This window comes from Rugamonas rubra, from assembly GCF_900114705.1.
GTDB classification, from domain to species: domain Bacteria; phylum Pseudomonadota; class Gammaproteobacteria; order Burkholderiales; family Burkholderiaceae_D; genus Rugamonas; species Rugamonas rubra.
Map to the genome: position 1 here is coordinate 1 of NZ_FOTW01000030.1, position 55877 is coordinate 55877.

Sequence of the window (55877 nt, forward strand, 5' to 3'; positions counted from 1 at the left end):
TCTTGTCCGACGGGCTGCTGGGTTTCGAAGTGCTCGAAAAGCTGGGCTATACGCATAAGGTGGTGCTGGCGCCGCGCGGTAAGGCGGGCACGGAGATCGAGCCGTTCAAATGGCTCAACGTCTTGTTGGGGAACCTGAAAACGGCCCTGTCCGGGACGCACCACGCGTTTAAATTCCCGAAGTATGCCAGGCGATACCTCGCCGAGGTCCAGTATCGCTTCAACCGCCGCGCCGACATGGCCGCCATGGTGCCGCGACTGGCGGTCGCGCTGGCGCAGACGAGGCCGTGCCCGAAATGGATGGTGCTGGGAAAGGCTGACGTAAGAACATAATCAGGCATCCCCAAGTGGCGCCCTGCAATCCGCAAGTTCGCCTTTACTCCCGGACCTCAATTCAGCAAGGGCGCCGCCATTCGTTCAGAGTGCATCTAAATCAGTCTGCTTCTACCACGCCCTCGCCTTTCATCAAGGTGGCTGCGAGATCAACCGCATTGCGTTCCGCAGCACCGAATCTATCCTCCGGTGCATGCCGCTCTTCGTGTTCAGTGCTCATGTGCTCAATGACATTCAATATCAACACTAGGTGCAGAGCAAAGGCGCGGCGCGCCAGATTCTTGTCGAATGCCGGAAAGTAGCGCGCACCAGCCGTAAATTCCGGCAAATCCAAACCGCTGACATCCAGTCTGGTCACACTTCGCACGACATCGTGCTTCGAGACATGGGCAGCAGCAGACAGATCGCCGTGAATTCTTCTCAACGACGCTTCCAAAACCTTAACGTTCGCGGCTTCGCCGTCCTTGCGTTTGCCTTGCGAAATTAGCGTTAGTTGTGCCACGGTCTCCGATTCCTGCCGAAGGAGTGTCAAGGCCTGCAAATACCGCCCGTCCGCGATGGCGTCCTCACAAAGACCCATGCCGATCACGAACGACGCGAAGAGCGCAGTACGTTCCTCCCCCACTTGCGACGCTTCCACCATCTTTCCATCCACCCGCAAAATTGCATCAGCTAGTACACCCGTCAGCAGCATATGAGCTTCCGTAAGACGCCCGTAGGCCTGCATAGACTGCTCCCGCACGCGCGCTCCGTAAACTTGCTGCACCGCACGGATGGTAGCGAAGGGTTCAAGCAGCTGCTGTGCGCATGCCGCCAGTCGTTGCTCAAAGTCAGACTGCGCATCAATTGGGTCTGCGGCTCCCTTTGGTTCCGGCATGGTCTCTCCGATTAGATTAGGGGTAGAACACTCGACAATCAACATACGAAATGGGTTGCTTCAGCGCTGCGCACTCCGGTCATCTCCATAGCGACGGCATAGTTGACGGCATACCACCGTAACACAACCTACCCGGCCGGCAGCCGCACCTTGCCCCGCCATCTAGGGCAGCTCGACCACCTCGGCGTAGTCGGGCACGTGGCAGTCCCAGTGCAGCTGTTCCTCGATGCGGTGGCGCAAGGCGTCGGCCGCCGCCGGCTCGCCGTGGGTGATGAAGACGCGCTTGGGCGCCAGGCCGGCGCCGCCCAGCCATTCGAGCATCTCGTCGGCGTCGGCATGGGCCGACAGGTTGTCGATCTGGCGCACCTCGGCGCGCACCTGCACGTACTCGCCGTGGATCTTGATCTCGCCGGCGCCGCCTATCATCGCCGCGCCGCGCGTGCCGCCGGCCTGGAAGCCGGCGAACAGGATGGTGTTGCGGTGGTCGCCGGCGAAGGCCTTCAGGTGGTGCAGCACGCGCCCGCCGGTGGCCATGCCGCTGGCGGCGATGATCACCATCGGCATCTGGCGCCGGTTCAGCGCGATCGACTCCTCGACGCTGTTGACGATCTTGGCGGCGTGGCACATCGCCTCGCACCCGGCGCGCGACAGGCGGTGGTCGGCGCGGTGCTTCTGGTACAGCGCGGTGGCGTCGACCGCCATCGGGCTGTTCAGGTAGACCGGCAGCAGGCCGGGGATCTCGCCGCGCCGCTTCAACTGGTCGATCAGGTACAGCAGGGTCTGGGCGCGGCCGACGGCGAACGAGGGGATCACCGTCACGCCGCCGCGCGCCGCCGTGTCGCGCACCACCTGGCCGAGCAGCACAAGCGGGTCGGCCGGGTCGTGGCGGCGGTCGCCGTAGGTCGATTCGAGCACCAGGTAGTCGCTCGGCCGCAGCGGGGTCGGCGCCACCATGATCGGATCGCGCAGCCGGCCGACGTCGCCGGAGAAGCTGATGCTGCTGGTCGGCCCCTGCACGCGCAGCGAGGCGGCGCCGAGGATGTGGCCGGCCAGCGCCAGCTCGCAGCGCAGCTCGCCGATCTCGAACGGCGCGCCGAAGGGCTGCGGCGCGAAGAAGTCGAGGGCGCGCTCGGCGTCGCGCTCGCCGTACAGCGGCAGCGCCGGCTTGTGCTTCGAGTAGTTGTGGCGGTTGGCGTACTCGGCCTCCTCCTCGAGCAGGCGGCCGCTGTCGGGCAGCAGGATCTTGCACAGGTCGAAGGTCGCCTCGCTGCAGTAGATCTTGCCACGGAAGCCGTCGCGCACCAGCAGCGGCAGGTAGCCGCTGTGGTCGAGGTGGGCGTGGGTCAGCACCACGGCGTCGATCTCGGCCGGCGCCACCGGCAGCTCGGCCCAGTTGCGCAGGCGCAGCTGCTTGTAGCCCTGGAACAGGCCGCAGTCGACCAGGATCTTCACCGCGCCCGAGCGCAGCAGGTATTTGGAGCCGGTCACCGTGCCGGTGGCGCCGAGGAAGGTCAGGTTCATGGCGGAGTCTTTCGATGCACAGGCGGCCGCGACCCTGCCGGAACGGCGGCGCGCGCCAGCCTGTCCTAGGCAATATGCGTGTTTTGCCTAATGAAAACTTTGCGCTAGATCAAATTCGCCGCGCGGCGCGGCCCGGGCCGGCTGCCCGGCGCGGCCGGGCCGGCTCAGCCGTCGGCGCGCATGCGCGCGCTGACGTCCATGCCGATGCCGCGATAGCCGACGAAGCGGCTGCTGGCGTCGAACATCGGCTCGCCGCTGACCTGCAGATGGCGCACGCGGCCGTCGGCGCCGGTGCGGCGGTAGACGAAGTCGAGGAAGGGCCGCCGCTCGGCCAGGTTGGCGGCCAGTTGGGCGCGCTCGGCCGGGTCCCAGCCGGCCTCGGCCAGCGCGGCGGCGCCGGCGCCGTCGTCCGGGCCGGCCAGGCCGAGCATCTCGGCGGCCGGGCCGGAGCAGCGCGTCAGGCGGCCCTCGGCGTCCTGCTCCCAGTACCAGTCGGAGGACAGCTCGGTGAAGCGCTGGAAGCGCGCCTCGCTCTCGCGCAGCTCGGCGGTGCGCTCCAGCACCGTGGCCTCCAACTGCTGGTTGTAGCGCTCCAGCTTCTGGTACAGCAGGCGCACCTCGAGCAGGTTGCGGATGCGCGTCTCGACCTCGACCAGCTCGAAGGGCTTGCCGACGAAGTCCTTGGCGCCGGCCTGCAGCGCGCGCAGCTTGTGGCCCGGCTGGGCGGTGATCACCAGCACCGGCACGTAGCCGTCCGGCTCGATGTCCTTCAAGGCGGCCAGCACCTCGAAGCCGTCCATGCCCGGCATTTGCAGGTCGAGCAGGATCAGGTCGTAGTGCTGCTCGCGGTGCAGCCCGGCGACGCTGAACGGGTCCATCGTCGTGGTGACGCGGCGGTAGCCGCCGTTGCGCAGCATCTGCTCGAGCAGCATGACGTTGGCCTCCTGGTCGTCGACCACCAGGATGTTGGCGTTGAGTAGTTCGCTTGCGTTGATCATGGCCGTGCTTCCTAAATTACGTGTGCCGCCGGCGTCGCCGCCGCCGGGTTGGCGCTGTGCGCGCCGTTCAATGCTCTTCCTCGAGCATGCCGTTGGCGGCGGCGTGGTGCAGCGCCAGGTCGAGCGCGTCCATGAACTCCTGCACCTTGATCGGCTTGGTCAGGTAGCGGAAGAAGCCGGCCTCGATGCCCTTCTCGATGTCGCGCGGCACCGCGTTGGCCGACAGCGCCAGCACCGGGATGTGCTTGGTGTTCGGGTCGTCCTGCAGGATCTTCAGGCAGCCGTAGCCGCTGATGCCGGGCAGGTTGATGTCCATCAGGATCACGTCCGGGTGGTAGGTGCGCGCCAGCTGGATGCCCAGGTGGCCGTCGATGGCGGTGAGCAGGCGCAGGTCGGCGCGGCGGGCGATCAGCTGCTCGACCAGGCTCAGGTTGGCCGGGTTGTCCTCCACGTACAGCAGGGTGCGCGGCGCCGTCTCGGCCTGCGCCAGGGCCGCCTCGGCGGCGTGGCCGTGGCCGCCGATCAGCGCCGGCGCCTCGGTCGCCTCCAGCTCGATCCAGAAGGTGGTGCCGACGCCGATCGCGCTGTCGACGCCGATCGCGCCGCCCATCAGCTCGACGAGCTGCTTGGTCACCACCAGGCCGATGCCGGTGCCCTCCTCGGCGCTGTCCTCCTGGCCCAGGCGGTTGAAGGGCTGGAACAGCTGGCCCAGTTGCTCGGCGCTGAGGCCGGCGCCGGTGTCGCGCACGCTGACGCGCAGCCGACCGTTGGCGGCGGCGGCGCAGTCCACCGTCACGGTGCCGCCGCTGCGGTTGTACTTGATGGCGTTCGACAGCAGGTTGATCATCACCTGCTTGACCCGGGTGCGGTCGGCGTGCACGTGCATCGCCCGGGCGAAATGCGGGAACACCATCTGGATGCCGCGCTTGTGCGCCTGCGGCTCGATCATCGCCTTGCAGTCGGCCATCACCTCGCTGAGCGACATCGACTCCTGCGACATGGTGATCTTGCCCGACTCGATCATCGCCAGGTCGAGGATCTCGTTGATCAGGCGCAGCAGATACCAGCCGCCCTTGAGGATCTGGTCGAGCGAGCGCTGTTGCGGCAGGCTGGGCGCCGGCTTCTCCGAGGCCATCAGCTGGGCGAAACCGAGCACCGCGTTGAGCGGCGTGCGCAGCTCGTGGCTCATGCTCGAGAGGAACTCGGACTTGGCCAGGTTGGCCTTCTCGGCGGCGGCGCGGGCGCCCTCGAGCTCGACGTTGGTCTCCTGCAGCGCGTGCTCGAACTGCTTGCGCTCGGTGACGTCGCGCGCGGCGGCGAACACGCCCTGCAGGTTGCGGTTGCGGTCGTGGAAGGTGGTGGCGTTGTACGACACCACGGTCTGCTTGCCGTCGCGCGCCTGCGCGGTCAGCTCGTAGTTGGTCACCTTGCCCTCGCGCAGCACGCGGGTGATCGCCGCCTCGGCCCGTTGCGGCTCGGTGAAGTAGTCCTTGAACGGGGCGCCGATCAACTCGTCGCGGCTGCAGCCGGTCAGCGCCTCCATCTGCTGGTTGACGTCGCTGATGATGCCGCGCGGGTCGGTCGTCATCAAGGCGTCGATGTTCGACTCGATCAGCGAGCGGGTGTAGAACTGCTGGTCGCGCAGGCGCTGGTCGAGCAGGGCCTGCTCGGCCTCGACCTGCTTGCGCGCCGTGTTGTCGGTGCCGATCAGCAGGTAGCCGATGACCTTGTCGTCGGCGTCGCGCAGCGCGCTGACCGAGACGATGGCCGGGAAGCGGGTGCCGTCCTTGCGGATGTAGGTCAGCTCGTAGATGTCCTCGATGCCGCGCGAGGCCTTGAACACCAGCGCCTCGAAGCCGGGCGTGATCGGCGTGTTGAACTCGGCGCTGAGCGCGGCGGCGCGGGCGATCAGCTCCTCCGAGTCGGAGATGCCGGCCGGCGTCACCAGGTTGAGCACCTCGGCCGCCAGGTAGCCCAGCATGCGCTCGGCGCCGACGTTGAAGATCTGGATCACGCCCTGGGCGTCGGTGGCGATGCTGGAGAAGTTGGCGCTGTTGAAGATGGCGCGCTGCAGCGCGTCGGCCTTGAGCAGCGGCTGCTGGCCGAACAGCACCGCGCCGCGGCGGCGTATCATCCAGCGCACCCGGGCGTACAGGGCGAGCAGGCCGAGCACCAGCACCAGCGCCGTGCCGGCCGCCACGCGCAACGCCGTCTCCGGCGCCAGCGCGCCGCCCACGCCCATCGCGCCGACCAGCAGGGCCACCAGCACCAGCGTCGCCAGGGTGGCGCCGAAACCGGTCAGCAGCAACCGTTCGGCCGGGGTTTTCTGTTCCACATACATAGATTCTTACCTTGCGCAATCGTACTCAGAGCGTCAACCTCGGCCCAGACAAGGTGCGGCAGCGCCGCCGTACAAAAATCCGCCGTTACAAGGGGCTGCCGGCGCCCAGCGCCGCCGGCCCGCCGCGCTGGCGCACGTCCGACAGCAGGCGGGCGAACTCCTTGCGCACCACCTGGTAGCATTCGCACACGTCGGCCTCGAGGCCGGCGCGGTCGATCACGCTGATGTGGCCGCGCCGGTAGCTGATGTAGCCGTAGCCCTGCAGCCGGCCGGCCGCCTCGGTGACGCCCTCGCGGCGCACGCCGAGCATGCTGGCGATCAGTTCCTGGGTCATGGTCAGCTCGCCGGCCGGCAGCCGGTCCAGCGTCAACAGCAGCCAACGGCACAGCTGCTGCTCGACGCTGTGGTGGCGGTTGCACACGGCGGTCTGCGCCGTCTGCGTCAACAGCGCCTGGGTGTAGCGCAGCAGCAGGCGCATCACCGGGCCGGCGCGGTTGAACTCCTCGACCAGGATATGCGCCTTCATGCGGTAGCCGTGGCCGCCGGTCTGCACCACGGCGCGGCTCGGCGTGCTCTCGCCGCCCATGAACAGCGACACGCCCAGCACGCCCTCGTTGCCGACGCCGGCGATCTCCGACGAGCTGCCGTTCTCCAGCACATAGTGCAGCGAGACGATGGCGGTGGTGGGGAAGTAGACATGGCTGAGCTTGCCGCCGGACTCGTACAGCACGTCGCCCAGGCGCATCGCCACCGGCTCCAGATGGGGCGCCAGACGGTCGAAGTCGGCGTCGAGCAGGGCCGAGAGCAGGTGGTTTTGGTTGGGGTCGCTGGGACTGGCCATGGCGGAGCTTCCTGGTTCCAGTCGTCAGCTAGGCGGGTGTCGGGGATGGCCGAACGATGGCCACCCGTACAGGGTAACACAGGCCCACGGCGCACGCCGCACGCCAGGATGACGCCGCCTGCGCCGCCCTCGCCGCCTCAGCCGGCGCCCGGCGGCGGCCCGGGCGGCGGCGGCCGCTGCCGGTGGTGCTTGCCCGGCCCCACCCGCTGGGCGTGGTAGATGCCGCTATGGCCGGAAAACAGGTAGGCCACCACGCAGGCCAGCGCCGCGAACGGCCCGATCTGCGGCCCGAACAGCTCGATGGCCATGATGGTCGAGGCCAGCGGCGTGTTGGCGGCGCCGGCGAACACGGCGACAAAGCCCAGCCCGGCCAGCAGCGCGAACGGCAGGTGCAGCAGCGGCGCCAGCGCGTTGCCCAGGGTGGCGCCGAGGTAGAACAGCGGCGTCACCTCGCCGCCCTTGAAGCCGCTGCCCAGCGAGGCGACGGTGAAGACGAACTTGCCGGCCCAGTCCCACGGCGCCAGCGGCCGGGCGAAGGCCTCGACGATCACCGGAATGCCCAGGCCGATGTAGCGCGTGCCGAGCAGCCAGACCGCCAGCGCGATCACACAACCGCCCAGCAGCGGGCGCAGCGGCGCGTAGGCGATGCGCCGCTTCATGAAGGCCGAGGCGGCGTGGGTGCTCCGGGCGAAGGCCATGCCGGCCAGGCCGAACAGCGCGCCGGCCGCCAGCACCGCCGCCACGTTGAGCAGCGTCAGCGGCGGCGCCGCCTGCAGCGCGTAATGGGTGTGGCGCACGCCCCAGGCCATGCCGACCTGGTCGGCGGCGATGGCCGCCACCATGCAAGGAAAGATGGCGTCGTAGCGCAGCCGGCCGATGGCCAGCACCTCCAGGCCGAAGATGGCGCCGGCCAGCGGCGTGCCGAACACCGAGGCGAAGCCGGCGCTGATGCCGGCCATCAGCAGAATGCGGCGGTCCTCGTGGCGAAGGCCGAACACGTGGGTCAGCTGGTCGGCCAGCGCGCCACCCATCTGCACGGCGGTGCCCTCGCGGCCCACCGAGGCGCCGAACAGGTGCGACACCACGGTGCCGGCCAGGACCAGCGGCGCCAGGCGCAGCGGCACCACGCGCTTCGGGTCGTGGATCTCGTCGATCAGCAGGTTGTTGCCGGCCTCGACCGAGCGGCCCAGCTTCAAATACACCCAGCCGACGGCGAAACCGGCCAGCGGCAGCAGCCAGATCAGCCAGGCGTGCGCCTCGCGGTAGCGCGTCGCCTGGTCGAGGGCGAACAGGAAGAAGGCCGAGGCGCTGCCGCTGAGCGCGGCGACCAGGCCGGCGATGAGGCACCACTTGCCCACATAGGGCAGCAGGGCGAGCGGTTCGGGCAGTCGGGGAAGGTTCATGGCGCCGGTGGTGAGCGGGGGTGAGCGTGAAGAGGCCTGCACAACGGGCGATGCGCGCGGACGGACAGTGGCTGCCATGCTAGCAAAAAAGTGCACCGGCGGCAATTGAGCGGGCGCCGTGGCGCTGTTCAGCGCCGCCGCCGTCCGCTATGCTACGCTGTGGCCAGCGCCCGCCTCCACATCACCACGAGAACCAGCACACATGCAATTCGACGACCTGCACGACGACCCCGAAGACAGCCTGCACAGCGCCGAGGAACGCGCCAGCGCGGCCAACCGCAGCACCTGGGTCAGCGTCGCCGTCAACCTGGTGCTGAGCACCATCCAGATCGCCGTCGGCGTGTTCGCCCGCTCGCAGGGTTTGATCGCCGACGGCATCCACTCTCTGTCCGACCTGGTGGCCGACTTCGTCGTGCTGTTCGCCGGCCACCACGCCCGCAAGGACGCCGACCAGAACCACCCCTACGGCCACCAGCGCTTCGAGACCGCCGCCTCGCTGGCGCTCGGCCTGCTGCTGCTGGCCGTCGGCGTCGGCATGCTGTGGTCGGCCGTGCTCAAGCTGCAACACCCGGCCAGCGTGCCCGAGGTGCACGCCGTCGCCCTGTGGGTGGCCGGCGCCGCCCTGCTGGCCAAGGAGACGCTGTTCCGCTACATGCTGGCGGTGGCCAAGCGCATCAAGTCGAGCATGTTGGTGGCCAACGCCTGGCACGCCCGCTCGGACGCCGCCTCCTCGCTGGTGGTCGGCCTGGGCATTGTCGGCAACCTGGCCGGCTATCCGATCTTCGACCCGATCGCCGCGCTCATCGTCGGCTGCATGATCGCCCGCATGGGCTGGCAGTTCAGCTGGGACGCGCTGCACGACCTGATGGACCGCGCCGTCGACGATGAGGAGGTCGAGGCGATCCGTCGCACCCTGGTCGACACGCCGGGAGTGAGCGGCGTGCACGACGTGCGCACCCGCAAAATGGGCGACATGATCGTGGTCGACGCCCACATCGAGGTCGACGCCCTGCTGACCGTGGAGGCCGGCCACGACATCGCCGTCGAGGCGCGCCAGCGCGTGCTGCAGCGCCACCGCGTGCTCAACCTGATGACCCACGTCGACCCGTGGCGCCGGCCCGACCTGGACCATGGCGGCGCGGCCGGCGCCGCCAACGAGACGAGCGGCGGCGGCGGCGGCGGCGGCGGCGGCGGCGGCGGCGGCGTGGCCGCTGCTGCGGCACCAACGCCGCTCATCTGACCGGAAGGCTGCCATGCCGCCCGACGCCACCGACCAACAAGGCCTGAGCCCGGCCGAGGCGGCGCGCCGTTTGGCGGCCGACGGCCCCAACGAACTGCCGCAGTCGCGCCCGCGCAGCGCCCTGCGCCAGCTGCGCGGCGTGCTCGCCGAGCCGATGTTCCTGCTGCTGGTGGCCTGCGGCGGGATCTACATGGTGCTGGGCGACCGCGCCGAGGCGCTGATGCTGCTCGGCTTCGTCTTCATCGTCATGGCCATCAGCTTCGTCCAGCAGCGCCGCAGCGAACGCTCGCTCGACGCGCTGCGCGACCTGTCCAGCCCGCGCGCGCTGGTGCTGCGCGACGGCGTGGCGCAGCGCATCGCCGGCCGCGAGCTGGTCGAGGGCGACATCGTGCTGCTGGCCGAGGGCGACCGCGTGCCGGCCGACATGGCCCTGCTCGACGCCTCCAACCTGACCATCGACGAATCGATGCTGACCGGCGAATCGCTGCCGGTGGCCAAACAACTCCCCCTCGCCGACGACAACACCGCCCTGCCCGCCACGGCCGCCATGGTGGCATCGCCCGCCGTCTACGCCTACGCCGGCACGCTGGTCACGCAGGGCATGGCGCGCGGCCGCGTCAGCGCCACCGGCGAGCGCAGCGCGCTGGGCCAGATCGGCAAGTCGCTGGCCGCGCTGGGCGGCGAGCAAACCCCGACCCAGCTGCAAACGGCGCAGATCGTGCGCCGCGTCGCCGCCATCGGCCTGGCGCTGGCCGCAGCGCTGGCGCTGGGCTGGTGGGCACTGCTGGGCGACTGGCTCAACGGCCTGCTGGCCGGCCTGACGTTGGCCATGGCCATCCTGCCGGAGGAGCTGCCGGTGGTGCTGACGCTGTTCCTCGGCCTGGGCGCCTGGCGCCTGTCGCGTGAAAAAGTCCTGGCCCGCAGCATCCCGGCGGTCGAGCTGCTCGGCGCCACCACCGTGCTGTGCGTCGACAAGACCGGCACGCTGACCGCCAACCGCATGGCGGTGCGCCGCCTGTGCTCCGAGCAGGCCGCCTACGATTGCGCCGCCGACGCCGCCGCGCCGCTGCAGGAGGAGCTGCACGGCGTGCTGGAATACGCCGTGCTGGCCAGCCACCGCCGCGCCTACGACCCGATGGAGTCGGCCATCGGCGACGCCGGCCAACGCCTGCTGGCCAACACCGAACACCTGCACGCCGACTGGACGCTGGTCAACGACTACCCGCTGTCGCGCGAGATGCTGGCCATGTCGCGCGTCTGGCAGTCGCCCGACCGGCGCGAGCTGATGATCGCCGCCAAGGGCGCGCCCGAGGCCGTGGTCGACCTGTGCCACATGGACGAGGCCCGCGCCGCCGCCATCGCCGCCCAGGTGGAGGCGCTGGCGCGCGACGGCCTGCGCGTGCTCGGCGTGGCCTGCGCCACCTTCAGCGCCAGCGAGCTGCCCGGCAACCAGCACGACTTCGACTTCGACTTCCTCGGCCTGGTCGCGCTGGAGGATCCGATCCGCCCCGATGTGCCGCGCGCCATCGCCGAATGCCGCGCCGCCGGCATCCGCGTGGTGATGATCACCGGCGACCACCCCGCCACCGCGCTGTCGATCGCCCGCCAGGCCGGCCTGCCGGTCGACGGCGCGGCCATGACCGGCGCCGAGCTGGCCGGCCTCGACGACGCCACCCTGCGCGCCCGCCTGCCCAACACGCAGGTGTTCTGCCGCGTCCAGCCGGAGCAGAAGTTGCGCCTGGTGCAGGCCTTCCGCGCCGCCGGCGAGGTGGTGGCGATGACCGGCGACGGCGTCAACGACGCCCCGGCGCTGAAAGCCGCGCATATCGGCGTGGCCATGGGCGCGCACGGCACCGACGTGGCGCGCGAGGCCGCCGCGCTGGTGCTGCTCAACGACGACTTCTCCTCGCTGGTGACGGCGGTGCGCTACGGCCGCCGCGTCTTCGCCAACCTGCGCAAGGCCATCGTCTTCGTGGTGGCGGTGCACGTGCCGATCGTCGGCCTGTCGCTGCTGCCGCTGCTGTTGGGCTGGCCGATGCTGCTGATGCCGGTGCACATACTGTTCCTGCAGCTGATCATCGACCCGGCCTGCTCGGTGGTGTTCGAGGCCGAGGAGATCGAGGCCGGCGCCATGGCGGCGCCGCCGCGCCCGCCCGAGGCGCGCCTGTTCGACCGCGCCGTGCTGGTGCGCGGGCTGTGGCAGGGCGGCGGCCTGCTGGCCACCTTGGTCGGGGTGTACGCGCTGGCGCGCTGGGACAGCGGCAGCGACCAGGTGGCGCGCGCGCTGGCCTTTAGCGTGCTGGTGTTGTCGAACCTTGGACTGATCCAGGCCAACCGCGTGTGGGGACGCGGCGCCGGTTGGGGCCGTGGCGGCCAGGCCGGCCGCTACTTCGGCGCCATCGCGCTGGCCACCTGCGCGCTGCTGGCGGCCGCGCTGGGCCTGCCGGCGCTGGGCCAGTTGTTCGGTTTCGTGCGTCCCGATGCCGCGCTGCTGCTGGCCGGCGCCGCCGTGGTCGGCCTCAACCTGCTGTGGTTCGAGGCCGTCAAACGGGTCTTAACACGTGCGGCAACGTAGCGCCCAATGCGTCGACGCAACGAGGAACACGCCGGCGACAACGAGTCGCATGTTTCTTACCCCGCACGTCGATACGCCACGGGGTCAGACCCCGTACGGGGTCTGACCCCTTTGCTTGCGGGGTAAGGCCGGCGTCGCAGATAAGCTTGACGAACCCTAGTTGATGCGCTTCAGGCGCTGGCCGTGGATACCCCACAAGCAATCCTCGCCTTCATAGTTGGCGGAGATGGCCCAGCCCGTGCCGACCTTCTGCACGCCGGTCTCGCACTCGATTTCCTTGGCCAGTTTCTGGCCCCAGCCCTCGGCGGCGCCGCGGCCTTTGAACAGTTCTTTGTCGTTGAAGATAACGGTGGCGTCGAAGACGGGTACGGCGAATATGGTCATGATGCTAATTCCTGATGATTGGTGAAAGCGACGGCCCGGGCCGTCAGCGCCGCATTGTGCCACAAGGCAGGCGAGCGGACGCGGCTCGGCGCCCCGGACTGGCGGCGCCATCGCGTATTATAAATTGAGCTCGCGGTTGCAGGCAGGCTTGGTGGCGGCGTGGCGCAGCATGATCAGCCCCATGCTGGCGGCGACAAAGCCGCCGAAGATCAGGATGGTGGTGTTGAGGCCGATGTTCATGCGCAGCATCATCGCGTACAAGGCCATCACCGCCAGGATCGACAGGTTCTCGTTGAAGTTCTGCACCGCCACCGAGTGGCCGGCGCTCATCAGCTTGTAGCCGCGATGCTGCAACAGCGCGTTCATCGGCACCACGAAGAAGCCGGCCAGGCCGCCGATGACGATCAACAGCGGCGCCGCCATCCAGGCCGTGTGCACCACCGTCATCAACATCACCACGCCGCCCATCAGCATGCCCAGCCACAGCACCGACAGCGAACGGCGCAGCGTGACGTAACGCGCCGCCAGCACCGCGCCGCCGGCCACGCCGAAGGCGAACACGCCCTGCAGCAGCGCCGCCTTGTCCAGCCCCAGGCCCAGCGTCTCCTGGCCCCAGCGCAGCAGAATGTATTGCAGCGCCGTGCCGGCGCCCCAGAACAAGGTCGTCACCGCCAGCGACAACTGGCCCAGCTTGTCGCGCCACAGCACGCCGCTGCAACGCCAAAAGTCGGCGATCAACTGGCCGGCGCGGGTCGACTGCTTGGCGTAGCGCACCTCGGTGTCGGCGATGCCCAGATTAAACAACGCGGCCAGACAGTAGACACCGACGATCACGCACAGCGCCGCCTCGCCCGGCGTATCGATGCTGGTGGTAATGAAGGGGAAGTCGAAACTCAGCAGGAAGGACGACACCGCCGCGTTGGCCGACAGCGCGCCGCCCAACACCACGCCGAAAATGGTCGAGCTGATCGTCAGGCCCTCGATCCAGCCGTTGGCCGCCACCAGTTGCTCGGGCGGCAGCAGCTCGGTCAAAATGCCGTACTTGGCCGGCGAATACGCCGCCGCGCCCAGCCCGACAATGCCGTAGGCCAGCACCGGATGCAATTGGAAGAAGATGGTGGCGCAACCGCCGATCTTAATCAGGTTGGTCATGAACATGACCTTGCCCTTTGGGAAGGAATCGGCGAAGGCGCCGACAAAGGCGCCCAGCAACACATAAGACAAGACGAAGGACCACTTCAACATCGGCGTCATCCATTCAGGCGCCTTGAGCAGCGTTAGAAAGCCGACACAGGCGATGAACAAGGCGTTGTCGGCCAGCGAGGAAAAGAACTGCGCCGCCATGATGGTGTAAAAGCCTTTTTTCAAACCAGGTCTCCGAATCTCTTTTGAGATTGCATTTATATCATAAGAGTTGCTCAGAACGATAGAATTTGCCCAGCCGGCGACGGCCAAAGCCTCTGCCGCCGTATAAAATTTTGCCTGAAAAACAAGACTCGCCGTCGTGGAAATTTTTCCTGTGCAATAATTGGTCTTCCAAAACGAGCAATATTGCACATGATGAAATCACACGCGCAGCAAACCCTCCGCCGCCTCCGCGCCGCCGCCCTGGGCATCGGCCTGACCATCGGCCTGGCTGCCGCTCCGCTGGCGCTGGCGCAATCGCTCGCCTTCACCTTCGACGACGGTCCCAACCTGGCCGACACCCCGCGCCTGACGCCGCAGCAGCGCAACGACGCCATGCTCGCCGCCTTGGCCAAGCACAAGGTGCAGGCCGCACTGTTCGTCACCGCCGGTTTCGGCGCCGACAAGCCGGCCGGCTACGCCCTGGCCAAGGCCTGGGGCCAGGCCGGCCACGCCATCGGCAACCACACGATGAGCCATCCGGACCTGCACAACGCCAAGCTCAGCCTGGCGCAGTACCAGCAAGAAATCCTCGACTGCGACGCCATCATCAAGACCCTGCCCGGCTACCAGAAATGGTATCGCTACACCTTCCTGCGCGAGGGCAACACCCCGGAGAAGCGCGACGGCATGCGCGCCTTCCTACAACAGCAAGGCTACCGCAACGCCTACGTCAGCCTGGACACCAGCGACTGGCGCCTCGACGAGAAGCTGCAGGAGGTGCTGACAAAAAATCCGCAAGCCGACCTGGCGCCGATCAAGCAAGCCTACCTGGCCCACGTGCGCCAGCGCGCCCTCGCCTACCGCGCCCTGTCGCAGCAATTGCAGGGCCGCGACATCGCCCAGGTGATGCTGATGCACCACAACCTGATCAACGCCCTGTGGCTGGACGACGTGATCGCCCAGTTCAAGCAGATGGGCTGGACCATCACCACCCCGGCGGCGGCCTTCGCCGACCCGGTCTACCAGTTGGTGCCCGAGCGCACCGCCCCGGGACAGAGTTTGCTGCTGTCGATGGGCCGCACCCTCGGCCTGGGCAAGTTCCCCGGCGGCGAACGCTTGGTCGATGATGGCGACGCGGAGATTGAGGCCCTGAAGGCACAGGGGCTGTGAATACAGGGGGGGGGGCGGCAAACCGATGTCTCCCCAATTTACTCAACGGAGAAATGAAAATACATGAGTAAATATTCTAATGTGCGCAGTATTTTTGCGCTCATCCTGCTTTCTTCTTTTTTAACCATTTCATCAGCATCTAACACGCAGGATCTCGAAAAACGGTTATCCATTTCCCTTTCATTAAAAAAAGGCACAACCGAAAGAGTTGGAGATTCAAGAGAAACCATTCGATCATACATGAAGGAAGGTTTCGTCAATAGGAAGCCAAATCAAAGAGCCGACTATACGGACTATTACATCTTGAAAAAGCCTGCAATGTTCATGGGGCACGAACTGATTGTGATCGAAGAAGAATATATTTCAAGGTATATCGGGTGCTGTGTTAGCCCTGGGATGGGTGTGACTGTAAAGATATCTAGCAGCTCGAAAAAATTTGAGAATTTCGCAGCCAGAAATAAATGCACGTTCACAAATAACGTAAATATTCAGGCGGAATTGGAAAGCGTCAACATCAAAACCAAATTTCCTCGCGCCCAATATGCATCGTTAAGTTGCCGCGAGCGTGATGCCAGCCGGCAAGTACAGCTCAGTCGTTAAATTGGATCGAAAAGGGCCCAACCTAGGGAACGTTGGCAAACATCGCCAGATACACCGCCAAGTCACGTTCGCTTATCGCCAGCTCTCCCATGTGGGAAAAACCAATGACCGCATAATAGAGAAATCGGGCGAGTGCCGCCGCGTCTGCCAGTATGACTGGCCTCAGTTCAGCAGATTTGCAAACGTTAGGGATACGATGCCCCCACCTGCCACCGGACATTTCGCGCTTCATCGGCGACGCCATCCCGCAACGTCATGCGGCCGCCGAGTTTCCTTGTTCAGGTCATAGATTTCATCGAGGAAACGAGTATTTCTCCTCAAGACTTCCGCGACGCCCTACTCGTCCACGAGCTATAGCATAACGTGCGAGGCCGATGTACTGCGCTGGCTTTCGCCGCCGATTTTGACTGACGCGGGAAGCAGAATAAGTTAAAGTTCTACGACCGACCGGGTCCGGGAAGTTGCAACCAGACACGCATCATGTCCAAAGCCGGAGTGGGCGTCAAAACCAAGTACCAAAAAATTTTAATTCAACCCAATTTTGAAACGAGGAGCTCGATACCCATGGCCGATAGCGAAAAATTAAAAGGACCAGCTTCGTACTTTCCTTCAATTGAAAAAACGTATGGATACGCAGTCACACATTGGCTGAGTCTTCTAGAAACAATGAGTGGAAAGAAGCACATGGAAATGGTCGCTTGGCTCAAAAACGACCACAAAATTGGGCATGGGCACGCTAACGCACTTGTCGCCTATTACTTGAGTCAACAGTCATAAATCGATCAGGAACGGCCATTTTATACTCCGTGCATTTTGTGCCAGCATAAATTTTTTACCAAATAAAAAATATAGGCGAACCACAAATTTATTTGGAAAATATGACTGAGGCGCTCGAGCGTTTAAACGCTGGCGAAGAGTATTTATCCGTCCACCTGGAAGACTTAAATCGATTTGCCCTAGCTGTTTAGTTGCCGAGAGCGCGACGCCAACCGATAACTATAGCTCGGTCGTTGGTTTTGAGCGGTAGAAACAACAAGATACGTTTGTATTTGATCGAATTAGCAAATCCGCAATCCATAGGGGACGCGATGCCATTCCACCTGCCACCGGAGATCTCCCGCTTCATCGGCGACGCGCCCCTACGACGTGATGCGGTCGGCGAATCCCCTTGTCCGGTCAATAGATTTCAGCGCGGAAACGATGTGTTTTTCCTCAAGACTTCCGCGCCGCAATACGCGCCCACCAGCTACAGCGTGGCGCGCGAGGCCGACGTATTGCGCTGGCTTTCCGGGCGGCTGAGAGTGCCGGAGCTCGTCTGCGTCGCGCGGCACGAGGGCTATGAACACATGATTACCCGTACCGTGCCCGGTGTTCCCCTGTCCTTGCTCGTGGCGAATGACCGCGCTGTGAGCGACCTCTTCCTTGAGGCCGTGCGCCTGGTGCAGTCCGTCCCTGTCGCCGACTGCCCTTTCGACTCCAGCACGTCGGTGCGCCTGCGCGAGTTGGATTATCTGCTGGGTAAAGACCTCGTCGCGGACGACTACGATCTGCTGCAATGGCCGGGACTGGCCACGCCCCCAGACCTCCAGGCGCGCCTGAAGGCCACGGTTCCGCCCGAGGACTTGGTGTTCTCCCATGGCGATCTGGGCGACATCAATGTGTTTGTCGATGCCCGCGAGGAGCTGTATTTTATCGACCTTGGGCGTGGCGGACGTGCCGACCGCTGGTTGGACATCACTTTCATCCACCGCAACCTTCGCGAGGAAGTATCGGCAAGCGCCGCTGCGGATTTTCTTGCTAGGCTAGGGCTGCCCGACGCTCCGGCGAAACGCGAGTTCTTTGAGCAGCTGGACGAGTTATTCTAATCGGGGTTTCGCGTCGCCTCCCGCAGCCCGGACCATGCGCTACCGGCGCTTGGACGAGCCGGTGAGACCGGCCTAGGGAACCTTAAGCAACATCGCCAGATACAGCGCCACGTCCCGTTCGCTAGTGGCCTGCCGTCCCGTGTGGGAATACCCAATGACCGCATAATATAAAAATTGGGCGAGTGCCGCCGCGTCGTCCACCGGCCAGCCTATCTCGTGCAGCAGCTCCGTTACATAGGAAAGCCGGCCCTGGTCCACGCGATTCTGCACCTGCGCGACATGCTCGTCAGTCAGCGCCCAAGCCCGGATCGCACAGCCCAAATCCGATCTCTGCCCAAACGTCGTTCCCAGCAAAAATTGCAATCTCGTCCGCGCATCGGTACCGACGCCGTTCGCCTGCTGCATCACGTCGAGCGTGTATTTCCCCTCCCACGCTCGCAGGACCTCCGTTTTATATGCCTGCAAATCTGAAAAATGCCAGTAAAAACTCCCCTTCGTCACACCCAGGTGCTGCGCTATGCCCATCACTTTGAGAGACTGCGGCCCTTCCTCGGCTAGCTTGCCAAGGCCCGCGTCGATCCATGCTTGTCGGTTCAATCGTTCATCCATGGCACAACCATACCTCAAGGTATTGACAAAATCAATAGCGCGCGACTACCATAGCTCCATACTCTAGGGTATGGATAGGTGGGTTCGACAAATCCAGCACGCCGCACCCTCGGTCCATGCGCTAGTCCGTGTTGCCTACTGTGGAGAATGAAATGGAATGGAATTGGAAAACAATGGTCCCGTGGGGAATAACCATTCTTGGGATTCTTCATATAGGAATGGGAGTCGTCCGCTTCTGGCAGCCGTTTGCCGCCGCGCTGCAGGACGGTTTTATTGGTGCCTTTTCCACCAATGACACACGTCGCGTCGCGGCATGGTTCACCTTGTTCGGACCTGGCATCATCGTATGCGGGCATCTGGCGATACGCGCCGCTGCGGTATCGGATCTCGAGACACTAAGAATCATCGGTTTTTACTTATCCGCCACCGCCTTGTTTGGCGTGGCGGTCTTTCCCTACTCGCCGATCTGGGCGCTGCTGATATTATCATCCGCACTCGTTGCGATTGGATATGGTCGGCTCGCATGAGCATGGCGTAGTCAGGGAATTCATTCCAAACACTACGATGCCAGCTGCGTCAACATCAATCCAACGGGCATACGCGGATAACGTGGCCGTCGGGGTCTTCGGCGAGGAAGGTCAGACCGAAGACTTCCGTGTATGGCTCGCGGGTGATGTTAATGTCCGGGTTCTGCCGCCATACCTCGAAGAGGCTCTGCACGTCTTTTCCGGTTGGCAGCATTATGCCGATCTCGGAAAACCTCGGCGCGTTGACATCGGGGCTTGCGCCGCCAGTCCAAATGCCAAATAGGGCCTCGCCCCCCGCCGAAAACGCCACGTAGCGGGGGCTGGCGAATATGGGCTCCGCGTCAAAGATGGTCTTGTAAAAGGCTGTCGAACGTTCGATATCAGATACGTAGACCAGCTGAAGATTTGGTTTTGGTGACAGTGCCATTGTGCAACTCCTATGTGGTTTTACCGAATATGCGGATCAGCTATGCGAAGTATGTGACCCGGCGTATTTTGATAATGCCATATGATTGTATTTTAGTAAATCATGCAATGCTTACAATTTCGATTTTGTCAGATCGCCGGCTTCATCAGCCCCTTTTTGGTTGGCTCGATCAAGGACAAGAACGGCAGCACCGACCTGGCACTGTATATACTCTCCGCTGTGCTGTTCCTCGGCGCCGTGCTGGTGATGCGCATGCCGGACAAGATCGGCGACCGCCAGCACGCCGCTGGCGTACGCCAGCCGAGTAACCTGGGCAGCCCCCCCCCCAAGACCTAGGGGTCTGACCCCATCCGGGGTCAGACCCCGACCGTGGCGGATCGGCGTGCGGGGTAGTTGGGTAATCGTTTAACCGCAACACGTTGAGAGTCGCAAACATGTCCACTCCCCCCCCGCCGCGCCAACTGCTGCAGGCGATGTTCCACGCCGCCATCGAGGCGGCGCAGCCGGCCCATTGCGTGCCGCCCCACCTGCCGGCGCCGCCGCGCGGCCGCCTGGTCGTCATCGGCGCCGGCAAGGCCTCGGCGGCGATGGCGCGCGCCGTCGAGGACAACTGGCCCGGCCCGCTGTCCGGCCTGGTGGTGACCCGCTACGGCTACAAGGTGCCGTGCCAGCGCATCACCATCGTCGAGGCGGCCCATCCGGTGCCGGACGCCGCCGGCATGGACGCGGCGCAGCGCATCCTCGCCCTGGTCGGCGGCCTGAGCGCCGACGACACCGTGCTCTGCCTGATCTCCGGCGGCGGCTCGGCCCTGCTGGCCCTGCCGCTGCCCGGCGTCACGCTGGAGGACAAGCAGGCGCTCAACCGCGCGCTGCTCAAGTCCGGCGCCAGCATCGGCGAGATGAACTGCGTGCGGCGCCACCTGTCCGCCGTCAAGGGCGGCCGGCTGGCCGCCGCCTGCCATCCTGCCAAGGTGGTCACGCTGTTGATTTCCGACGTGCCGGGCGACCGGCCGGGCGACATCGCCTCCGGTCCCACCGTGGGCGACGCCAGCACCTGCGACGACGCGCTGGCCATCGTGCGGCGCTACGGCATCGCGCTGCCGGAGCGCATCCGCGCCGTGCTCGAGAGCGGACGCGGCGAGTCCGTCAAGCCGGGCGACGCCCGCCTGGCCAACACCACCACGCAGCTGATCGCCACGCCGCAGATGGCGCTGGAGGCGGCGGCGCAGGTGGCGCGCGCGGCCGGCGTCACGCCACACATCCTCGGCGACAGCATCGAAGGGGAGGCGCGCGACGTCGGCAAGGTCATGGCCGGCATCGCGCTCCAGGTGGCGCAGCGCGGCCAGCCGTTCGCGCCGCCGTGCGTGCTGCTGTCCGGCGGCGAGACCACGGTGACGGTGCGCGGCGACGGCCGGGGCGGCCGCAATGTCGAGTTCCTGCTCGCGCTGGGCGTGGCGCTCGACGGCCAAGCGGCCATCCACGCGCTGGCCGGCGACACCGACGGCGTCGACGGCCTGGAGGAGATCGCCGGCGCCTACCTGGCGCCGGACACGCTGCAACGCGCCTGGGCGCAGGGACTGCGGCCCAAGGACAGCCTGGACAACAACGACGGCCACGGCTTCTTCCAGGCGCTCGGCGATTCGATCGTCACCGGGCCGACGCTGACCAACGTCAACGACTTCCGCGCCATTTTCATTAGCGATACGGCCAGCGGCAGCGCGCCGACATAGAGCTCGGCGGCGGCAGCGGCGGCGGCGTCAGCCGTTCATCAGTTGCAGCACCACGGCGGCGCACAGCGCCACCCACATCAGCGCACCGCCGGCGAAGACCTCGGCGGCGATCGCCTGCGCCTCCAGCTCCTCGCCGGTGCGCAGGAAGCTGTCGCAACCACGGAACAGCAGGCAGCCGCCCAGCACCATGCCGAGGCAGAGGATGGCGATACTCGGCCACAAGCTGGGAATGGCCAAGCCGAAGGCGGACAGCCACATCGGGATCGCCGTCACGGCTGCCAGCAGGAAGGTGTCGCGGAAGCCGACCTTGATCTGGTGCGCCGACGCCACCTGCTTGATCAGCCATGCCACCAGCGGCACCGTCAACAACTCCATGACGAAGAAGACGATGGCCACCTCCTGCCAGCGCGCCGCCGACGCGGTGACCGGGTAGATGGCGCCGTGGTGGGCGCCGGCGTAGATCAGCATGGCCGGCGGTATCAATGAAAACGGCATGGTCAGGAAGAAGAAGGTTTCCAGCACCGAGGGGTGGGATTGGCGCAGGCTGACCCAACCGTCCAAGGAGGAGAACGGTAGCTTGAGGATGTGTAGCGGACTCATTTGGCTGATCCCTTATCGAAAGACTGGCTGTCCGATTTCGGCTGGAAAAGCATGCGGCCACACCGGCATATCCGGCCAGTTGCCACCGGGCGCGGGCGGAATGCCCGCTTAAAGTGGTATTTAAACTATATCATAAAGTTAAGGCAACACCACATCGGCGTTGGCTCAAGCGAACGGCCGCACGCCGATCAGCACGCCATGCAACCAGAAGGCGAACACGACAAAGGCGAGCAGGCCGACGGCGAGCGTCGCCAGGGTGCCGCCCAGCGTGCCGGCCGGATAGGTGGTGCCGGCGGCGCGGTCGCGCTGGCGCGCGGCGCGGAAGTCCAGCACCGCCCACAACAGGAAGGCGCCGAACAGCACCACGTCGGCCAGCATGCCGTTGGCCAGCAGGTGGCCGAAGGCCCACAGCTTGGTGCCCAGCACCATCAGATGGTGGACGGCGGCCTTGATGCGGTTGCGCGGCACGTAGGCGGCGGCCAGCAGCACGAAGAAGGCCAGCATGAACAGCGCGCTCAGGTGGCGCAGGAACACCGGCGGCTGCCACAGCTGCACCGGCTCCTGGCGCGCCAGGCCGAAGCCCCAGATGATCAGGCCGAAGCCGAGCAGCGACAGCAGGCTGATCACGCCCTTCCAGGCGGCCTCGCCCTGCCGGGCCAGTTGGCGCTGGCGCCAAGGCTCGGCGACAATGCGCACCGAGTGCGTGCCGAGGAAAAGAATCAAACCGAGTAGCAATATCGTCATCGAGCTGCCTTGCGAAGTGGATGGGGGCTGGGCTTGCGGACCCGGCGCGACGCGGACGCGGCGCCGGGGGGATGGCGTATGGTGGCACGGAAATGTTGTCAAAGCAATCTCGCGAGGGAAATCGCCCGGGCGGGGGCGGCACGGCCGGCCATGCGCGGCCGGGCCGGCCGTGCCACGTGTCAGGCCAGCCGCACCAGCGGATTGGCGATGATGTTGTCGATCTGGCGGATCGCCTCGTCGCAGGCGGCGGCGACGGCGTCGTCCTCGCTGTCGCGGATGAACTGCATGGTGGCGCCCTCGAACACGTCGACGCCGTCCGGCCCGGCGCGCTCGATGTCGCAGCTGGCGGTCCATTTGTCACCGCTGGTGGGCGCGGCGAACGGCACGATTTCCCAGCCCTTGTAGTGAATTTTCGATCCTTGATCCATCTGCTTCTCCTTGGCGGTGGCTAGTCAACTGCTGCCTTCGATGATACAGGATGCGGCGCCGTTTCCGCGCCCGCCTTGCCCGGGCCGGGTCACGAAAGCGCGGCAACGCCGGCCGAGTGCCGCCGGCCGCCAGGTTCGGCCCTAGTCCTGCTTGGGCGCGCGGCCGATCGGCTCGTCCATGTTGGCCAGATACCAGGTCAGCGAGGACAGCACCGCCACGTGCCGCTTCAGGTTCTGCGGGTCGACCTTGTCGAGCGTGTCGGCGGCCGTGTGGTGGTAGTGGAAGTAGCTGTGGCTGTCGACCAGCGGCTCGAAGCTGGGCACGCCGCCGGTCTCCAGCGCGTGCAGGTCGCCGGCGCCGAGCACGTCGCGGCGGGTGAAGGCGCTGGCGCCGATCGGCTGCAACGCCGCCTGCAAGGGCGCGAACAGCTTCTCCACGCGCGGGCCGACGCTGGCCAACACGCCGAACGGGCGGCCGGCGCCGGAGTCGCTCTCGATGGCGGCGAACTGCTTGTCCAGCCTGGCCTGGTGGGCGTCGAAATAGGCGGCGCCGCCACGGCCGCCGTTCTCCTCGTTCATCCAGGCGATCATGCGGATGGTGCGGCGCGGCTGCAGCTTGAGTTTTTTCAGCGTCTCGATGACGCCCATCGCGCCCATCACGCCGGCGCCGTCGTCGTTGGCGCCGGTGGCCAGGTCCCACGAGTCCAGGTGGCCGGAGACGATCACCACCTCGTCGGCCTTGTCGCTGCCCGGCAGGTCGGCGATGACGTTGAAGCTGTCGGCGTCGGCCAGGGTCTGCGGCGTCAAGGTCAGGTGCATGCTCAGCGGGCCGCGCGCGGCCAGTCGGCTCATCAGCATGGCGTCCTCGCTGGTGACGGCGGCGGCCGGGATGCGCGCGCCGTCGACCAAGCCGGTGGCGCCGGTGTGGGGAATGCGGAAGTCGGCGCCGCCGACCGAGCGCACCAGCGCGGCGGCCGCGCCCATCTGCGCCGCCAGCTTCGGTCCGTTGAAGCGGTAGTTCGAGCCGCGTCCGTAGGCCGGGCCGGCCAGGCCGCGTTCGGCCATTTCCTGGTCGAAGGCGACGTCGAACAGCACGATGCGGCCCTTGACCTCGGCGGCGCGCGCCTTCAGCTCGTCGAAGTCGCGCACCACCAGCACCGGCGCGGTCAGGCCGGCGGCCGGCGTGGCACCGGAACCGCCCAGCGCCGTCAGCACGACGCGCTGGCTGACACCGGCCGGACGGCCGCTGTAGTCGACCAACTCGGCCGTCTCGGCGCCGCGCACCCAGTGCGGCACCTTGACCGGTTGCAGGGTGACGGTCGCGCCCAGCTTGCGCAACGCCGCCGCCACCTGCTCGACCGCCGCCGCCGCGCCGGCCGAGCCGGACAGGCGCGGGCCGACCAGGTCGGTCAGGTCGGCCAGGCGCTGGTAGGCCCAGTCGCTCTGCATCGCCGTGTCGCGGATGCTGCCCAGGGTGGCGGCGTCGTTGGCCGGCGCGGCGGCGTGGGCGCCGGCGTTCAGCAGGCAGGTGATCAGGGCGGCCAGCACGGGCTGGCGCAACAGCGGCTTGTTCAACACAGGTTTCATGCGGATCCTTGACAAGAATGCGGGCGGGCGAAGTAGTTCGCCGGCGGTTTTTCCACCGACGAGGATGGTGCCGGATTGTTACGATAGCGCATTTGGCTATCTTGTGCAGAAACTTCTAAAAACGCAGGCACCGGCGCGTTTGATTTGTCGCCGCGACTGCATTACCATGGGTTTCCCTCCGCAGAAAGGAAGCGCATATGCTCAAGGGACCACTGTGCACCGTCCGCCACTTGCTGACCGCCGACCTGAACACCTTCATCGCCCTGGTCAACGACCTGCCCTCGCGCGGCGACCACTTCTCCAGCCACTTCAAGTCGCCCGAGCAGATGCGCAAGGAGTTCCTGCAGACCGGCTTCGTCACCGAGGACAGCGAATTGTTCGTCATCGAGGACCGCGCCCACCACATCGTCGGCGTCATCACCCACTTCAAGAGCCGCACGCCGATCTGCCGCGAGATCGGCTACCGCCTGTTCGACGCGGCGCTGGCCGGGCGCGGCTACGTCAGCGAGGCGACCCGGCTGCTGGTCGACCACCTGTTCCGCGTCTACCAGTACCACCGGCTCGAACTGCTGACCGCGCCGGAGAACATCGCCTCGGTGCGCGTCGCCGAAAAATGCGGCTTCCAGCCCGAGGGCCTGCTGCGCCAGGCCTTCTTCATCAACGGCCACTATTGCGACGTCAGCGTGCACAGCCTGCTGCGGCCCGAGTGGGAGCGCCTGCACGCACCGCTCAGCATGCTCGCCCGAATGTAAGAATATGTATATGGCGTGGCGATTTCCCGGCCGGGCGATATAGTGACACTCATATCAGGGCCGCGCGGATCATTCCGATCCGGGGCCGAGCAGGAGACAACGCCATGTTGAACAAAATGAGCAAAAAAATCCTGGCCGTGGTGATGCTGGCCGCAGCCGCCGTGTCGACCAGCGCGCAGGCAAGCGACCGCGACTTCAACACCGCCGCCGGCGCCATCGTCGGCGCGGCCATCGGCCATAACAGCGGCGGCCGCGACGGCGCCATCGTCGGCGGCCTGATCGGCGCCGCCGTTGGCAACAGCATCAACAGCGACGACCGCTCCTACCGCCGCGACAACCGCCGCGACAGCCGCTATGTCGAAACCCGCGTCTACCAGTCGGCGCCGACCTACTACGAACCGGCGCCGGTCTACTATGCGCCGCCGCCGCGCTACTACGCGCCGCCACAGGTGGTCTACGTCGAGCCGGCCCGCCCCTACTACCGCGAATACCGCGAGGTGCGCGAGTACCGTGGCCGCGACAACTACTATTACGAGGGCGGCCGCCACCACCACCATCGCCGCCACGATCGCTAAGCCCCCGACCGGGAGCGCCAACTAAAAGAGCCTGACGCGTCGCCGCGTCAGGCTCTTTTTCATTGCCCCCCAACCCGGGACGCCGAAGCCGGGGTCTGACCCCGTAAGGGGGTCAGACCCCTAAGTTGTCGGGGTTGAAGCCGCCGCCTAGTCCTTGCTGCCGGCTGCCCAGCGCAGGCCGAAGCTGTATTTGCGGTCCATCAGCTCGTGCAGGGTCGTGCGCCCCTGCGGCACGATGTAGTCGACCAGCTTGGTCACCTGCAGCTTGCCGCCGACGTTCTCCAACATGGCGATGGCGCACATCATCTGGTCGCCGCCCTGGTCCAGGCGCACCTCGATGGGCGGCTGGTCGGGCACGTTGACGGTGACCACGCCGTCGGTGGCGGCCCAGTTCGCCACGCCCTCGTAGATGAAGGCGAAGATCAGCGCCCGCTTGATCTCGCCGAAATGGGCGCCGTTGATGCTCAGGTTCTCGCCGTCCACCGAGGCACCGGTGCGGTCGTCGGCGGCCAATTGGATGTAGGGCCTGCCGGCGAAGTCGCCGAAGCTACCGCCCAGCGCCTGTACCACGCCGGGCGTGCCGTCGGCCATCTCGAACATGCAGCCCAGGTCCAGGTCGATGCCGCGCGGCGCGCCCGCGCCCGCGCCGGTCAGGCGGGCGAAGAAGCCCGGCTTTTCCGCCGCCACCGGCGCGGCGCCGGCCGCGCGGTTCCAGTTCAGGTTGACGTGGATGCGGCCGAAGCCGGCCGCCGAGGTCTTCTCCAGCGAGATCTTGTCGCCGCGCTTCTCCAGCGTGACCTTCGACAGCGACACCTTCGGCGCGGCCGCCGGGGCCGGGGCCGCAGCGGGGGCCGCAGCCGGGGACGCAGCGGGGACGGCGGCCGGCGCCGGCGCGGTGGCGCCGCTCTCGCTGCCGCCGAAATGCGCCAGCAGCGCCGCCAGGCCGCCGTTGAAGCCCTGCCCCACCGCGCCGAAGCGCCACACGCCGTCCTTGCGGTACACCTCGGCGAGGATGACCGCCTTCTCGTCCTGGAAGTCGCCGCCGGCCAGGGCGAACTGCGCCACGCCGCCCAGCGTCACGCTGCCGCCGCTGATGGCGCGCATGCTGGCGCCGCCGTCGATGGCGGCGGTGAACACCAGCTTGCAGATCGACTCGGGCAGCGCCGCCAGATTCACGGCGAAGCTGACCCGCTCGCCGCCGAGGCGCAGCGTGACCGCATCGCCCGGACTGGCCAGCTGGTTGTAGAACACCATGTAGCGGTCGTCGGACAGGCGCTCGGCGCTGTCGAGGCCGAAGCAGGACACGTCGGCCAGCGCGCCGCCGATGCGCAGGTCGACGTCGACGTTGAAGGACAGGCCGCAATCGAGGTCGCTGAGCTTGCTCTTTTGTCCGCGCGAGAATTGTTTCATACGAAGGTTCCTATCGAAGTTGGGGGGACCGTCCGCAGCGCCGCTCAGTGCGGGCTGTTCAGGACGGTGGGGGGAAGCTGGTTTTGCTCCGGATGGGAACCGAACAGGCGCGAGCGCGCCAGCGTGCTCTCGGCCCAGGCGCGGTGGGTCGCCACCTCGCACATCGACTGGTCCATGGCGAACACCGCCGGGCTGTCCGGATGCAGGATGGCGGCGGCGGCGCGCAGGTCGCCGGCCGAGACGCGGTAGTGGCTCTCGATGGCGGCGATCTGGCTGGGGTGGATGGCGGTCTTGCCGACCATGCCGTAGGCCAGGTCCTCGGCCACCTCCTCGCTGAGCAGCTCGGGCAGATCCAGATGCTCGAACACCGGCGCCGTCAAGGCGAAGCCGTGCGGCCGGAAGGTGGTCACCAGGCGGGCGATCACCGGGCCGAGCGGCGTGCGGTACAGCGTCATGTTGCGCGGCCGGCGCAGGCCCAGCAGCGACAGCAGGTCGTTGCCGCCGATACGCAGCGCCAGCACCCGTTCGCGGATGCCGGGCGCCTCGATCAGCCGGCGCAGCGCGCGCATCTCGTCGTCGTCGAACACCTCGGCCGTCTCCAGCGTCGGCATCAGCACGTGGCGGGTGTCGCGCACCAGCTTGCAGTAGGCGGCCAGGTTGTACTGGGTCGCCTTGGGGATGACGAAGCCGGTCAGCTTGTCGGCGCCGGGCATGGCCAGCACGCGCGCCATCACCTCCTGGTTGCGCACGCGGACGAAGCGCTCGGCCGTGCTGGCCGCCGGCATATGCGCCAGCACCAGCGACAGGTTGAACATGGCGTAGCTCAGCTCGCGCTCGGCGACGGCGTCCTCGGTGCACATGATGAGCGAACGCACATGGGCCAGCCGGGTGCCGCTGGCCACCTCCATCAAATGCTTGTGGGTGGCCGGCACGTAGAGCGAGGCCCCGATTGGTTTAACCATCTGAGACATTCCTGATGATGGAGACCGCCTGGTAAGGCAGCTCGGGGTCGATATGCACCGGCACGTTCTTTTCACGTGCCAGCACCAGCAGGTGGGCGACGTCGGCGCTGGCCGCGTCGCGCACGATCAGGCGTTCCGGCGTGCGCCGCAGCAGCACGCGGGTGGCCTCGCCCAGGCCGGGCTTGATCAGGTTGCGGTCGGCGATGGCGTGCTCGCGCATGGCCTCGGCCATGTAGCGGCGCGACACCCGCGCCGCCTCGTCGCGCGCCGCCAAGGTGGCCGCCAGGGCAGCCGCCTCGCCTGCCGCGCCACGGCTCGCGCCGTGGGTCGCGCCAAAAGGCGCGCCAACTGCCGCAGCGCTTGTCGCCTCGCCCGCCGCCAGCGCCAGCGCACGCTCGACCAGACTGTCGGCGAACGCGCGCGACTGGTCCTGCGGTTCGAACTCGGCGTAGTAGACGCAGCCGTGGAAGTCGGCCGGGCCGATGGACTGGTTCAGGATCGAGCGGCTGACCAGGCCCGAGACGGTGGCGTTGAGGATGCTCGAGGGGATCAGGTAGTCGTCGTGGGCGGCGGCGCAGGCGGCCACCCCGGCCAGGTCGGACAGGACGTACAGGCCGCTGTCGATGGCGCAGCCGTGGCTGGCGTTGAAGTCGGCCATGCTGGCCTGCAGTTCGCCGCTGATGACGCCCTTGCCGGTCCAGCCGTCGACGAAGACGATGGACTCGGCGGCGTGGCCGCGCGCCAGGATGTACTCCAGCGCCACCTGGTCGATGCCACGGTCGCGGATGATGGACAGCGAATAGTGCGCCGTCTCGCGGCCGAACACCCCGCCCAGCAAACGCTTGAGCACCACGCCGACCGGCGTGCCGGCGCGCGCCAGCGACACCAGCGTCACCGGGCCGCTGCGGCGTTGGGCGATCAGGCCGGCCAGCGCCAGGCAGTCGCCGGCCATGCGCTCCAGGTTGGCGGCGCAGGCGGCGCGGAACACCTCCAGATAGCGCGCCGACGGCAGCGACTCGCGCGACAGCATCTCGCTGTAATGGCGCCGGCCGGACTGGATCAGCCGCTCCTTGTCCGGCACGTCGACGAAGGAGGCCAGCGCCAGCGGCTTGAGCAGGAACTGCACGTCGTCGCCGTGGTAGCTGCCGCTGAAGTTCATCGCGGCGTTCATAGCGGCTCCAGGGCCAGCCCGGCCAGCTGGCTGCCGCGCGGCACGATGGCGTAGTCGCAGGCGGCCATGAAGCGGGCGTCGGAGCGGCTGTCGCCCATGCCGAAGGTGAGCAGCGCGCCGTGCTCGGCGCGCAGGCGCTCGGTTACGTAGGCCACCGCGTGCGACTTGTTGAGCGCGTTGGGCAGCACCGCCAGGTTGTTGCCGTTGCGGTGGATGAAGTAGTCGTGGCCGCGCGCCTCCAGCCACGGCCGCACCACCTCGCGCTCGATCGGCTCGAGCCGTTCGGCGATCTTGTCGGCGTCCTTGAACACCAGGTAGAACGGGATGGAGAAGTCCTCGATGACGCGGGCGCGGCCGCGCTGGCCGGCCGCCGCCACGTAGGCGTCGACCAGGCCGGCCAGCTCGGCCAGGCCCTCCTGCGCCGCCAACATCAGCGGACGCATGCGTTCCAGCCAGTCGCGGTCGGCGCTGCCGTCGGGCAACAGCACCACGCCGCCGTAGTTGATCACGGCGTAGCTGTGGAAGTCCAGCCGCACGCGGCGGAAGGCGTCCAGGTTGCGCGCCGTGGCCGGGATCACCGTCATACCGTCTTGCATGAAGTCGAACAGGGCGCGCTGGCCGGCCGTGCTGAAGGAGCAGGCGACGCCGTCCTTGAGCACGGCGGCCGTTTGCAGGTCGTCGCGGTCGACACACTTCTCCAGCGATTGGAACAGCGTGTCGTCGAGATCAGCGAACAGGAATTTCTTCAACCAGGGCCTCACTAATAAAATGGAAAAGACGCGCGTCGAGCAGCGCGGCAAGCTCGAACAACGCCGCGTTGGGCGGCGTCTCGTGGCAGATGAAAACGTGGTCGTACTGGCCGGGGCTGACGTTGTAGAGGAAGTTGGGCACGCCCTCGCCGTAGTTGTCGGCGAACTCCAGCACCTGCCCCACCGCGCCCCAGCGCAAAATGGGCGAGCGGGTGGTCGACTGGATCGCCAGGTCGACGCCGTCGCGCGCCAGCGCGGCGCCCAGCACATAGGCGGCGTGCATGAACTCGCCGGTGCCCAGCACCAGCACACTCTGGCCGGCGCCAATGTCGGCCGCCAGGCGCTCCACCAGCGCGTCCGGCAGGCGCAGCGGCGCGCTGCGGCCGCGCCGGCCGAAGCTGGCGCTGGCGCCGCGCTCGGCGTCGGCGTCGAAGCGCTGCGCTGGCGCCGCGCTCGAGGCCACCGCGCCCGGCGCGAACTGGTAGCCGCCGCGCAGGCAGGCGCCCAGGGTGAGCGGCAGGCCGCAGCGCTGCGCCAGCGCGGCGCCGCCCTGCTCGCCCATGAAATTGGTGATCACCGCCAGATGCAAATGGGCGATGTCCGGCTGCACCTGGCGGCAGGCGTTGAGCAGGTTGACGAAGGTGTTGCCGGTGCTGGCCTCGTCGTCGATCAACACCAGCGAGCGCATGCCGGTGAACAGCGCGCGCTGGGCCTCGTCCTCCGGCCAATGCAGGAACTGGCGCGGCGCGTGGCTGTGCGCCTCCTCGAACTCGATCAGCGGCGCGGCGCCGACGCGGTAGCGGGTGGTGTGCAGGAACAGCGCCGGCTGGCCCGGATGGTCGCGCTGCCAGGCCTCGAACACGCCCTGGCCCAGGCCGATGCCGGTCTCGGCCAGCGAGATGAACACCACCGGACCGGGCAGCTCGGGCACGCCGGCGGCCAGGCTGGCGTGGATCTGCGCCATGCGCTGCGGCGTCACCGGCCAGTGCTTGCCCAGCACCTTGCTGAGGAAGAGGAAGCCGCGCTTGGCGTTGTCGCGCGCGGCGTAGCCGAGCAGGCTGTCGGGCGCGAACTCGCTGCTGTCGACGCGCAGTTGCAGCGTGCCGGTCGGCAGCTCCACCTGCCAGCTGCCGGCGTGCGGCGCGGCAGCGCTCGCGGCGCCGTCCACGGCGCCGCTCATGCCAGCTCCAGGGCGCAGCCCTGTTCACCGACGCGCATGCCGTCGCGCACCGCCGCCGGCACCAGCCCGGCGTGGCCGTCGACGAAGCCGCGCAGCGCGATGTAGGGCAGGTTCGGCCCGGCCAGGCAGGCCATGCCGATGCCGCCCGACATGCGCGGATTGATCTCCAGCAGGCGCAGGCCGTCGCGGCCCTCGCGGAACTGGACGTTGAACATGCCGTTCAGGCCGAAGTCGGCGGCCAGCTTGGCGCAGGCGGCGACGATGTCGGGCCGCATGTCGATCAGCTGGCCGTGGCCGGGCTGCGGCAGCTTTTTGCGCGCCACCATGCAGGCCAGGCGCCCTTCGTCGCCGACGCAGTCGACGCTGTATTCGGGACCGTCGAGGTACTCCATCAGCAACATGCTGCGGAACTGGCCCAGTTCGGCCAGGCCGCGGCGCAGGTCGGCCAGGCCGATGCGGTAGCTGGCGCCGGCCAGCAGCAGCGCGGCGCTGCTGCGCTGCTCGTCGAGCACGGCAAAGCCCAGGCCGTAGACCGAACGCGAGGGCTTGACACACAGCGTGTCGTGGCGGGCGCGCAGCTCGGCGTGGGCGGCGTCGAACTGGGCGATGTCGCTGAACTCGCGGAACTGCGGCGCCGGCGCCTGCGGCAACTCGACCGCCGCGTAGAAGGCGGCCTTGTCGTCGATCAGGTCGAGTTGCGCCGGCAGGGCCGCGCTGAGCAGGCGCGTGCCCTGCTCGAGGAAGCGGCCGCGCGCCGCGCTCAGCACGGCGGCGTGCTTGCTCGGCATGAACACGTCGACCCGCTGCTCGCGGCAGAAGGCCAGGCACCAGTCGACATACTCGGCCGCCGCCAGCCCGCTCGGCTCGACGTGGAAGGCGTCGGCCGCCCCGGCCGCCGCCGAATGGGCGTGGGGGTGGCTGTAAATGGTATGGAAACGGCCCTCGAGGTCGCCCTCGCGGATCAACTTGAGTGCCGTCGCCACCGACGAAAAAGCACTATTCAACCAAACTCGCCAAACTTGCATCGATATCCTTACAGGTGCGGGGTGATCTGCGGCAGCAGGTCGTTGAAGGTACGGCCGCTGCCGGCCTCGCCGATGGCGTGCATCTTCCACTCGCCGTTGTGGCGGTAGACCTTGGCCATGATCTGCGCGGTGTGGCCGCCGGTCATGGTCAGGTTGAAGCGCGCCACCTCCTTGTTGTTGGAGGCGTCGACCAGGCGGCAGGTGGCGTTCTCGATCTGCGAGAAGTCCTGGCCGGTGAAGCTGTTGACGGTGAACACCAGGCTCTTGACGTTGGCCGGCACGCGCCCCAGGTCGACGGCGATCTGCTCGTCGTCGCCGTCGCCGGCGCCGGTGCGGTTGTCGCCGGTGTGGACGATCGAGCCGTCGCGCGAGCCGAGCTGGCGGAACCAGACGGTGTCGAGCAGGCTGCCCTGCTCGTCGAACAGCAGGCAGGAGGCGTCCAGGTCAATCTCCGGCGCCGAGCGGCCGAAGCCAAGGAAACCCTTCGACTTCACGGCGTCCCAGCCGAGGCCCATGATGATCTTGCCCAAGCCGGTGCCGGCTTCCTTGTCCAACGAGATTTTCTGACCCTTGCTCAAATTAACGCTCATGCCATCCTCCTGTGATCCAACGTGAAAAATTCTGTCGCGCCGCGCCCGTCGCCGGGCCGGCGCCCATGATACTCGTGCGCCGGCCTAGCCGGCGCCGCCCTTGCCCTTGGCGACCCAGGCCAGGAAGGCGTCGCGGTTGCGCGAGCAAACATGCACCGAGCCGCTGCCGGTGAAGCGCAGCACGACGCCCTCGCCGCTGGTGACGCTATTGACCAGGTTGCCGATCATGCCGCCCAGGCCGCCACCGCCGCCCGAGGTCGTCACCGACACCTCGTAGGACAGGCTCTTGTCCCAGCAGACCACGTGCGAATTGTCGATCACCACGTCCTTGCCGGGGCTGACGTCGAGCTTGAACATCGAGCCGAAGCCGGACACGGCGATCTGGCCCTGGCCGGTGGTCTCCATGATGAAGAAGCCGCCCGACTGCGCGAACAGGGCGTTGGAAATGCTTTGCGTGCGCGTCTTCATCTCGACGCCATCGCTGGCGGCGACGAAGGTGCCGTCGTTGAGCAGGTATTGGCGCGCGCCGACGTCGACGATCTGCACCGCGCCGGGCAGCGTTGGCGACAGCAGGCAGTCGCCAGCGCCGCGCACGGCGCTGATGTGCTGCTGGAAGAAGGACTCGCCGTTGGCCATGCGGCGCATGATGGAACCCATCACGCCGCCGGTCATCTTGCCCTTCAGGTCGAGCGTAGACTCCATCATCACCATGGCATCCGACTCGCAATAGATCTTCTCGCCCTGGCGCAGGCTGACGTGCAGGAAGGGATCGACGTCCCCGGTTACGGTAAATTCAGGCATCGCTGCCCTCCCTCAAAAAGTGTGGTCCAGGCCCGCTCAATCGAGCAGGCCGTTCTGCCGGGCCAGCTTGAGCCAGCCCGGGTACTCCGTCATCAACAGGTCGTAGAGCTCGTCGTCGGCGTGCTCGTCGGGCGAGGCGACGGAAAAATAATTCGCGTTGTCGATCAGGCGCCCGTCCAGCTCGTCGAGCTTTTCCAGGAAGGGAAAATCGGAGTCGGCGAAGGCGGCCAGGCGCTTGCTGCGCGACTTGCGGCCCTTGCCGATGCCCATGAACTGCCAGAAGATCGGTTCGCGGCTGGCCCAGCGCAGCTGCTTCTCGCTCAGCGCCTGGTCGGAGGTGCCGCCGTCGGTGACGAACATCACATACACCGGCAACGCCGCCTTTACCGGACGGCTGCGCTCGCCGCCGTCGGCGTCGGGGAAGTAGTGGCGGCGCACCCCCGCCATCGCCCGGCCGTAGCGCGTGTCGCCCTCCAGCGGATGGGCCGCCAGCACACCCTGCACATAGTTGCTGGCGTTGCCCAGGCCCATCGGCACAGGCTGGTGCACCTGGGCGCCGAACAGGAAGACGTCAATGGCGCCGTCGTCGTCGAACTGACAGCCGAGCGCCAGGATGCGCTCGGCGAAACGCTGCACCAGCCCCTGGCGGTACAGGCCGGACATCGAGCCGGAAATGTCCAGCACCAGCGCCACCCGGGCACGGTGCTGCTGCAAACCGACCTTGCGCAAGGAGACGCCGGCGTGCTTGAGCAAACTGACCAGTTGCGGCGCTTCGCGCGCCACCCGCTTCTCCAGCGACACGGCGGCCGGCGGCGCGGCGGCGGGCACGGCGGCAGGCGCATCGGCCGCGACGGCGGCGCCAAAGTGCGCCACCAGCGCCGGCAGGCCGCCGGCAAAGCCTTGGCCGATGGCCATCAGCCGCCATGTCCCGTCCTTGCGATACAGCCGCGCCAGCATCAGCGCGCGCTCAACGGTAAAATCCGCCCCTTTGAAGGCGAAATTGGCCACCTCGCCGGCCGCGCCGCGCAGGTACAACTCGCCGCTGTCTAGGCCGGCCATGCCGCCCTCGCCGTCCACGCTGGCGGTCAGGACCAGCTGATCGACGCCGGCCGGCAGGCGCGCTAGGTCGAAGGCGAAGGCCGCGACGGCGCCCGCCTCCGCACTCAGCCGCACCGCGCCGCAAGGGCTGAGCGGCTGGTTGAAGAAGGTCATGTAGCGCTCGTCACTGAGGACGCCTGCGCCGTCCAGGCCGAAGCAGGCCACGTCCAGCCTCAGGCCGCACGCGCGCACACCGATGCAAAACGGTCCGTCGAGCAATTGGGCGAGCGGCAGGCGCTGACCGCTGGTCAGCTGCATCATGGCCGCACCGCGCGCTTCAGGCCGGTGCTGAGGCCGAGGGCTGAGGCACCGGCAATCGGGATTCTCTTACTGTCCGACAATCTCTCGACGGCGGCGCGGCCGCTTGGTGTCTCTGCCATGGTGTGCTTTCATTGGCGGTAAAGTGAGAACCGGGAGGCGCAGGCCTCCCGGTTGGTGAACCGGCCGCCCTGCGGCGGCCGGCGCGGTGCTGCCGCCGGAACGATCAGGCGTTGACGCCGAAGGAACGGGCCAGGGGGCCGAGGCCGCCCTTGAAGCCCTGGCCGATGGCCTTGAACTTCCACTCGGCGCCGGCGCGGTACAGCTCGCCGAAGATCATCGCCGTCTCCACCGAGCCGTCCTCGGACAGGTCGTAGCGGGCCAGCTCGGCGTTGCCGTTGCCGTTCAGGCAGCGGATGAAGGCCTTGGCCACCATGCCGAAGTTTTGCTTGCGCTGCTCGGCCTCGTGGATGGTGACGCAGAAGGCGATGCGCTCGACCTCGGCCGGCACCAGGGCCAGGTCGATGGTCAGCTGCTCGTCGTCGCCGTCGCCGCCGCCGGTGGTGTTGTCGCCGGCGTGGGTCAGCGAGCCGTCGCTCGACTTCAGGTTGTTGTAGAAGATGAAGTCGGCGTCGCCGCGCACCTTGCCGTCGGCCTTCAGCATGAAGGCGCTGCCGTCGAGGTCGAAACCGGCGCCGTCGGTGGCGCGCGGGTCCCAGCCCAGGCCGATCACGACCTTGCTCAGGCCCGGTGCTTCCTTGCTGAGGTTGACGTTGCCGCCTTTTTGCAAACTAATCGCCATACTGAACTCCCGTTAAAAGTTTTTAAAAGAATTAATGCTTGCCGGCGGGAATATCACCTTGCCGCATTCCAAAAGCGCGGAACTAGGCGACGTCCACGCCATATTGGATCGCCAGCGCGGCCAGTCCGCCGGAATAACCCTGGCCGACGGCCTTGAATTTCCACTCGCCATTATGTTGGTATACTTCCGCGAAAATCAATGCCGTTTCGGTGGAATAATCTTCCGACAGGTCGAAACGGACGATTTCCACGCCGCTCACACTGTTCACCACGCGCACGAAGGCCTCGCGCACCATGCCGAAATTCTGTCCACGGGCGGCGGCGTCGTGGATGGTGACGGCCACCACCAGGCGCTGGATCTCGGCCGGCACCATGGCCAGCGTGACCTGCAGGCTCTCGTCGTCGCCCTCGCCGGCGCCGGTCCGGTTGTCGCCGGTGTGCTGGACGGCGCCGCAGGTCGAACTCAACTGGTTATAAAAAATGAAATCGTGGTCGCCGCGCACCTTGCCGCTGGCCTGCACCATGAACAGACTGGCGTCGAGGTCGAAATCGGCACCGTTGGTCGAGCGCGCCTCCCAGCCCAGGCCGATCTGGATCTTTTCGACCGACGGGTCGGTCTTCGACAAGCTGACGTTGCCACCCTTGCTCAAACTAATTGCCATACCATGCTCCTCTTTTTTCCCGCCCCGGCGCGCACAGGCCGCGGACGGGCGACGACGGAGAATAGCTTAAAATACCAGTGCAATCAAATCCAAAAAAATACTAGCGAAGAACACTTGCAAAACACAAGTTAATCCCCATGTGGGCGCTCGGAAGCGTGGGCAAAAATATTTTGCAACACGGAAACTTTCCAGTAATATATGTCAATCCCGCTTGCCTGTACATAGCCGGCAAGCGAGTAAATGGAACAACCGTCTTGCGCCGATTCTTATAATATGCAGCAGCAATTCAATACCGCTTCATGACAGCGCTTAAACAATTGGAGAAACGATGAGAAGGCTACCCGTATACTTACTGCTCGACACGTCCGGCTCGATGAGCGGCGAACCGATCGAGGCAGTGCGCAATGGCATGCAAACGCTGGTGTCGGCCCTGCGGCAAGACCCGCACGCGCTGGAATCGGCGTTTTTGTCGGTCATCACCTTCAACGAGACGGCCCAGCAAGTGGTGCCGCTGACCGAGCTGGGCCAGTTCCAGATCCCCGTGCTGGCCGCCAGCGGCACCACCTCGATGGGCGCCGCGCTCGACCTGCTGTGCGTGCGCGCCGCCGCCGAGGTGGCCAAAACCACCGCCGAGCAAAAAGGCGACTGGAAGCCGATCGTCTTCATGATGACCGACGGCGTCGCCACCGACGAGTTGGACGCCGGCATCGCCGCCCTCAAGGCGGCCAAGCTGGGCGCCTTTATCGCCTGCGCCGCCGGCCCGGCCGCCAACGTCACCGACCTGCAGCGCATCACTGACTCCGTGGTGCGCCTGGACACGGCCGACAGCAACACCATCAAGGCCTTCTTCAAGTGGGTCAGCGCCTCGATCGCTACCACCAGCCAAAAGGTCGACCTGGCCAAGAAGGAAGCGGCCGGCCTGGACGACCTGCCGCCGCCACCGCCGGAAGTGAACGTGGTGCTCTAAACCGCTGCCACAGTTGTCGCGGCCGGCGCCAGCGCCGCCGCCATCCGCCCCCGGCGCCGCCTTGGCGCGCCGGGGCGCAGCTCCATCCCATGCCAGTTTCCATCCAGGGGGCACCATGACCGTACGCCGTTTACCCGTTTATCTCGCGCTCGACACCTCGGGTTCCATGCGCGGCGAGCCGATCCAGGCCGTCAACGTGGGCCTGCAAGCCTTTCTCGCCTCTCTGCGGCAAAACCCGTTCGCGCTGGAAAGCGTGCACCTGTGCATCGTCACCTTCGACGGCAAGGTCAACCAGGTCTTGCCGCTGACCCCGCTCGACGCCGTCAACCTGCCCGAGATCACCTGCCCCGAGTCCGGCCCCACCTTCCTCGGCGAAGCCCTGCACGCCATCTGCGACATGGTGGCGCGCGACATCCGCGTCACCAGCGCCGAGCAAAAGGGCGACTGGCGGCCGCTGCTGTTCATCATGACCGACGGCAAGCCGTCCGACACCGAGGCCTACAACCAGGCCATCGGGCGCGTCCAGCAGGCCCGCTTCGGCACCGTGGTGGCCTGCGCCGCCGGGCCGAAGAGCACGCCCGACCAGCTCAAGCAGCTGACCGAGCACGTGGTCAGCCTGGACCAGATGGACAGCACCGGCTTCTCCAAGTTCTTCCAGTGGGTCACCGTGGCCGTCACCGCCAGCACCACCAGCGCCGGCACCCAGGCCTCCACCGAGCTGCCGCCGCCGCCGCCGGAAGTGCAGATCGTCCTATGAGCCGTCCATCTCACACCGCGCCGGGGAGTTGATATGCGCCGCCTGCCGATTTACCTCTTGCTCGACGTTTCCGAATCCATGGTCGGCGCCAACCTGCGCCACCTGCAACAGGGCCTGGCCCGGCTGATCGCCACCCTGCGCACCGACCCGCACGCGCTGGAGAGCGTGTTCCTGTCGACCATCGTGTTCGCCGGCAAGGCGCGCACGCTGACCCCGCTCACCGAGCTGGCCCTGTTCTACCCGCCGCGCCTGCCGGCCGGCTCGGGCACCTCGCTGGGCGCCGCCCTCGAGCACCTGATGGACGAGCTGGACCGCAACATCGTCGCCGGCAGCGCCGAGCGCAAGGGCGACTGGCGGCCGGTGGTCTACCTGATGACCGACGGCAAGCCGACCGACGACATCGAGCCGGCGCTCAAGCGCTGGCATGCCAAGTACGCGCAACGGGTCACGCTGGTGGCCATCGGCATCGGCGCCCACGCCGCCCTGCCGGTGCTGCACCGGCTCACCGAGAACGTGCTGTCGCTCGACGTCAACGGCGAGGAGGACTTCAAGCGCTTCGTCGACTGGGTCTCGCGCTCGGTGGCGGCGCAGAGCCGCAGCGTGGCGACGGCCGGCGGCGGCGTCAACCTGGCCAAGCTCGACGACGGCATCATGCGCAAGATCGGCGCGCTGGAGAACGCCGGCACGGTCGACGAGGACCTGGTGGTGCTCACCGGGCGCTGCCAGACCAACGCCCTGCCCTACCTGATGAAGTACGAGCGCAACCTGCACCACCTCGGCCAGGGCGGCCTGGACATGAAGGTCGACCTGTACAAGCTGACCGGCGTGTTCGCCATGGAGCAGGACTACGACGAGTTGTCGGACGCGCGCGCGCTGCTGCGCACCGTCAACACCGACGCCCTGGTCGGCTCGCCCGGCTGCCCGCACTGCGGCAACCCGATCGGCTTCGCCATGTGCGGCTGCGGCCAGATCATGTGCATCCGTGGCGAGGGGCCGGCCACCTGCCCCGGCTGCGGCAAGGCCTGCAATTTCACCGCCGGCGACGGCGAGGGTTTCGATGTCGCCCGCTCGCGCGGCTAGGAGGTGCAATCGATGTCCGGCAATGAGCAACTGAAACTCGCCGTGCGGCTCCACCTGATTGGCGAAGCCAGGGTGGCCGACGACTTCCACGTGGTCGACGCTTTTTTGCAAAGCGACGACTGCATGAATTTGATCCGCGTCTTCGACGACAAGCTGCGCAAGCAACTGGCCAGCTTCCGCCATTCGCGCCCCGCCGCCGCGCCGACGGTGCGGCCGATGACGCTGGACGAGCTGAGCCCGGGGATCGCGCCCAAGCCGCCGGCCACGGCGGCAGCGACGGCAGCAGCTGCGCCAACGGCAACGGTAGCGCCTTCGACCACGACCGCGCCTCCGCAGCCAGCAATGGCGGCCGCGCCCGCGCCAGCATCCCCAGCTACGGCGACGGCAACGGCGACGGCGCCAGTACCGGCGCCGGCCCTCCCGCCTGCCGCAATGGCGGCAACGAGCGCCTCGGCAGCATCGGCTAACGTCGATTCGCCGTCGCCGGCCACCACCAGCACAACCACGTCCGCAGCCATGACCGCAAACACACCAGCCCAACCACCAGCCCCATCACCGGCGGCAACGCCCGCAGCCGTACCCGTCGACGTATCGGCGCCAGCAGCGACGCCGGCTGCCACCGCCGCGCCGGCGCCGGCGCCAGTTCAAGCAGCGCCGGCCCAAGCGCTGCCGCCGCCGGCCGCCGAACCGCCCGCCCTCACCTTCCGGCTGCGCAACGCGCGCGCCGGCGAGGCCTACGCACACTCGCTGGAAGTCCTGCCCGCCGGCGCCCCGCCGATCCGCTACACCAGGATCACCGTGCCGACCACGCTGGACCTGCACGCCGACCTGGCCAGCGGCGCCATCAGCGGCACGCCGGCCCTGCCGGGCGACTACGACATCGAGCTGGCCTACCGCCTGGACGGCCCGCCCGGCGGCGCCGAGCGGCGCGCCAGCGTCAAGCTGCTGGTCAACGCCGACCCGCGCAGCATGTGGCAGAACCTGCCGTCCAAACGCGACGACGTCTATTGGAAGCCCGACGAGGACAGCGGTTTCATCGACGCCGGCGCCCTCAAGCTGGTCGCCGCCAGCAAGCGTGGCCGCTCGCACGCCCACGTCGGCAGCTTCCGCGACGACGACTTCAGCCTGGCCCACCTGCCGCAATCCGGCTGGCACGTCGCCGTGGTCGCCGACGGCGCCGGCAGCGCCAAGTTCTCCCGCCGTGGCGCCCAACTGATCTGCGCCGAGGCGCTGCAGCACCTGCAGCGCACGCTCGACGGCGCCGAGGGCCAGGCCATCGACCAGGCGGCGCAAGCCTACGGCGCCCTGCTGGCGCAGGCGCCGGACGACGCCACCAAGGAGCTGGCCCGCCAAACCCTGCACGGCAAACTGTTCGTCACGGTCGGCCACGCCGCCTATTACGCCGTCAAGGCCATCGTGCGAGAAGTGGCGGCGCAGGGCGACCCGCAAACCAGCTACAAGGACTACTCCAGCACGGCGCTGATCGCCGCCTGCAAGCGCTACCCCTTCGGCACGCTGCACGTCGCCTACTGGGTCGGCGACGGCGCCGTCGGCGTCTACAGCAAGCGCGACGGCGTCACCCTGCTGGGCGAGGTCGACAGCGGCGAATACTCCGGCCAGACCCGCTTCCTCGACCCGGGCGAGGTCAGCCAGGAGGCGCTGCTGCGCCGCACCCGCTTCGCCCTGACCGACACCGACAGCGCGCTGGTGCTGATGAGCGACGGCGTCTCCGACCCCAAGTTCGAAACCGACGCCCGCCTGGCCCGGGCCGCCGTGTGGGACGAGCTGTGGCAGGAGCTGGAGCAGACCGGCGCGCTGGCGGCCGACGCCGCCGCGCCGCAACAACAGCTGCTCGACTGGCTGGACTTTTGGTCAGCCGGCAACCACGACGATCGCACGATCGCCATCATCCATTAAGGAGTTACAGGCATGACGAAGATAGTCAGCGTCACGGCGGCCGACGGCTCCACCATCGAGTTCTACGACGAGGTGAAAGCCTCGGGCGGCATGAAGGACGTCTACTTCTCCCCCACCGGCAAGTACGTGGTGGCCTTCTTCCGTGGCCCAGCCGATCCCGCGTTGCGCGAGCGCCTAGCCATGATCACCGGCTCCTACCGCGAGCGCATCCTCAACCAGCCCGGCGGCGAGTACTGGAAAAAGCTGTTCTGCTGGCCCACCACCATGCTCGAACACGAGGGCCGCGTCGGCGTCGTCGCCCCGTTCTACGAGGACGACTTCTTCTTCAAGCACGGCTCGCGCAACAACGACATGCTCGGCATCAAGGGCCGCGAGAAGGAAGGCAAGTGGTTCGCCTCGCCGTCCAACCGCAACAAGTTCCTCGACCCGCGCGAGCTGGGCGACTGGATGCGCCAGATCAAGCTGTGCCTGATGATCGCCCGCGCCGTGCGGCGCATGCACGCGGCCGGCCTGGCCCACTCCGACCTGAGCTACAAGAACGTGCTGATCGACCCGACCACCGGGCGCGCCTGCCTGATCGACATCGACGGCCTGGTGGTGCCCGGCAAATTCCCGCCCGAGGTGGTCGGCACGCCCGACTTCATCGCGCCCGAGTGCGTGATGACGGCCCACCTGGAACGCAACGACCCGCAGCGCAAGCTGCCCTCGATCAGCACCGACCGCCACGCCCTGGCCGTGCTGATCTATATGTACCTGCTGTTCCGCCACCCGCTGCGCGGCGACAAGGTGCACGACGTCAACGACCCGCACAAGGACGAGGAGCTGTCGATGGGCGCCAACGCGCTGTTCGTCGAACACCCGACCGACATCTCCAACCGCATCAAGACGGCCAACCTGAAGGCCTTCGAGCTGCCCTGGAAGGACACCGCGCGGCTGCCCTACCACGTCGTCGGCCCCTACCTGTCGGAGCTGTTCACGCGCGCCTTCACCAGCGGCCTGGCCGACCCGGCGCAGCGGCCCACCGCCGACGAGTGGGAAAACGCCCTGGTCAAGACGGTCGACCTGCTGCAACCCTGCGCCAACCCCGCCTGCGAGCAGAAGTGGTTCGTCTTCGACAACAAGACCAAGCCGGTCTGCCCGTTCTGCCAGACCCCGTTCGTCGGCCCGCTGCCGGTGCTCAACCTGTACTCCTCGCGCAAGGAGGGCGCCTTCCGCCCCGAGGGACACCGGCTGATGGTCTACACCAACCAGTCGCTGTTCCAATGGCATATCGACCGCGACATCGCCCCCAACGAGCGCCTGAGCGAGGAGCAGAAGCGCCGCGTCGGCTACTTCGTCTTCCACCAGAACGTCTGGTATCTGGTCAACGAGGGCATGCCCGATTTGATCGAGGTGCAGACCAAGACGCCGATCCCGGTCGGCGGCAAGGTCGCGCTGACCGACGGCGCCCAGCTGCTGACGTCGAAGAAGCCGAGCGGCCGCCTGTTCGTCGTCCAGCTGGTCAACCAGTAGAGCGGCGGCGCCGGGCCGGCGCCGCCATCGCATAGCGCCGGCCGCCGCCGGCGCGCTTTCCCCATCCCCCCGCTAGCCCGCCGCGACAGAACAGCGCCACCGGGGGCCGCATGACGACAGCAGACGCAATCATCACTTTGGAGCTGGGCCATTACCGCCTGCGCGAGCAGATCGCCGGCTCGGCCTACGGCGTGATCTGGCGCGCCAGCGGGCCGCGCGCCACGCCAGACGTGGCCATCAAGCTGATCAACCGCGAGCAGATGACGCGCGCCCTGCCGGCCCAGCGCGCCCGCTGGATCGACAGCGCCAGCAACGAGATCGCCTTCCTGCAGTCGCTCGAACCGTGGGACGAGCGCCACATCGTGCGCCTGCTCGACAGCGGCTGGCACGACGGCCTGCCGGTGCTGGCGCTGGAACTGATGGCCACCGACCTGGGCAAACACGTCGCCGCGCTCAAGGCCAGCGGCGCCGGCCTGCCCTTCGGCCGCGCGCTGGCCTGGATCGGCCAGCTCAACCAGGCGCTGGCCAAGGTGCACCAGTACGGCTGGCGCTACCTCGACCTGAAGCCGGCCAACGTGCTGCTCGATCCGCTGCTGGGCAGCGTCAAGCTGGCCGACTTCGGCACCAACCGCGAGTTGGGCGGCGCCACGCTGCACTCCTACGCCGGCACCGCCAACTGGCAGGCGCCGGAGCAGTTCTTCCCCGGCGCCGACGGCAGCTACGCCAGCGGCGCCGGCAGCGACTACTTCTCGCTCGGCGCGCTGTTCTACTTCCTGGTCACCGGCGGCGTGCCGCTGCGCTTCTGCGCCGACTGCGGCTCGGCCTACCGCGCCCACCACACGGCCGGCGCCGCCGTGCTGCGCGAGGCCCACGGCGGCGCCATCCCGGCTGCGCTGCAGCCGGACGAGGAGCGCCACTTCGCCGAGCGCATCGGCCAAACGCATCCGCAGGCGCGCCTGCCGGCGCTGGCCCTGTTGCGCGCCCTGCTGCAGCCCGACCCGGCGCATCGGCCGCGCCACGCCATCCAGATCAGCCGCATGCTGGCCGCCATCCAGGGCAGCCTGCCGGCGCGCGGCGCCTCGCCGGTGCAGGAGCTGATCCACGGCATGGGCCGGCCCACCGCCGGCAACGCCTGGCGCAGCATCCAGGGGGCATGATGGCGGCGCCGATCCGCTCCACGCCGCGCGCATCCAAACCGACGCGCCACCCGCTCACCTCGCCGGATCGGCTGGCTGCGCTGGGCCGACTGGCCACACAGAGCATTCTGGCCGCATTGGGCCGACTGCTTGCGCTGGTCCGGCTGCCGCTGCCGGCCGGCGCGCCGGCCCCAGCATCGGCGCGGATCGGCGGACGGCTACCACTATCCTGGCTGTCTGGCGCTTTGGGCGGCATGGCCACCTTGGCGCGGCGCCACGCCGCCATAGCGGCCACCGTCGCCCTGCTCCTGCTGCTCTGCGCCCTGCAAGGCTTGGCCTTGTGGCGCGCGCCGCCGGCCTGGCATCCCGCCGCCGTGACGGTGCGCCTGGCGCCGGGCGAATCGATCACGCTGGGCCAGCGCGAACTGGCCGCGCCGCAGGCCGACAAGGCGCATCTGACCCTGCGGCGCGACCCGCGCGACGGCTGGATGCTGCGCAACCTCAGCGCCGCCAAGCAGGTGGTGCTACAGGGCGAGGCCGGCGAGCAGCGCATGGGCAGCGTGGCGCTGCGCGGCGGCCAGCGCTTCCAGGTCGGCCACCACCGCTTCGACGTGCTGTCGGCCAGCGCCGACGAGGTGGCCTTCAGCCGCGACGGCGTGCAATGGCGCTACGACGGCGCCGTGCTGTACCGCGACGGCCACGCCCTGCCCGCCTGCGCCGACGCCCACCTGGCCGCGCGCGCGCTGGCGCTATGGAACCGTTGGCTGCCACGGCCGCTGAGCATCGCCCGCGCCCTCGCCTTCGGCGGCAACGTCCACTGCGACAACCGGCTCGGGCTGGCCGGCGTCACGTCCGGCGCCGCCCTGCTGGCGCGCGCCGGCGCGGACGGCCCGCTGCGCGGCCAGCTGCAACTGTCGGCCGGCAGCCCGGACGGCGAGCGCGGCGCCGTGCTGCTGCTTGACGGCGCGCGGCAAACCGACCTGCGCCAGCAGGAGCTGCCGCTGGCCGGCGTGCACGCCATCATCGCCGGCCACAGCCGCTTGCTGCTCAGCCAGCAGGAGGAACAACTGAACCTGCAACCGACCCGCCGCGTCACGCTGTTCAACGTGGCCGAGCTCAAGTTGCCGGCACAGGTGGACTGGCAATGGCGCCCGCGCGCGCTGTGGCACAACCCGGCGTCCAGCGCCTTGTGGGCCGGCTTGGCGCTGTGCTTGGCGCTGCTGGCCGCGACGGCCCTGCTGGCGGCGCGCGGCGTGTCGACGTCCAAGCTGGCGCCGTCCGTTCGCCTGGCGCCAAGCACAGCGCAAGGCCGGACCGGCGCCGACGACGCCATCCCGCCGGCCAGACAGGCCAGCGGCCAAGGCCAGATCCACGCCGGCCCCTGGCGCACCCGCCTCACCTGGTTCGGCACCATCGTCCTGCTGCTGTGCGGCCTGGCAGCGCTGTTGCTGCAACGCGCCGGCAGCACGCCGAGCGCGGCCTGCTCGCTGCTGCTGGCCAGCGGCGCCCTGCTCTGGTGGCTGGCCCTGCCCGGCCGCCTGACGCTGGCCAGCGCCGCCGCCGTGATCCTGCTGGCGGCCGGCCTGCTGTCCCAACTCGACCTCGGCCTGGGCGCCAACGAGGTCTCCTGGCTGCGCTACTACCAAAAAAGCTGCGCCCTGCTGGCCATCGGCGCCGGCCTGGGCGGCCTATGGCGCCTGTGGGCGGCGCAGCGCGGCGCCCTGCTGCCGCAGCGCGCCACCGAATGGGCGCTGGCGGTGTTCGCCGCCGTGGCGCTGGCCGGCCTGGCCGCCGAGGTGCTGTGGGGCGACGAGACCGGCGTGTTCGACCTGCAGCCGGTGGAGCTGGCCAAGCTGGCCCTGACCTGCCTCACCGCCCACTGCCTGGCGCTGCGGCTGGGCTGGCAGAGCGGCCCGCGCCGGCTGGCCGAACACGGCGCCCGCTGGCTGCGCCTGATCGCGCCGGCGCTGCTGTTCCTCGCCCTGCTCGGCCTGGCGCTGGTGCAGGTGGACGACTACTCGCCGCTGATCCTGCTCCTGCTGTGGAGCGCGGCGATGATGCTGGCCTACGGCCTGGCCAGCGGCAACCGCCTGCTGGTGGCGCTGCCGCTGCTGGCGGCGCTGCTGGCGGCGGCCGCCATCGCCTGGCTGCGCCTGGCCAGCATCGATGTCGACGCCGACTCGGCCGGGCAATGGCCGCAAAACGGCGGCTTCTACGCCGACCGCTTCCAGGTCTGGCTGGCGCCGGCGCGCCATCCGCACACCGGCCAACAGCTGCTGCTGGGCGCCCGCGCCATCGCCGAGGGCGGCTGGTGGGGCGGCGACGGCCTGCTCGGCCTGCGCTCGCTGGGCCAGGGCGCCGGCGCCGCGCTGCGCATCCCGGCGGTGCAGGACGACTTCGCGCCGGCCTTCTTCCTCAACCGCCACGGCCTGCTCGGCGCGCTGCTGCTGTGGACCGCCCAGGCGGCGCTGCTGGCCGGCCTGCTGTGGACCGCCGCGCGCAGCCACGCCGCCGGCGCGGCGCCGCGCGGCTTCCGCCAGGCCTGGGCCGGCCGCTTCCGCTACTTCACCCTGTGCGGCGGCGCCGCGCTGCTGTTCGGCCACCTGCTGCTGTCCTGGGGCACCAACCTGGCGATCTTCCCCATCATGGGCCAACCGATGAGCTTCCTCTCGGCCGGCGGCAGCCACCTGCTGTTTTTCCTGCTCCCCCTGCTCTCGTTCGCTGCGATCAGCGCGCAATCTTTAGAGGAGAATGAACCATGCCGATCTATGTCCAACACGAAGTGCTAGGGCGCATCCCGGACGTCTTCAACGCCGAGGCGATCTGGCAGGCGCCCGGGCTGGCGCTGTTCTCGCGCCGCCCGCTGCTGCGCGACCTGCTCGAACGCAGCCCGCGCGAGCACAAGGGCCGCGCCGCCACGCGCTGCTTCTCCCACGTCACGCTGATGCTGCCGCAAGAAGAGGTCGACGACGACTACCACCTGACGCGCGGCGCCCGCGCCCGCGACCTGGCGCAGACCCTGACCGCGCTGCACCAGAAGGACTTCGGCGACCTGCTCGGCGCCGACCAGGTGCGCTACGACGTGGTCGGCGCCGAAGCCGTCGAGCCGGGCCAGATCGAGGTCAAGTTCGGCCACGCCGTCTACCTGCCGGCGGCCGACGAAAAAATCCTCTACAACGTCAGCGTCTCGCGCGACAGCGCGGTGTGGCACCCGGTCTGCCCGATCTACCCCAACCAGCGCCTGGCCCTGATCGGCGGCGACGACGGCGAGGCCAGCTTCGCCGCCGCCGGCTGGCCCTTCGGCGCCGACGGTGCAGTCCTCATCATCAACGACGGCCCGGACAGCCCGCCGGCCGTGCAGATGCGGCCCAAGGACGCCTTCGACTGCCGCTACGACCCGCGCGGCGGCCACTACACCATCAAGTCCAAACACGGCGGCGACGCCCGCCTGCTGCTCAAGATCGGCCGCGTCGGCACGGCCGCCGACGCCGGCGGCGCCGAACAGTTCCAGTCCATTCCAGCGCTGGCGGCTGGCGCCACCCAGGCCGGCACAATGCTTGGCGCATCGCTAGGCACATCAATTGGTGCATCGAGCGGCGCATCGATCAACGCCGCTATCAACGCCGCCTTCCCGGCCTCCACCGGCGCCAACGCCAAGCGCGCCACCATCGGCGGCGCTCCCGCAGCGCCGCAGCTCGCGCCGAACGCCGCGATGGTGATGCCGGCGCCGCACGCCGCCAAGGCCGGCGCCGGCCCCGCCGTGTGGCACAGTCGCAGCGGCGGGCCGGCCCCGTTCGACCAGACCGCCGTGCCGGCCAGCCACCGCCCGCTCAACCAGCCGGGCGAGAGCGACGCCACCTACGCCCCGCTGGCGCAGCAGCGCGTCAGCCTGGTGGCGCTGGCGCTGCCGCGCCTGAGCCGTTACCGCGACACCGGCGCCCGCGCGCTGGAGCTGCCGTTCAACCAGGCGCTGACCCTGGGCGGCGCCGGCGCGCCGGCCATCAGCTTCGTCGTCGACGCCGCCGACCAGCTGCACGCCTGCACCGCCGCCGGCCGCCAGCGCATCGCCGCGCCGGCCAGCTTCACCCCGGTCGACGGCCGCGCCATCGCCCTGCTGGCCGCCGCCCCCGCCATGGCCGAGCGCTACTGCGCCCTACTCAGCCTGCCGCAGCCGGTGTGCGCCGCCGTCGCCAGCGGCGCGCGCTTCAACTTCGGCCGCGGCAGCGCCATGCTGGCCGCGCTGCGCGTGCTCGACTCGCCCCGCTTCCTGCAACGCGAGGACGGCAATGGCGACGCGGCCGGCGCCAGCGCCGACCGCATCGGCCTGTCGCGCAACGCCTTCAGCTTCGAGGCCTCGGCGCAGGGCTTCAAGATCGGCCGGCTGGCCGCCACCCAGGCGCTGTACCACCTCGACGAGCAGCTGGCCTTCGTCGCCACCATCGGCGAAGCCAGCGCCGACGCGCCCTACCTGCTGCCGCCCGGCCACCACATGGTCGCCGGCCACTACGTGTTGCGCTTCGATGCCTGAACCGGGAACCCACCATGCCCACCGCCCTGCCCATCGACTGGTCCTACGAACGGCTCTACAGCGCCGGCGCCTTCGCGCTCGGCCTGCTGTTGACGCTGTTCCTGGCGGCCTACCTGACGCCACGGCGCTGGTGGCAACGCCCCAACGCGCGCGCCCTGCTGATCCTCGTCGTCGGCGCCTGGGGTTTCGGCAGCCTGATCCTGCTCGCCACGCGCGGCGGCGCCAGCACGCCGGCGCTTGCCGCCGCGACCAGCACACCGACGCCGTCCCCCTCATCGACGACGCGGGTCGCGGCCACCGCGCCGCCCACTACCACCCCGGCCGGCGGGCCGATCGCCGGCCGGCCCTTCCAGGTGCACCGCGACCTGAACCTGCGCCAGGCGGCCGGCGTGCAGACGGCGCGCCTGCTGACGGTGCCGGCCGGCGCCAGCGTCACGCCGACCGGCCGGCGCGACGGCGACTGGTGGCAGGTGCGCGCCCGCGTCGGCGGCGAGGATAGAGTCGGCTGGGCCAACAGCCTGTGGCTGCGGAGTAGCGGTGAATGAAAAAACATACTCCAGCGCGATGGCCGCGCTGCGCGGTTTTTCGGCTAAGCTGTGGCCATCCGCCACGACAGGACGCGCGCCGCCCACGATGACCTCACTGACCGACACCCTGGCCTTCGGCCCCGGCCTCGACATCGCCGCCCGCAGCGACGCCAGCATCAGCAAGCTGCAGGTGCCCGAGAACCAGGACAACATCCTGCTGATCGACGGGCGCGGCCGCGCCGTCTTCCTGCGCGACCAGGCCGAGTGCAGCGCGCAGCTGGCCGACTGGCCGGCCGGCCACGTGCGCCTGGCCGTGATGGACGGCATGGGCGGCCACGGCAACGGCCGCCAGGCCGCCGAGGCGGTGGCCCACGGCCTGCTCGGCGTGCCCGCCTGCGCCACGCTCGAACAACTGGCCACCCGCCTCGACGCGCTGCACGGCGCGCTGCAAAGCCACTTCCGCAGCGCCACCGACCACGACGACTTCCGCCGCCCCGGCACCACGCTGACCTTGATCGAGATCCCCCCCGGCCAGGCGCCGCTGCTCTACCACGTCGGCGACTCGCGGCTCTACGAGATCACCCCCGAGGCCGCCGAGCCGCTGACGGTGGACCACGTGCCGGCCACCGCCTTCGCCCTGCACGGCCTGCTCGGCGCGCAGGAATGGTGGCAGCAGGTGCACGGCGAGCACCGCGCGCAGATCTCGCAGGCCTTCATCCTCGGCAACGCCTTCGCCAATCCGCAGGTGCTCGACGACGGCCTGTGCGCCTTGACTTCGGCGCGCCTGCCGACCTTCCTGCGCCACCTGGCCGACCGCCGCGCGCTGGTGCCGCGCCCCGGCGCCGTCTACCTGCTGGCCACCGACGGCTTTTGGGCCTGCGCCAAGCCGCAGGCCTGGACCGAGCGCTGGCCCGAACTGCTGGCGCGGCGCGGGCAAGACGCCAGCGCCGTGCTCGGCCAATTGTTCGACGAGTTCGCCCAGCGGCCGCCGCCTGGCTTGCATATCGATAACGTCAGCGCCATCGTCCTGCGTTTCGCCGCGCCGCCGAATGTTGACGAAACGGCACTACCGAACGCCCGTTTCCAGCCACTTTCATCATGACAGATGTTGCGCGGGCGGCCGGAATGCTGTCATTGCGAAAATATATGCAGTCCGATTGAGCGGCGGATTGCCAAAGACCGGCAAAAACGCATAAACTCTTGTTTATCTCGTCGGTCAGAACGTCATGAAAAAATGCAGTAACCCGGATCACCCGCACTGCACGTACTGGGTCATGCCTGGGGAGCCCGCCTGCGCGGGCGGCCACGACCAGCCAGCGGCACGCACCGCCCCGGTCACCAGCTACGATCTGCTCAGCGCATTGCGCTCCGCCCGCGCCGGCAACCCGGTCGCGGCGCGCCCGGCCGTCCCGACCACATTGACCGAAGCAAGCGCCGCCGCTCCCTCCCCCGCCGGCTACGCCCGACCCATGCAGCGCGCCCAGTCCGAGCGCCCGCAGCTGCACATCAGCGGCTTCGACCCGCGCGCCGCCGGCGGCCGCCAGACCTTGAAAATGGAGTTGCGCGGCATGCCCGAAGGCTGCGCGCCACAACTGACGCTGCAACTGCAGTCCGAATTGATCCCCGAAGGCGCCGCCCGCCAGCAGTTCGTCCGCTCCACCAGCGGCGACTGGCGCCCCGTCTTCGTCGAATTCTCCTCGCGCGGCAAGGAGCACGGCCAGTACCAGATCAGCATGGAGCTGCTCAGCCGCCACGCCGCGCTGGCCGCGCGCACCTGGGTCTGCACCTTCGTCATCCTGGTGCCCCGGCTTGACGCCACCCTGACCGAAATCCACCGCATCTTCCTCAGCACGCACAAGAACGTGCGCGTGATGGCCGACGACGCCTCGATCGCCCGCGTCAACGCCCAGGGCGGCGCCAGCATGGACATCGACGTCACCGCCCGCAACGCCGGCATCGCCCACCTCGACCTGGGCGCGCCGCAGGGCAAGGTCGACATGGGCTTTTCCACCATCGCCTGGGACGAGGACCTGATCGAGATCGACATGCCGGCCTCGGCCGCGCTACACCCCCACCCCAGCCGCGCCGCCAGCCTGGTCAACGCCGCGCCGGAGGCCGGCGCGCAGCGCCAGATCCGCCTGTTCGCGCTCGACGAGTGCGTGTTCGGCCGCTTCGAGCTGGTCGACCCAGAGGCCGACGTTCTGCTCAGCCACTACGGCGACGCCGGCCAGGACAACAACGGCCTGACGCGCCGCCTGTCCGGCCGCCACGCCGTGATCCGCCGCACCGGCCACGGCTTCGAGATCGAGGACGTGTCGCGCTACGGCATCTTGTTGGACGGCGTGTGGCCAGGCAAGCACAAGCCGACCGCGCTGCGGCTCGGCATGCGCATCGAACTGAGCGCCAGCATCAAGGGCATCGTCGTGCTGTCGGTGTCGGCCATCATGCCGCACGGCGTGGTCCTACACCGCATCGACCAGGGCGCGCAGGCCGAATGCTTCTACCTGCTGGCGCCGGAGACCCACCCCGGCTACCCGATGGCGCCCTTCGCCACCACGCCCAATGCCGCCGGCCTGCCGCTGCTGCTGCACCGCGACGGCGGCTTCTGGCACCTCGACCAGCTCAGCGGCAAGGAGACCGCGCTGGCGCCCGCCACCGCCCTCACCCAGCTCAGCCGCATGGCCAAGCACAAGCGCTTCGCCAGCGAGCCGTATCCCGAGCACTGGATCATCCGCACCGGCGCCAGCGATCTCTACAGCACCGTCGGCGCGCACGACCTGTCGACCGCCTAGCAGGTCGCGGCATCCCCACTTGACCACGTTCGCCCGCCGTTGCTGGTATGGGTGTGGCAGCGCTTTGCAATCCATCTACCGCAGTGTCGGCCTTCGGCCAAGTGCCGCCGTTCAGTGTGCGTCAAACGGCTGAACGTATGGGTTGGCGAACATACGCCCGAGGTCTGGGCGGGGGTCTTCTTTCCGGGTAATCGGTCTAATTCGGTCGAAACCGCTCGACGTCGGTCTAATAGAGTCGAGAATCGCCGAGGCGCCAAATTTTATAGACCGAATTCGCCTTCGCGAAGAAATCTTGGGACCGGATTAGACTTTCCGCCTTTCTGAATTAGACCGTTTTGTACATTTCGGGGCTTTTTTTAGACCGCATTCGCAGCTGATCATCAATGCGAGCCCTGCAATTGGCGGCGCGAACCCAGTAACCGTCGCCAGGAAAACGCAGCCAGACGAAGCGCCACGCGTTGCGCCCGTTCGTGTGGCGGTTGGCGAATAGCGACGGAGTCAACGCTGTGCCATCGTCGGAAACGATGTGGTCGCCAACCACTTTGGCGAATTCGATGGTATCGCGATAGCTGGTTCATAGGCTGGTTCCGTCGGGCAGGAAGACTTTCTTCCATTGAAAGCCGCGCAAAGCCGTGCCATTCTTGCGCAGCGCGAGCCGCTCCATTTCAACCGCCAGCCAGCGTTGCACGAGTTCCGTCACAAAGGCTTCAGGCTTCACGCCGGGACGTGTATCCATCAAATGGAGTTCCAGCTCAAGGAAATCGCATGTGGGCAGGTAGACAGCTTGCTTCGGTTCGTATTCCATGATTCAATCCTTCCGATAAGAGTCTAAAAATTAGACTGAGCAATGAAAACTTAGTTCGTTTTAGATTTTCGCCTCGGGGAACGGGACCGTATTAGACTTGCCTTGTGAATTTATAGACCGTTATCGACAAGCGCCCACGAATTTCAGACTGAATTCGCCTCGGATAGCTTCAAATAGACTGGATTAGACCAATTTCTGATTTGAAGTACCCCGCCCAAGGACGAGGCGTGGCCACTCGCGAATTTCTGCTAGGGGTGGCCTCCGTCTAAAGTGAGAATGTGTGAGTTTTGCAGGAAGGCAAGATGCTATCCTGAACGCCATCGGCCGGCTTCGGCCAACAGCAGTCATCGCCGCAGGCCATCTTTTTCTATTTTTGTCCGCACTAATCATAACAACTCATCTACAGCTCCTTAATGAAACCGAATATTTTCAGAAAAAAAGCTGCCACATCAGTATTGGGAATGGCCATATTTTTGTGCGCCAGTGTATCAGTTAGCGCGGAACCAGACGTGCGCCCAATAGCAAACTTCAATACCTGTCAGAAGCCTGAATGGCCTAAGGAAGCTTTGCGCAAGGAGCAAACCGGCACCGTAATGTTGTCTTTCCTGATTAGCGAGGACGGGAAAGTTAAGGACTCGGTCATCGTTAAAACTAGCGGCTACCATCTATTAGACGAAGCAGCACAACACGGCATTGAGAAATGCCAATTTCACCCTGCAACCATTAACGGCATAAAAATTGGTGCTTGGGCTCCCATACAGTACGTGTGGACTATCGAAACGCTTGAACAGCAGCAAAAAGCCTTAGTCTTGGCAGATGCTTATCGTGCGAATGCGCTTAAAGGAGAAATTACTGCCCTATACAAATTGGGGATGCTCTATCGAGGCCAAGAAGGGTTACCTATGGACCTTGAATATGCAACCAAGATGTTTCGTCTTGCAGCTGAACGCGGTCAACCTGATGCCCAATACGAACTGGGAAACAGCCTAACTTATGGGGCTGGAGTATCTAAAAATCCCGAGCAAGCGTTGGTCTATTATCAAAAGGCAGCAGAACAAGGGAACGTCAATGCCCAGTTGAAGTTAGGGCGCTTCTATGAAGCAGGCTCAGGCGTTGCTCGCAATCCCATCCTCGCGGCGGAATGGTACGCTAAGGCCGCCAACCAGGGTGACCATGTCGCTGAAGATAAGTTAGGAAGTTTTTATGAAGGTGGACTTGGTGTTGAGCATAACGATACCAAGGCCGTGACTCTTTACCGCAAGGGTGCGGACGCTGAGATTCCAGCGGCTCAATTGCATCTGGGCTTAATGTACTTGCGCGGAAAAGGGGTGCCAAAAGACTTGCCGCAGGCGGCACTCTGGATAAGCAAAGCAGCCCAACAGCGCCATCCCGATGCCGAAGAGACGCTTGGCGAGTTATATATTTCAGGCAAGGGTGTACTTCAAAGCGAGTCGGATGGATGGAACTTCTTACAGCGTGCGGCGGCTGGTGGAAATATCCACGCGATGGCAGTGATGGGATACATGCTCACGAATGGTATCCATGCGACTCCAGATACCACGCAGGGTCGGATATGGCTGCGCAAAGCATCCGCTCTTGGTAGCTTGCTAGCAGCTCAATGGCTCGATAACAGTAGCTTGCCGAACTACGTATTCGGCGACTAACATTGGCATCTGACGGCCAGTACCAGACCTTCGATTAGATATGAGTACGATTTTATGAGTTTTGAAACTGAAATCCAAGGCTGCAAATGGCTGTTTATGAACAGCATAAGCGAACCGTCCGATAATGAATTGCGCTTGCAAATTTTTGAAGCATTCACGTTACCTGCATCTCCTGATGCATTGCGGTCATTGAGTGAGGCACTGGACTAAAACTTACCTTTAGGCAGTCCAATTGAACATGTGACTGGCTGCAAGATATTCACCTTACAGTGGCCTAGCTATGTAGCGTATTCGGTTCGGAACGAAAGCTATACAACTGTGGATAATTACGAAATTTTCGAAGGAAGAAATTTCGTCAAATATTTGAAGTCAAGATATCTTGATTTTGTCAGAGATGCGACTTTTTCCGATGATAGCTTCCCCGGTCCAATGACACACTGGGGAATTTTTTGCCTTAATCATATTATTGACGTTGTTTCTTGCCATCAGCCAGAAGTAAGCATCTCGGTAGAAAAATAAGCATCCCCTGGGAAATTCCACTGGCGGCTTTGGGGCGTTTGCCGCCGATCGTTCATGTAGGCGACAATTGGCTCAGTCTCCGGCTTCTTTCTGGTGACGCACAGCCAAAACGATGACGGCATGGGGCGCAGCGCGGTAGCGCACCACATAGCCGCTGTCGCCAAAGTCGATCTGCCATTCCCGGTAGACCTCCGCCATGTCATCAATGGGGCGGCCAATCTGCGGCTGATGCCCCAACACCCTCACCCCTTCCCGGACGGCTTGAACGGCACGCTTTGCGGCGCCAGGATTCTTGCCAGCTAAGAAGCGATAGATGCGCTGCACGTCGCGCAACGCGAGCGGCGACCAGATCAGACGTGGCATTCAGGCGGTTCGATATCGTTGCCTTCCGCAAGCTGCGCAAGCCACGCGTCGGCCTCGTCAGCCGTGACATGCAGCCCGGTGGTCCGATACTCCTCCCATGCCTTGAGCGTATCGTGGCGGAAAGATTCACGCTTTTCCTCGCGTTCGAGGTACTGCGCGACGGCCTCGCGCAGCATCCAGTGCGGGGTTCGGCGGCGGGACTCCGCCAAGTGCTCTAGACGGGTGCGCGTGTCCGGGTCAAGCTTGACCGACATGGGGCGGGCAACGGCGGCAGTCATGGTGCTTCTCCTGTCGGTGAATGATAGGTATTACCTTATCATACTTTGCAATGGCAAACCCCTTTGGAGGCGGCCGTTGCCGTCGAATGGACATAGATCTATATATCGAATGCCGGTGGATGCCAGACCAAAAAGGTCAAGATTGTCCATGTGAATGCGAACCGAGATCACTGGCAGCAGACGCGACGGCGAAGCATGCCCAGTGAAAGCGCGGCCGGCGCCACCCACGCAGGCGGCGGCCACGTCGACATTTTCCTGCCGATTGCGCCACCCGGTCCAGTTGCGCTAAAATGAGAATAATTCTTATTCCCATCTAGATCAACATGACGATTGCGCAGCATCCGCCCCAGCAAGACATGGCCTCGCTGTACGGCGAGCACCATGCATGGCTGCTGGGCTGGCTGCGCCGGCGCCTGGGTTGCGCCCACCACGCGGCCGATGTGGCGCAAGACACCTTCCTGCGGCTGCTCGCCGCCAGCGACAAATTGCCCCAGCTGGCCGAGCCGCGCGCCTTCCTCACCACCACCGCCAAGCGCCTGCTGGTGGACCGCAGCCGCCGCCACGCCATCGAGCAGGCCTACATGCTGGAGCTGGAGGCGCTGGCCGCGCAACTGCCCTGCTACCCGTCTCCCGAGGAGATCCTGCTGGCCGTGCAGTCGCTCGAGCGCATCGCCGGCGCGTTGGAACAGCTGTCGACGCGCGCCCGAGACGCCTTCCTCATGCACTACCTGGACGGCGCCAGCCACGCCGCCATCGCCGAACGGCTGGGCGTATCGACCCGCATGGTGCACAAATATTTGGTGCAGGCGCTGCTGCGCTGCGACACGGCGCTCGGCCAGCCATGCCTTTGAA

55 protein-coding genes (1 of these 55 running past the window's edge) are annotated in these 55877 nt (G+C 67.0%); 26 read left to right on the forward strand and 29 right to left on the reverse strand.

Translation table 11 applies throughout. From position 1 onward, the window contains the following. A partial coding sequence (locus BM252_RS25675) for a transposase (RefSeq protein ID WP_174900688.1) occupies positions 1-332 on the forward strand: 332 nt, incomplete at its 5' end. Positions 333-432: 100 nt separating this feature from the next. Here BM252_RS25675 and BM252_RS25680 read toward each other — a convergent pair. The 6 genes from BM252_RS25680 to BM252_RS25705 form a co-directional block, all read right to left on the reverse strand. Continuing rightward, positions 433-1209 carry a hypothetical protein gene (locus tag BM252_RS25680; RefSeq protein ID WP_093390519.1) on the reverse strand — a complete coding sequence of 259 codons (777 nt, stop codon included), beginning with the start codon at positions 1207-1209 and terminating at the stop codon, positions 433-435. Between the two features lie 162 nt (positions 1210-1371). Further along, positions 1372-2730, reverse strand: a complete 1359-nt coding sequence (locus BM252_RS25685) for an MBL fold metallo-hydrolase RNA specificity domain-containing protein (protein ID WP_093390520.1) — start codon at positions 2728-2730, stop codon at positions 1372-1374. 164 nt (positions 2731-2894) lie between these two features. Next, positions 2895-3728, reverse strand: coding sequence for a response regulator (locus BM252_RS25690; RefSeq protein ID WP_093390521.1), 834 nt, complete (start codon positions 3726-3728; stop codon positions 2895-2897). A gap of 67 nt (positions 3729-3795) precedes the next feature. Then, the gene (locus tag BM252_RS25695; protein WP_093390576.1) at positions 3796-5970 is read right to left on the reverse strand and encodes a PAS domain S-box protein; all 2175 of its coding nucleotides are present in this window, start codon (positions 5968-5970) and stop codon (positions 3796-3798) included. Between the two features lie 184 nt (positions 5971-6154). Continuing rightward, on the reverse strand, positions 6155-6910 hold the full coding sequence (locus tag BM252_RS25700; protein ID WP_093390522.1) for a Crp/Fnr family transcriptional regulator: 756 nt from the start codon (positions 6908-6910) through the stop codon (positions 6155-6157). Positions 6911-7047: 137 nt separating this feature from the next. Next, a complete protein-coding gene (locus BM252_RS25705; RefSeq protein ID WP_093390523.1) occupies positions 7048-8313 on the reverse strand; it encodes a voltage-gated chloride channel family protein in 1266 nt (421 codons plus the stop codon). 202 nt (positions 8314-8515) lie between these two features. Here BM252_RS25705 and BM252_RS25710 point away from each other — a divergent pair, with 202 nt between their 5' ends. Together BM252_RS25710 and BM252_RS25715 are read left to right on the forward strand one after the other, a co-directional pair. After that, entirely contained in the window at positions 8516-9553 is a 1038-nt protein-coding gene (locus tag BM252_RS25710) for a cation diffusion facilitator family transporter (protein ID WP_093390524.1), read from the forward strand. A 13-nt stretch (positions 9554-9566) separates the two neighbouring features. Next, positions 9567-12128, forward strand: coding sequence for a cation-translocating P-type ATPase (locus BM252_RS25715; protein ID WP_093390525.1), 2562 nt, complete (start codon positions 9567-9569; stop codon positions 12126-12128). Positions 12129-12284: 156 nt separating this feature from the next. Here the strand turns inward: BM252_RS25715 and BM252_RS25720 are convergent, their stop codons facing one another. Together BM252_RS25720 and lplT are read right to left on the reverse strand one after the other, a co-directional pair. Then, positions 12285-12512, reverse strand: a complete 228-nt coding sequence (locus BM252_RS25720; protein ID WP_093390526.1) for a hypothetical protein — start codon at positions 12510-12512, stop codon at positions 12285-12287. 117 nt (positions 12513-12629) lie between these two features. Next, a complete protein-coding gene (gene lplT / locus BM252_RS25725) occupies positions 12630-13880 on the reverse strand; it encodes a lysophospholipid transporter LplT (protein ID WP_093390527.1) in 1251 nt (416 codons plus the stop codon). A 189-nt stretch (positions 13881-14069) separates the two neighbouring features. Here lplT and BM252_RS25730 point away from each other — a divergent pair, with 189 nt between their 5' ends. Together BM252_RS25730 and BM252_RS30515 are read left to right on the forward strand one after the other, a co-directional pair. Then, the gene (locus tag BM252_RS25730) at positions 14070-15029 is read left to right on the forward strand and encodes a polysaccharide deacetylase family protein (protein WP_245774448.1); all 960 of its coding nucleotides are present in this window, start codon (positions 14070-14072) and stop codon (positions 15027-15029) included. Positions 15030-15092: 63 nt separating this feature from the next. Next, positions 15093-15629 carry a hypothetical protein gene (locus tag BM252_RS30515; RefSeq protein WP_139236750.1) on the forward strand — a complete coding sequence of 179 codons (537 nt, stop codon included), beginning with the start codon at positions 15093-15095 and terminating at the stop codon, positions 15627-15629. A gap of 22 nt (positions 15630-15651) precedes the next feature. On the opposite strand, the gene BM252_RS30520 is transcribed toward BM252_RS30515, so the two are convergent. Then, positions 15652-15861 (reverse strand): hypothetical protein, encoded by a 210-nt coding sequence (locus tag BM252_RS30520; protein WP_139236751.1) that lies wholly within the window; start codon positions 15859-15861, stop codon positions 15652-15654. Positions 15862-16193: 332 nt separating this feature from the next. Between BM252_RS30520 and BM252_RS25735 the strand changes: the two genes are divergently transcribed. Next, positions 16194-16406: a DUF4287 domain-containing protein gene (locus tag BM252_RS25735; protein WP_093390528.1), complete on the forward strand. Its 213-nt coding sequence runs from the start codon at positions 16194-16196 to the stop codon at positions 16404-16406. Between the two features lie 266 nt (positions 16407-16672). Next, entirely contained in the window at positions 16673-17494 is an 822-nt protein-coding gene (locus BM252_RS25740; RefSeq protein ID WP_245774449.1) for an APH(3') family aminoglycoside O-phosphotransferase, read from the forward strand. 72 nt (positions 17495-17566) lie between these two features. Here the strand turns inward: BM252_RS25740 and BM252_RS25745 are convergent, their stop codons facing one another. Continuing rightward, positions 17567-18103 (reverse strand): TetR/AcrR family transcriptional regulator, encoded by a 537-nt coding sequence (locus BM252_RS25745; protein ID WP_093390530.1) that lies wholly within the window; start codon positions 18101-18103, stop codon positions 17567-17569. Between the two features lie 152 nt (positions 18104-18255). Between BM252_RS25745 and BM252_RS25750 the strand changes: the two genes are divergently transcribed. Further along, positions 18256-18630 (forward strand): DUF6463 family protein, encoded by a 375-nt coding sequence (locus BM252_RS25750; protein WP_139236752.1) that lies wholly within the window; start codon positions 18256-18258, stop codon positions 18628-18630. A gap of 55 nt (positions 18631-18685) precedes the next feature. Here BM252_RS25750 and BM252_RS25755 read toward each other — a convergent pair whose 3' ends face one another. Continuing rightward, a complete protein-coding gene (locus BM252_RS25755; RefSeq protein WP_093390532.1) occupies positions 18686-19057 on the reverse strand; it encodes a VOC family protein in 372 nt (123 codons plus the stop codon). Between the two features lie 102 nt (positions 19058-19159). Between BM252_RS25755 and BM252_RS25760 the strand changes: the two genes are divergently transcribed. Together BM252_RS25760 and BM252_RS25765 are read left to right on the forward strand one after the other, a co-directional pair. Continuing rightward, on the forward strand, positions 19160-19393 hold the full coding sequence (locus BM252_RS25760) for a hypothetical protein (protein WP_174900690.1): 234 nt from the start codon (positions 19160-19162) through the stop codon (positions 19391-19393). 98 nt (positions 19394-19491) lie between these two features. Next, on the forward strand, positions 19492-20787 hold the full coding sequence (locus BM252_RS25765) for a glycerate kinase type-2 family protein (RefSeq protein ID WP_093390533.1): 1296 nt from the start codon (positions 19492-19494) through the stop codon (positions 20785-20787). Positions 20788-20814: 27 nt separating this feature from the next. Here BM252_RS25765 and BM252_RS25770 read toward each other — a convergent pair whose 3' ends face one another. From BM252_RS25770 to BM252_RS25785, 4 genes are all read right to left on the reverse strand, one after another. Further along, complete coding sequence (locus BM252_RS25770; RefSeq protein ID WP_093390534.1) at positions 20815-21387, reverse strand: Yip1 family protein; 573 nt, start codon at positions 21385-21387, stop codon at positions 20815-20817. Between the two features lie 165 nt (positions 21388-21552). Beyond that, positions 21553-22131 carry an NnrU family protein gene (locus BM252_RS25775; RefSeq protein ID WP_093390535.1) on the reverse strand — a complete coding sequence of 193 codons (579 nt, stop codon included), beginning with the start codon at positions 22129-22131 and terminating at the stop codon, positions 21553-21555. A gap of 179 nt (positions 22132-22310) precedes the next feature. Then, positions 22311-22559: a hypothetical protein gene (locus BM252_RS25780; protein WP_093390536.1), complete on the reverse strand. Its 249-nt coding sequence runs from the start codon at positions 22557-22559 to the stop codon at positions 22311-22313. Between the two features lie 141 nt (positions 22560-22700). After that, on the reverse strand, positions 22701-24146 hold the full coding sequence (locus BM252_RS25785; protein ID WP_093390537.1) for a M20/M25/M40 family metallo-hydrolase: 1446 nt from the start codon (positions 24144-24146) through the stop codon (positions 22701-22703). 197 nt (positions 24147-24343) lie between these two features. Between BM252_RS25785 and BM252_RS25790 the strand changes: the two genes are divergently transcribed. Beyond that, positions 24344-24898 (forward strand): GNAT family N-acetyltransferase, encoded by a 555-nt coding sequence (locus tag BM252_RS25790; protein ID WP_093390538.1) that lies wholly within the window; start codon positions 24344-24346, stop codon positions 24896-24898. 104 nt (positions 24899-25002) lie between these two features. Beyond that, the gene (locus tag BM252_RS25795) at positions 25003-25473 is read left to right on the forward strand and encodes a glycine zipper 2TM domain-containing protein (protein WP_139236753.1); all 471 of its coding nucleotides are present in this window, start codon (positions 25003-25005) and stop codon (positions 25471-25473) included. Between the two features lie 147 nt (positions 25474-25620). Here the strand turns inward: BM252_RS25795 and BM252_RS25800 are convergent, their stop codons facing one another. The 11 genes from BM252_RS25800 to BM252_RS25850 form a co-directional block, all read right to left on the reverse strand. After that, a complete protein-coding gene (locus BM252_RS25800) occupies positions 25621-26883 on the reverse strand; it encodes a TerD family protein (protein WP_093390539.1) in 1263 nt (420 codons plus the stop codon). A 44-nt stretch (positions 26884-26927) separates the two neighbouring features. Then, positions 26928-27845, reverse strand: coding sequence for an HpcH/HpaI aldolase/citrate lyase family protein (locus tag BM252_RS25805; RefSeq protein ID WP_093390540.1), 918 nt, complete (start codon positions 27843-27845; stop codon positions 26928-26930). Beyond that, positions 27838-29016 carry a cysteine protease StiP family protein gene (locus tag BM252_RS25810; RefSeq protein WP_245774450.1) on the reverse strand — a complete coding sequence of 393 codons (1179 nt, stop codon included), beginning with the start codon at positions 29014-29016 and terminating at the stop codon, positions 27838-27840. Before BM252_RS25810 ends, BM252_RS25805 begins: the two co-directional genes overlap by 8 nt. Beyond that, positions 29013-29765 (reverse strand): HAD family hydrolase, encoded by a 753-nt coding sequence (locus tag BM252_RS25815; RefSeq protein WP_093390541.1) that lies wholly within the window; start codon positions 29763-29765, stop codon positions 29013-29015. Before BM252_RS25815 ends, BM252_RS25810 begins: the two co-directional genes overlap by 4 nt. After that, positions 29743-30945: a phosphoribosyltransferase domain-containing protein gene (locus BM252_RS25820; protein WP_093390542.1), complete on the reverse strand. Its 1203-nt coding sequence runs from the start codon at positions 30943-30945 to the stop codon at positions 29743-29745. The genes BM252_RS25815 and BM252_RS25820 overlap by 23 nt, the downstream gene beginning before the upstream one ends. Continuing rightward, positions 30942-31949: an ATP-grasp domain-containing protein gene (locus BM252_RS25825; RefSeq protein ID WP_245774451.1), complete on the reverse strand. Its 1008-nt coding sequence runs from the start codon at positions 31947-31949 to the stop codon at positions 30942-30944. Before BM252_RS25825 ends, BM252_RS25820 begins: the two co-directional genes overlap by 4 nt. Positions 31950-31978: 29 nt before the next feature. Further along, entirely contained in the window at positions 31979-32560 is a 582-nt protein-coding gene (locus BM252_RS25830; RefSeq protein ID WP_093390544.1) for a TerD family protein, read from the reverse strand. A gap of 84 nt (positions 32561-32644) precedes the next feature. Continuing rightward, positions 32645-33361 carry a TIGR00266 family protein gene (locus BM252_RS25835; protein WP_093390545.1) on the reverse strand — a complete coding sequence of 239 codons (717 nt, stop codon included), beginning with the start codon at positions 33359-33361 and terminating at the stop codon, positions 32645-32647. 36 nt (positions 33362-33397) lie between these two features. Continuing rightward, on the reverse strand, positions 33398-34720 hold the full coding sequence (locus BM252_RS25840) for a VWA domain-containing protein (RefSeq protein ID WP_093390546.1): 1323 nt from the start codon (positions 34718-34720) through the stop codon (positions 33398-33400). Positions 34721-34943: 223 nt separating this feature from the next. Next, on the reverse strand, positions 34944-35519 hold the full coding sequence (locus BM252_RS25845; protein ID WP_093390547.1) for a TerD family protein: 576 nt from the start codon (positions 35517-35519) through the stop codon (positions 34944-34946). An 82-nt stretch (positions 35520-35601) separates the two neighbouring features. After that, positions 35602-36180, reverse strand: coding sequence for a TerD family protein (locus tag BM252_RS25850; RefSeq protein ID WP_093390548.1), 579 nt, complete (start codon positions 36178-36180; stop codon positions 35602-35604). A gap of 328 nt (positions 36181-36508) precedes the next feature. Between BM252_RS25850 and BM252_RS25855 the strand changes: the two genes are divergently transcribed. From BM252_RS25855 to BM252_RS25905, 11 genes are all read left to right on the forward strand, one after another. Beyond that, complete coding sequence (locus BM252_RS25855; protein ID WP_093390549.1) at positions 36509-37147, forward strand: vWA domain-containing protein; 639 nt, start codon at positions 36509-36511, stop codon at positions 37145-37147. A gap of 115 nt (positions 37148-37262) precedes the next feature. After that, a complete protein-coding gene (locus BM252_RS25860) occupies positions 37263-37904 on the forward strand; it encodes a vWA domain-containing protein (RefSeq protein WP_093390550.1) in 642 nt (213 codons plus the stop codon). Between the two features lie 33 nt (positions 37905-37937). Further along, entirely contained in the window at positions 37938-38984 is a 1047-nt protein-coding gene (locus BM252_RS25865) for a TerY-C metal binding domain-containing protein (RefSeq protein WP_093390551.1), read from the forward strand. Between the two features lie 12 nt (positions 38985-38996). Beyond that, the gene (locus tag BM252_RS32055; RefSeq protein ID WP_093390552.1) at positions 38997-40901 is read left to right on the forward strand and encodes a PP2C family serine/threonine-protein phosphatase; all 1905 of its coding nucleotides are present in this window, start codon (positions 38997-38999) and stop codon (positions 40899-40901) included. A gap of 12 nt (positions 40902-40913) precedes the next feature. Beyond that, positions 40914-42413 carry a helix-hairpin-helix domain-containing protein gene (locus BM252_RS25875; RefSeq protein WP_093390553.1) on the forward strand — a complete coding sequence of 500 codons (1500 nt, stop codon included), beginning with the start codon at positions 40914-40916 and terminating at the stop codon, positions 42411-42413. Between the two features lie 110 nt (positions 42414-42523). Then, positions 42524-43570: a protein kinase domain-containing protein gene (locus BM252_RS25880; RefSeq protein WP_093390554.1), complete on the forward strand. Its 1047-nt coding sequence runs from the start codon at positions 42524-42526 to the stop codon at positions 43568-43570. Positions 43571-43803: 233 nt separating this feature from the next. After that, positions 43804-46338: an FtsW/RodA/SpoVE family cell cycle protein gene (locus BM252_RS25885; protein ID WP_093390580.1), complete on the forward strand. Its 2535-nt coding sequence runs from the start codon at positions 43804-43806 to the stop codon at positions 46336-46338. Next, a complete protein-coding gene (locus tag BM252_RS25890) occupies positions 46308-48077 on the forward strand; it encodes a hypothetical protein (RefSeq protein WP_245774452.1) in 1770 nt (589 codons plus the stop codon). Before BM252_RS25885 ends, BM252_RS25890 begins: the two co-directional genes overlap by 31 nt. A gap of 14 nt (positions 48078-48091) precedes the next feature. Then, positions 48092-48622 carry an SH3 domain-containing protein gene (locus tag BM252_RS25895; RefSeq protein WP_093390555.1) on the forward strand — a complete coding sequence of 177 codons (531 nt, stop codon included), beginning with the start codon at positions 48092-48094 and terminating at the stop codon, positions 48620-48622. An 88-nt stretch (positions 48623-48710) separates the two neighbouring features. Further along, on the forward strand, positions 48711-49706 hold the full coding sequence (locus BM252_RS25900; RefSeq protein ID WP_093390581.1) for a PP2C family protein-serine/threonine phosphatase: 996 nt from the start codon (positions 48711-48713) through the stop codon (positions 49704-49706). A 172-nt stretch (positions 49707-49878) separates the two neighbouring features. Next, positions 49879-51396: an FHA domain-containing protein gene (locus BM252_RS25905; protein ID WP_093390556.1), complete on the forward strand. Its 1518-nt coding sequence runs from the start codon at positions 49879-49881 to the stop codon at positions 51394-51396. A 574-nt stretch (positions 51397-51970) separates the two neighbouring features. Here BM252_RS25905 and BM252_RS25910 read toward each other — a convergent pair. Continuing rightward, a complete protein-coding gene (locus tag BM252_RS25910; RefSeq protein ID WP_093390557.1) occupies positions 51971-52201 on the reverse strand; it encodes a hypothetical protein in 231 nt (76 codons plus the stop codon). Positions 52202-52614: 413 nt separating this feature from the next. On the opposite strand from BM252_RS25910, the gene BM252_RS25915 reads away from it, so the two are divergent. Beyond that, a complete protein-coding gene (locus tag BM252_RS25915; protein WP_093390558.1) occupies positions 52615-53865 on the forward strand; it encodes a TonB family protein in 1251 nt (416 codons plus the stop codon). Positions 53866-54456: 591 nt separating this feature from the next. Here BM252_RS25915 and BM252_RS25920 read toward each other — a convergent pair. Beyond that, entirely contained in the window at positions 54457-54747 is a 291-nt protein-coding gene (locus BM252_RS25920; protein WP_093390559.1) for a type II toxin-antitoxin system RelE/ParE family toxin, read from the reverse strand. Beyond that, on the reverse strand, positions 54735-55025 hold the full coding sequence (locus BM252_RS25925; RefSeq protein ID WP_093390560.1) for a CopG family ribbon-helix-helix protein: 291 nt from the start codon (positions 55023-55025) through the stop codon (positions 54735-54737). Before BM252_RS25925 ends, BM252_RS25920 begins: the two co-directional genes overlap by 13 nt. 323 nt (positions 55026-55348) lie before the next feature. On the opposite strand from BM252_RS25925, the gene BM252_RS25930 reads away from it, so the two are divergent. Together BM252_RS25930 and BM252_RS25935 are read left to right on the forward strand one after the other, a co-directional pair. Next, complete coding sequence (locus tag BM252_RS25930) at positions 55349-55876, forward strand: sigma-70 family RNA polymerase sigma factor (protein WP_093390561.1); 528 nt, start codon at positions 55349-55351, stop codon at positions 55874-55876. Next, a protein-coding gene (locus BM252_RS25935; protein ID WP_093390562.1) for a FecR family protein crosses the window boundary here: on the forward strand, positions 55867-55877 show its 5' portion. Its footprint extends 991 nt past the window's final position; 11 of the gene's 1002 nt are visible here — the first part of the coding sequence; the start codon lies at positions 55867-55869; its stop codon lies off the right edge, out of view. The genes BM252_RS25930 and BM252_RS25935 overlap by 10 nt, the downstream gene beginning before the upstream one ends.

Excerpts from the sequence above, each read along its gene's own strand:
- BM252_RS25680 (WP_093390519.1), bottom strand. The coding sequence starts at position 1,209 with ATGCCGGAACCAAAGGGAGCCGCAGACCCAATTGATGCGCAGTCTGAC.
- BM252_RS25685 (WP_093390520.1), bottom strand. The coding sequence starts at position 2,730 with ATGAACCTGACCTTCCTCGGCGCCACCGGCACGGTGACCGGCTCCAAA.
- BM252_RS25690 (WP_093390521.1), bottom strand. The coding sequence starts at position 3,728 with ATGATCAACGCAAGCGAACTACTCAACGCCAACATCCTGGTGGTCGAC.
- BM252_RS25695 (WP_093390576.1), bottom strand. The coding sequence starts at position 5,970 with ATGGGCGTGGGCGGCGCGCTGGCGCCGGAGACGGCGTTGCGCGTGGCG.
- BM252_RS25700 (WP_093390522.1), bottom strand. The coding sequence starts at position 6,910 with ATGGCCAGTCCCAGCGACCCCAACCAAAACCACCTGCTCTCGGCCCTG.
- BM252_RS25705 (WP_093390523.1), bottom strand. The coding sequence starts at position 8,313 with ATGAACCTTCCCCGACTGCCCGAACCGCTCGCCCTGCTGCCCTATGTG.
- BM252_RS25710 (WP_093390524.1), top strand. The coding sequence starts at position 8,516 with ATGCAATTCGACGACCTGCACGACGACCCCGAAGACAGCCTGCACAGC.
- BM252_RS25715 (WP_093390525.1), top strand. The coding sequence starts at position 9,567 with ATGCCGCCCGACGCCACCGACCAACAAGGCCTGAGCCCGGCCGAGGCG.
- BM252_RS25720 (WP_093390526.1), bottom strand. The coding sequence starts at position 12,512 with ATGACCATATTCGCCGTACCCGTCTTCGACGCCACCGTTATCTTCAAC.
- BM252_RS25730 (WP_245774448.1), top strand. The coding sequence starts at position 14,070 with ATGATGAAATCACACGCGCAGCAAACCCTCCGCCGCCTCCGCGCCGCC.
- BM252_RS30515 (WP_139236750.1), top strand. The coding sequence starts at position 15,093 with ATGAGTAAATATTCTAATGTGCGCAGTATTTTTGCGCTCATCCTGCTT.
- BM252_RS30520 (WP_139236751.1), bottom strand. The coding sequence starts at position 15,861 with ATGAAGCGCGAAATGTCCGGTGGCAGGTGGGGGCATCGTATCCCTAAC.
- BM252_RS25735 (WP_093390528.1), top strand. The coding sequence starts at position 16,194 with ATGGCCGATAGCGAAAAATTAAAAGGACCAGCTTCGTACTTTCCTTCA.
- BM252_RS25745 (WP_093390530.1), bottom strand. The coding sequence starts at position 18,103 with ATGGATGAACGATTGAACCGACAAGCATGGATCGACGCGGGCCTTGGC.
- BM252_RS25750 (WP_139236752.1), top strand. The coding sequence starts at position 18,256 with ATGGAATGGAATTGGAAAACAATGGTCCCGTGGGGAATAACCATTCTT.
- BM252_RS25755 (WP_093390532.1), bottom strand. The coding sequence starts at position 19,057 with ATGGCACTGTCACCAAAACCAAATCTTCAGCTGGTCTACGTATCTGAT.
- BM252_RS25760 (WP_174900690.1), top strand. The coding sequence starts at position 19,160 with ATGCAATGCTTACAATTTCGATTTTGTCAGATCGCCGGCTTCATCAGC.
- BM252_RS25765 (WP_093390533.1), top strand. The coding sequence starts at position 19,492 with ATGTCCACTCCCCCCCCGCCGCGCCAACTGCTGCAGGCGATGTTCCAC.
- BM252_RS25770 (WP_093390534.1), bottom strand. The coding sequence starts at position 21,387 with ATGAGTCCGCTACACATCCTCAAGCTACCGTTCTCCTCCTTGGACGGT.
- BM252_RS25775 (WP_093390535.1), bottom strand. The coding sequence starts at position 22,131 with ATGACGATATTGCTACTCGGTTTGATTCTTTTCCTCGGCACGCACTCG.
- BM252_RS25780 (WP_093390536.1), bottom strand. The coding sequence starts at position 22,559 with ATGGATCAAGGATCGAAAATTCACTACAAGGGCTGGGAAATCGTGCCG.
- BM252_RS25785 (WP_093390537.1), bottom strand. The coding sequence starts at position 24,146 with ATGAAACCTGTGTTGAACAAGCCGCTGTTGCGCCAGCCCGTGCTGGCC.
- BM252_RS25790 (WP_093390538.1), top strand. The coding sequence starts at position 24,344 with ATGCTCAAGGGACCACTGTGCACCGTCCGCCACTTGCTGACCGCCGAC.
- BM252_RS25795 (WP_139236753.1), top strand. The coding sequence starts at position 25,003 with ATGTTGAACAAAATGAGCAAAAAAATCCTGGCCGTGGTGATGCTGGCC.
- BM252_RS25800 (WP_093390539.1), bottom strand. The coding sequence starts at position 26,883 with ATGAAACAATTCTCGCGCGGACAAAAGAGCAAGCTCAGCGACCTCGAT.
- BM252_RS25805 (WP_093390540.1), bottom strand. The coding sequence starts at position 27,845 with ATGGTTAAACCAATCGGGGCCTCGCTCTACGTGCCGGCCACCCACAAG.
- BM252_RS25810 (WP_245774450.1), bottom strand. The coding sequence starts at position 29,016 with ATGAACGCCGCGATGAACTTCAGCGGCAGCTACCACGGCGACGACGTG.
- BM252_RS25820 (WP_093390542.1), bottom strand. The coding sequence starts at position 30,945 with ATGAGCGGCGCCGTGGACGGCGCCGCGAGCGCTGCCGCGCCGCACGCC.
- BM252_RS25830 (WP_093390544.1), bottom strand. The coding sequence starts at position 32,560 with ATGAGCGTTAATTTGAGCAAGGGTCAGAAAATCTCGTTGGACAAGGAA.
- BM252_RS25835 (WP_093390545.1), bottom strand. The coding sequence starts at position 33,361 with ATGCCTGAATTTACCGTAACCGGGGACGTCGATCCCTTCCTGCACGTC.
- BM252_RS25840 (WP_093390546.1), bottom strand. The coding sequence starts at position 34,720 with ATGATGCAGCTGACCAGCGGTCAGCGCCTGCCGCTCGCCCAATTGCTC.
- BM252_RS25845 (WP_093390547.1), bottom strand. The coding sequence starts at position 35,519 with ATGGCGATTAGTTTGCAAAAAGGCGGCAACGTCAACCTCAGCAAGGAA.
- BM252_RS25850 (WP_093390548.1), bottom strand. The coding sequence starts at position 36,180 with ATGGCAATTAGTTTGAGCAAGGGTGGCAACGTCAGCTTGTCGAAGACC.
- BM252_RS25855 (WP_093390549.1), top strand. The coding sequence starts at position 36,509 with ATGAGAAGGCTACCCGTATACTTACTGCTCGACACGTCCGGCTCGATG.
- BM252_RS25860 (WP_093390550.1), top strand. The coding sequence starts at position 37,263 with ATGACCGTACGCCGTTTACCCGTTTATCTCGCGCTCGACACCTCGGGT.
- BM252_RS25865 (WP_093390551.1), top strand. The coding sequence starts at position 37,938 with ATGCGCCGCCTGCCGATTTACCTCTTGCTCGACGTTTCCGAATCCATG.
- BM252_RS32055 (WP_093390552.1), top strand. The coding sequence starts at position 38,997 with ATGTCCGGCAATGAGCAACTGAAACTCGCCGTGCGGCTCCACCTGATT.
- BM252_RS25875 (WP_093390553.1), top strand. The coding sequence starts at position 40,914 with ATGACGAAGATAGTCAGCGTCACGGCGGCCGACGGCTCCACCATCGAG.
- BM252_RS25880 (WP_093390554.1), top strand. The coding sequence starts at position 42,524 with ATGACGACAGCAGACGCAATCATCACTTTGGAGCTGGGCCATTACCGC.
- BM252_RS25885 (WP_093390580.1), top strand. The coding sequence starts at position 43,804 with ATGGCCACCTTGGCGCGGCGCCACGCCGCCATAGCGGCCACCGTCGCC.
- BM252_RS25890 (WP_245774452.1), top strand. The coding sequence starts at position 46,308 with ATGCCGATCTATGTCCAACACGAAGTGCTAGGGCGCATCCCGGACGTC.
- BM252_RS25895 (WP_093390555.1), top strand. The coding sequence starts at position 48,092 with ATGCCCACCGCCCTGCCCATCGACTGGTCCTACGAACGGCTCTACAGC.
- BM252_RS25900 (WP_093390581.1), top strand. The coding sequence starts at position 48,711 with ATGACCTCACTGACCGACACCCTGGCCTTCGGCCCCGGCCTCGACATC.
- BM252_RS25905 (WP_093390556.1), top strand. The coding sequence starts at position 49,879 with ATGCCTGGGGAGCCCGCCTGCGCGGGCGGCCACGACCAGCCAGCGGCA.
- BM252_RS25910 (WP_093390557.1), bottom strand. The coding sequence starts at position 52,201 with ATGGAATACGAACCGAAGCAAGCTGTCTACCTGCCCACATGCGATTTC.
- BM252_RS25915 (WP_093390558.1), top strand. The coding sequence starts at position 52,615 with ATGAAACCGAATATTTTCAGAAAAAAAGCTGCCACATCAGTATTGGGA.
- BM252_RS25920 (WP_093390559.1), bottom strand. The coding sequence starts at position 54,747 with ATGCCACGTCTGATCTGGTCGCCGCTCGCGTTGCGCGACGTGCAGCGC.
- BM252_RS25925 (WP_093390560.1), bottom strand. The coding sequence starts at position 55,025 with ATGACTGCCGCCGTTGCCCGCCCCATGTCGGTCAAGCTTGACCCGGAC.
- BM252_RS25930 (WP_093390561.1), top strand. The coding sequence starts at position 55,349 with ATGACGATTGCGCAGCATCCGCCCCAGCAAGACATGGCCTCGCTGTAC.